Origin of the sequence: Streptomyces sp. NPDC021100 (assembly GCF_044333095.1) — a bacterium.
GTDB lineage: Bacteria > Actinomycetota > Actinomycetes > Streptomycetales > Streptomycetaceae > Streptomyces.
On sequence record NZ_JBIRQH010000024.1, the window covers coordinates 1 to 48,843 of the forward strand.

Genomic DNA, 48,843 nt, shown 5'->3' on the forward strand with positions numbered 1-48,843 from the left:
CACCAGGCCCGCCGCAGCACGCCCGCCCGGACGCGAGACCCGGCAGCCGACCACAACACCGCCAGCACCGCCCGCGCCAGATGCGACCAACACCCCCCATCCCCCGCCGGGAGGGACGGGAACGGCGCCGACCCGCCACGCGATACCTCAACTGGAGGCCCAGCCGACAAACAGCCAGGTGCGGCCGTCGTCCAGCGGAATCGCCCCAGCCGGGCCCCACTTGTCACAGATCCTCGGATCGTTGCGGGCCAGCAGGTGACCGGCGTACTCCTCGGCGACCCCCTCGGGCACGCGGCTGTGCGTGAGCACCTCGACCTCCCCCTTCTCTGCGATCGTGCCGGTATAGCCTCCATGGCCGTATTCGTAAAAGGCGTCCTCCTTGGCGTTGCGGAACGCCTCCTCTGCGCTGTCTCCCGATCCCGTCGTAACGAACCCGGCGGCACCCACGGTGACTCCTTCCTGATCTGCTGAACCGACCGTCGCGAAACGCCCCAGGGGCGCATCTGCCGTAGAAGCCGAGCGCCCGACCGGGGGCTCAGCCGGAAGCACGCCGCCGAGGCGGCGCGCGGAGTGGGCTGCTGTGCGTTACCACCAGCCGCCGTCGCAGACCTGGCAGTGCTGCTCCAGAGGGACGTCGCACGCTTCACACTTGCCGTACCCGGCGCCCACAGCGGGCTGCGCGGCAACCTTCTCCTCCAGGCCCTTCGTGTCCATGATTTCCTCCTTCACGCCACGACCTTTTGACACTTAAGACTATACAGAAATCTCGCGGCGAGCGCGAGCCTTAAGGTGCAATCTCGACAGATGCGCACCAGCACCGACGAGCGCGGCAGAGGCGAGCGGCCGGCCATCGGCGACAGAGAACGGCCCCACCGGGGATCCCGGGGTGGCAGAGCTGGACGCAGACGGCGAACCCACACCCAAGACCGCTGACCCCATCACCACGTCCCGGCATGGAACGACGGAGGGCGTCGCGAGCCACTTCGGGCGATTCAGCCACAGGCGCACGCGGCAGCGCCCGTGGGATGGCAACACAGAGGCAACTGGGTAAGAGGTCGCACCGTACGCCTCTTAAGACTTGCATCAACGCCGCCACCCCATGTACAGTCTTAAGAGTCAACACAAAGACTGGCGCACCAACCGGGGAGACTCCATGAAGGCCACTCTCGACCTCAAGACCGCCACCGCCGACGGCCGGTACCTGGTCTCCACCGTGGAGCTTCCGGAGCCGACGCCGGAGGGTGAGCTGTTCGAGACGATGGTCTTCGACACCACGATCAACGACGAGGTCGACTCCCGGCGGTCGCCACCGAGGACGAAGCCATAGCCGGACACGAGGCCATGACTCGCGAAGTCATCCTCATTGAGGACGCCCTGAGCCCGTGACCCCGCCGCCGCCTTACGCGCGGCACCACCCGCCACCAGACAGCGGGCACCAGCTACCCGTCAGCTCGCCAACCCGCCGACACCTCTCCCCGCACCCTCTTCGCTCCGACATCGCCGCCACCATCGTTACGGAGAGCTCTTGTGAATCGCAGTCTGACCCGCCGCGTCATCCGCGCCTGGGACCGCACGCCCCGCAGCGCGCATCCCTACACGCATCTGGTGGCGGTGGAACTCACCTTCCCGGAGCACACTTTCGCGGACGCTCCGGACTTCTGGTCGCCCGGCCCGGGCTTCGCCGAATTGCTGCCCGGATCCTGGCTCTGCGACAACGGAGACGGAACCTGGACGGGCGTCGTGGCAGGTGTGGGGCCCAAGGAGCTTCCCGGTGCCGACGGGGGCCCGTGGGCGGAAGAGGAGGTCTGGACGGTCACGTCCGCCGACCGGGACGTCTTCGCCCACCTCGACGACAAGCCGCACCGGATCACCTGGACCCTGGGGCGCGCCGATGTGGAGATCTTGCGTGAGCCGTATGCCGCGCACCCCCAGGCGGCCGTGGACGACTACTGGCACGAGTTCTACCGGCGTTTCGGGTTCCGGCCCGACCGGCACCCCGACGGCCGGTACACCCTCACGCTGGCGTGTGCGCCCAACAGCCGGCAGGGCACGACGAGGCGGCTGACTCTGGCGTGCGGCTGGCTGATGAGGGAACTGGGGGCCCGTGCGTCCGTTTGCCATGTCACCGATCCGGGCGCGCGGGAGTACATCACGCCGCCGCCCGTCGCCCTCGCGGACACGGTCGCTTGCCGCGCAACCCGATGACCCTTAAGGCTTGCAGTCATCACAGATTAACTGTATAGTCTTAAGCGTCAGAACGCGGAAGCGACCGCCCCGTACTACAGGAGGAACCGTGAACACCGCCCTCGCCGAGCACAAGAACGCCGCCTACCTTGCGCTGCGCCTGCCCGCTGGCACGCAGGTGACGTACCACGGCACGCTGGCGGATGCGCACGGCCAGTGGACCGTGCACCCGTGCTCCTGCCGCCGCTGCTCTTGGGCGGTATGGCGTGAGCGCCCGGCCACCCGCTACGAACTCCGGGCGGTCGACGGTTCAGCCCCCGGCCCGGTTCACGTCCGCCACACCTCCGTGACTCCGGTGCCCAGCCGGGCCGAACTCAACGAAGCGGCCAAGTGGCTGTCCACCAAGTACGTCGCGGTACACCTGCGCAAGGAGCTGCGCCGCGCCTTTCCCGGCGTGAAGTTCTCCGTGCGCACCGGGCAGGGCGGGCGCTGGAGCGAGATCACGGTGCGCTGGAGCGGCGGACCGAACCGCACGGCCGTGGGCGCCGTCGTCGCCCCGCTGCGCGCCCACTACGGAAACGACGGCCGGTGCCGCCCCCGACCCATCACCGTCACCGTCGGCGGCCGCACCGCATCCGGCGCGCCGATGGTGAGCGCCATCCACCTCGCCCGCGCCTGACCACCCACCCCTCATTGACCCTTAAGGCTTGCATCCTTCCGTACTCACAGCGCATAGTCTTAAGGGTCAAGACGGGGAGTGTCCCAGCCCCAGAAGAGGCTAAGGAGCATTGATGACCAACCGCCCGAACAGCATGCACCCCTCCCCCTCGCGGACGACGAGGCGCAGCAGCGTGAGCTGATCGCGAACGCCGCGTGGTCCACCCTCTCCCGCGAGGGCCTGCGCCTGGCACTCGGGGGCCAGGGCTACAAGTTCCGCTACAGCGGGCGCTCCTACACGCTGCGCTGTCCGGCCGCGGACCACGGCAAGGGATCGCGCACCTGGACCGTGGAGCCCTCCGTCGCCCCCGACTCCCACCCGTTCGATAGCGGCATCACCTGGCAGGGCCGGGGCCGCAAGGCGGCGGTGGTGGCCATGGCCCGGTACGCCTACGGGCGTTTGTGCCCGCACCAGTACGTGACGGGGCGGGACACGTGCCCGAACTGCGACATCTACGACGCGGGCTGACCCGCGAGCCGCCCCGCGCGCTCGCCGGAGCACATGACACACGGCAGAGCCGGTGCCGCCCTCCGGCGGCCCGGCCCACCGCCTTCCCGATCGCTCATACACAGACCGAACACCGGACAGCCAGTCCTGGCCTTAAGGAGATCCCGTGCCCCAGGAACCCCAGTACCCCGACCTCCGCGTTCGACTGACCGGCACCGACGGCAACGTTTTCGCCGTCATCGCGCTCGTCCGGCGGGCACTTCGCTCGGCGGGACACCACGATGCCGCCACCGAATTCGCAGGCATGGCCACCCGCTCGCAGTCGTACGACGAGGTCATCCGGCTCGCCATGCGCACCGTGGACGTGTGCTGACCATGCAGCGCAGCCTTACCCGCCGCCTCCTGCGCGCCTACGACCGCCTGCCGGTCTCGGACGACCCTTGCGCCCATCTCATCGCGATCACGATCGCGTGGCGCACCGCGCCGGAGGCCGCCTGGACGCCTGGACCGGGCTTCATTCGCTCCGGCCGTTTCTGGGCCCGGGACAACGGCGACGGCACCCACACCGGGGTGATCGCCGGGTTCCGGCCCACGGGCGGGGACATGGACATCCCTGCCTGGGACGGCCGTCCGGGGCCGTGGAGCGATGACGAGGTGTGGACCCTCACCACGCCCCGGCCGGAGGATCTCGACAACGAACTCAACGCCAAGGCGTACCGCGTTCTGCCGTTCGCCTTCGCCGAGGACGTCACGCTGACGCGCGAGCCCTACACGGGCCACCCGGCGGAGGCCGCCGACGACTACCGACGGCACTTCGCCGGGCGCTACGGCGTCAGCCCGCAGGCCCTGGCCCCGACCGGAACCGGCTACCGGCTGGCCCTCTCGTACCGCCCCAACCTGGCCGGGCACCCCGTCCCCGCCGAACTGGCGCGCGGGCTGTCCCGGTTCGCCCGGGAGGCCGGCGCCACGATCCGCGTCCGCCGCACGACCGGGGAGCGCTGGGAACGTATGTCCCTCTGGCCGCAGGGCGCGGACGAACTGTCCCGCGCACTGCTGGCACGCCACGCGCGCTGAGCCCCGCGTACCGGCGGGCGACTCACCCCTTTTCTGACTCTTAAGACTTGCGCTTCCATTCACCCTCACCGTATAGTTTTAAGAGTCAACACGGCGGGTGTCGCACCCGCCTCACCGGAGAGGGAAAGGCCACATCATGCAGGAACTGCGCCTCGTCGACCCGAACAACCACACGGTCTCCATGCCGGGTTACACCACCGTCGTCACCGTCGCCGACGAGGACGTGGAGAAGGCCACGCAGATCCTGCTGGGCGAGCCCGCCCGGGCCCACGCGGACTTCTGGCGGCAGGTGGCCCTGGAGCACGCCCAGGCGTCCGGCGGCAAGGCGACCGTCACCGGCCAGAACGCCCTGGACACCGCCCGGCACTTCAGCGTGCGCCGCTACCGGGTCATCGCCACCCGCCTGTAAGACGCCCGGCCCCGCGCCGGGCGGCGCGGGGCCCTCCCGCCCGACCCCACTTCAACCCAGCCTCCGGGAGGCACCCTGTGATCACGCATGCCACCGCTCAGCGCATCGGAACCCGCAGCCACCAGTGCGACGCCACCTCGACGGCCACCGACCGTGGAACGCGCGCCTGGACCCTGCTGGACGGCATTGGCTCCACCACCGCCGTGCGCAACTGGACCCGCACCCAGGCGCGCCTGCTGGCCCGCGTCGGCGCACTGACCGCCAACCCCTGCGCCGCCCTCGCCGCCGTCCGCGCCGCAGTCGACCACCAGGACCCCCAGGCGCGCCGGGACCTGGAAAGCTTCGACGAGCCGAGCGCGGTGGCCGTCGTCGCAGTGCGGGCCGAGGGCGGACCGTTGCGCGTGGCCTGGTGCGGGGACGCACGGGCGTACTGGCTGGCACCCGGCAAGGACTTGCGCCGGCTCACGCGCGACCACAACGAGGCCGAGCGCGCCCGCGCCGAGGGGCGCAGCGCGCCGCGCTGGCACCGCAACATCGTCACCTCCCACCTGGGCCGCCATCCCGAGACCGGCGCGTTCGGCGAACTGGGTACGGCGCCGCCGGTTCGGGGGGCGGGGCGGTTGCTGCTGTGCTCGGACGGGGTGTACTCCCCCTTCGAAGACCACGACCGGGACATGAGCGCGCTGCTCGCGCGGGGCACGCCCCGCGCGGCCGCCACCGCGCTGGTCACCACCGCCGTCACCCTGCCCGACGAGCGCCACGACAACGCCACCGCCCTCATCGTCGATTTCGCCTGATCCTGCTTGAGAGAGGCCGCAGCTCATGTCCCTGACGTTCAGCGCCGAGTACCGGGGCTCCGTGGCGTACGTCGTGACGTGCGGGTGCGAGCCGGCCACCGCCCGGGCGCCCCGCTATGGCTCCTACGACGACGCCGCAGCCGCCGTCCACGCGGCCAGCGGTCTTCGTGAACGCGTCCCGCTGCCCGGCTGCCGGATGCCCGCGCAGTGCCCGCACTACCCTCTGCACGCCGAGGGGATCGACCCGGACGGCGCGGTGCCCGACGTCAACGTGCACGAGGAGAACGCGCGGCACCTGCTGGCCCTGCTGGGCCTGCCCGCCGGCGGGTGGCAGAGTCCGGCCGGCGCGTTCCTCGGACGTGTCCTGACTGCCCTGGCACTGACGCCCGGGACGGCAGGCACGCCGGGGGCGCCGGGATCCGCCTGCGAGCGCGGGCACCTGAGCCGCCGCCTGCTCGAGCTGCACGACCTGGCGCAGTGGTGCGCCCGGCGCGGGCGCGCCGTCACCTGGTCGTGACAGCGGCCACACTCCTTTCTTGACCCTTAAGGCTTGCATTCACCGCACAATGAACGTATAGTCTTAAGAGTCAGAAGGGCGGCGGGGTGGCCGCCGGTACGAACCGCGAGGAGTGATCAAAGTGACCGCCGTCATCACCGAATTCGACTACATCTCCTGCGCCGACTGCCCCGAGCGTTCCCTCTTCCTCGACGACGGCGACGAGGGCACCCACGCCGCCAGCGACGCTGGCTGGCACGTGCTCTACCTCGACGAGTGCGGCTGCCCCAACCGCTGCCGCGACTGCGCCGAGGAGTGGTGCGGCCTCGCCGACACCACCCCCCGGCTGATCGGCATGCGCGTCATCTGACCCCTCCCCCGGCGGCGGCCACCGGCCGCCGCCGGGCCCCAACACACACTCGGAGGACACCACATGAGCCACAGCGAATACACCGCGCTGGCCGAAGAGCTGCTGCACTCCGCCCACCGGATCATCAACAAGGACGGGCTCAACGACTTCCACCTCCAGCGCGCCCGCGTCGCCGTCGCCATCGCCGACGTCTACGCCCGCCTGGCCGACACCGCTCTGAGCGCGACGACCACCACCGACCGGCCGTAACCCCCCGCCCCGGCCCCGGCCGTGCCCTTCACCCCAGGCACGGCCGGACCGCCGGGCCCGCCGCCCCCACGGCGGGCCCGGCCACCACCGCCCATCGCCCTGCTCCGGAGCAGGGCCCACCCCGCAGAGGAAGGAACACCGCCCTGGCCACGCGTTCGATCATCGGATACCCCACCCCCGAGGGGTGGTACGGCATCTACGTCCACTTCGACGGCGACCCCGATACCAGGCTGCCCCTCCTGGCCTCGCTGTTCACCCAGTACAACGGCGACTACGCCGCACTGGTCGATGCCCTCATCGCCAGCCACCCCGGCGGCTGGTCCTCGCTCGGTGAACACTGTTACTGCCACCCGACCTACAACGACCCGGCCATGACCTACACCCATCAGGACCCGCCTGGGGCCTCGGACAGCGAGTGGCTTTATCTGCTGCGCCCCGACGGGATCAGCTGGTACCGGCCGGGACCCCAGCGCTGGCTCCACGCCGGTGACCGCCCCTGGTCCTGAAAACCCAGCCCCGCCACCGCCCTCCGCCGCTCCCCGGTCCGGCCCAACCCGGCCGAGCCGGGACACCGGGGCCCCGGCCTCGTTCCCAACCGGCGGCCGCACCGCACCGGCCCGGCCCGCCCGGCCGCCCCGGAACCCGCACCAGGCGGCGGCCCCTGAACCGGAAGGGAACGCACATAGCCACCTTGCTGCTCGGCCAGTGGAACGACGAACACGCCACCCTCACCATCACCGAGACCCACCAGATCGCGGACGGCGACCAGAACGCCATCGACACCACGTTCCAGGAAGCGCACGAGGCAGGTGACGCCGACTGGGCGTGCGCCTTCGACGTCGACCGCCACAGCGACGCCGTCCAGCGCGCCTACGAGGAATACGCCCGCGAGGCCGGCTTGCGCGTGGTGGACGACGTCGAAGGCCACGAACCCGTCACCTGGTGAGCCTCGCCCCGCCACACCGGCCCTACCGCCTCAGACCCTGTGAAAGGACACGCCTCCATGCCCTCCCTTCCCGACGACGCCGCCCAGGACGGCGCCGCGTTCGTGCCCGGCAGGCCGCTCACCCTCGCCAGCCCCGACCCGTCGTTCACGATCGTGGCCCGCCTCGACCCTTCGCTGATCTCCGACTCTGAAACTGCCCGTGCCGTCTTCGCCGACTGGTCCCGCGACCAGTTGTACGCCCTGGTCGGGATCCTCATGGACGAGGGCAACAAGCGGAACGAAAAGGAGCTGCTGGAGCTGCTGCGCTGGCTGTGTGAGAGCCACCCCGAGGCGGTGAAGGTCGAGTTCGTCACCGAGGAGTACGAGGACGGCGTGTTCTGGGATGACACCTTCTATGTCCACCGGGCCAACGGAACCGTCGTGCGGTACGAGTGGCCCGAGGAGACGGACCAGGAGTGGGAGGAGCGAGCCGACCAGTACATCGCACGCCTGTCGGACTACACCATGCCCCCTGTCCACGGTGCGCACCTGACCGTCGATCTGGCCACCGGCGAGTTCGACATCTCCGGCAAGTGGTCACTGGTCTGACCCCCGTCACGTCCTGCCACACCCGTGGCAGGACGTGACCGTTCACCCCCCCCTGCCCCACCCGCCCGTCCACCGTGCAGCCCCGTCGGAGGAACCCGTGAGAACCACCCACGTCTTCCACTACGACCACGCCCCCGTCAGAGTCCGCGTGCGCCACGGCCAACCCCTGTGGTTCGCCCGGGACCTGGCCGCCGCCCTCGGCGTACCCCTCCCACCGGGTCCCCTGCACCCCCAGTCCCCCACCAGCCTGCCCGGCCTCGCAACCACCGCACAGATATGGGCAATCGCCGAATCAGGCGGCCGCACACCGGAGAACTTCCGGGCCTGGGTGACCGAGGTATCCGCCCAGATACTCCCCCCACCCGCCCAGCACAGCCACCGCCCCACCACCCCACACACCGCCGTCGCATGAGACGGGGGGACCCGCCCGCGGTGCCGAGCTGCCGAGCGCACGGTCGACCCCGTTGCCGGCAGCCGGCCCCTACCGTGGCCCCGTTCTGCTCACGGCTCGAGAAGGAAGCGCCGGCGCCCAGCACCGTGCCCGTGGACGCCCCGCCGCACAAGGCCCCTGGCCGCCACGGCACGTGACACCGACGGCGGCCTTGAGGATCGCCCGGGAGGCAGTCCTCGACGCGGCGCTCGAGGACCGGGTGACGACCACGAGATCCGAGACGAACACAGCCCGGTACACACCCGCGCCCTGAGCCATGACCGACATGACCGCGGCCGCACCATCACCGCGCGGGCTCTCGCGCCGCCCGACTCCCCCGCTGCTCCCCCGCCTGCCGACTACCGGCGTGCCATTTGGTGCGCCCCTCGGCGGGCCGGACGCAAGCTCCCTCCGGCCGGGGCGTCCGCTGCCGCGCACAGGGCCCGGAAAGACGCCGGGGCCTGCCCGGGCCAGGACACCGCCGGCGGTCCCGCGCCTGCCGACCCGACGGCCGGCCGCCGCCCTGAGCGACCGGGCGCGGCCCCGCACCCGAAAGGGCCAAGAAGCACAGGCAGAGACGCGGCCGGCGCACGAAGCGCTCCCGGCCGACTGCGGGGAGCGCCCCCGCCGGTCCCCTGGACGCGGAAGGACACAGCGACGGCAGGGGCCGCGCGGGATGAAGGCGTAAGAACACGCGGCTCCTGCCACACCTCCATCATCACGCGGCCCCTGCCCGCGCGGCGGCTACCATCCGAGGCCGGCCCGGGGGCGACCGCAACGCCCGCCCCGTCACGCCCGGGCCCTCGACCCAAGGCATCGAGCACCGGTCTCTCCGCAGGGACGGCCTCCTGGTCCTCCAGGTCCCGTCGTGCCGCGGGCCCGCGGCACCGGATGCGGCCGCCGGAGCAGCAGCCGGACGAGGACGCCCCAGCCCCAGAGACCCAGCAGCCCCACCCCACCGCTTCCACCTGGGCAAACACTCCTCCCAGGACCCACAGACCCAGGACAAACAAGGGCAAAAAGCCCTGTTGGGTCTCGGCCAGACCCAGGAACGGAGGCAACGGCCGACCGCGAAGGGGAACACCGGCGGCCACCCTCACGGCACCCGGTGACCGCCTCGCGGGCGACGGCCGGCCCCGGGCCCTTCCAAGGCCGAGGGCGCGCACAGGCGGACAGGAAGCAGGCCGCCGACGTCCCGCTTCCGCACCGGAAACCGCCCCGCGGCCACCCCGGCGGGGTGGCCGCCGCAGCCGCCGCGCGCAGGACCCGGAAGGAGACGGGTCCGCCGGCACCCCACGCCGGCCGGCGCTGCAGCCGGGCACCGCCCGCCGCGGGCAGCGCCCCCCGCCCGCCGGCCGCACGAGGCGCTCCACGGGCCGAGGGCCAGCCGCCCCGGCCGGGCCCGCCCCCCCTGGGCCTTCACCCCCACCGGCCGGCAAGCAGGCCAGCACCCCAGACGCCGAAGTCGACCGCACCTCCCGCAGCACTCGCACTCGCGGCCCCGGCGACGCGGACCCAGAAGACCCAGGGCCCCGGCCTGGCACGTCTACCTGGGAAAACGCCCCTTCCAGGACCCACAGACCCAGGATGCGTGGGGCAGGTGGCCCCTCCTTGGGTCCTCGCCGGACCCAAGGCCCCGGTCTCACGCCGGCCGGCAGCGCGGGACAGACCCCAGCGCCCTGCGGGACACCGCGCCCCTCCGCACCTGCACCGGATCGGCGGTAACACCACGGCGGCCCGAGCCGCACTCACCCGCACCCGACAGCGCCTCGCCCGCGGCGACAGCAAGCTGCGCCCGGCGAAGCCGGCCACCGATCGCCGTCGCACTGCCGGGCCCGGCCTACGACGTCGGGCCGGCCAAGGTGCCCGCCACGCCGGCACAGCAGCAGGCGACAGCCGGGCAGGGGGCCGACGTCCGCAGCCGCGGCGATCCGGCGGCTGCCGCGCCGGGGCAGCATCCCGCCGCACAAACCGGCCGGCGCCGCCTCTCGCGAAACGGCCACGACACCCGACCGCACGACCGGCTTGCGGAGCCCGCCACACGGCACCACCCGCGGCCCCCGATTCAACACCGTGCTGCACCCACCCCCACCGCGAGCAGCAGCCCGTGTTTCCCCTCCCCGGCGCGCGAGGGGAAACGTCCGTTGCTGCAAGCGCGCCCGGGGCGCGCCCGCGCGTGCAGCGGAGACGGGAAACCACAGGCCAGCAAGTGCAGCAACACGCCGCACGCCACCCGGGGCCCGGGCGGCTGCCGCGCCCAGGCCCGGCGCGGCGGACGGATGGCAGCGGGCGGCCGTCCCGCGCGGGCGCACCGTCTTCCGCCCCCGTGCGGCAGCCGCCCCGGACCCGGGCGGCTGCCGCACGACAACCGGCGGACCGAGCAGCGGCAACCGGCCCCGCCAGCACCGCCCGCAGTCCGCACCACGGGACGGCGCAACGCGGGGAACCACACCCCCGATTCGCTCCTTAAGGCTTGCGCCACCAACACACAGCATGTATAGTTTTAAGAGACAGAGCGGGGCGGGGTGAAAGCCCCCGGCCCGCACGACCGAGACCGGAGGCGCCCCCTTGCCCTACACGCCCGACACCGCCACCGTGCAGCGCCTGGCCGAAGACCTCCTGCTCAACGGCCTCCAGAACACCACCGACGAATACGGCTGCATCGGCGAGTTCATCCAGGACGAGGCCGCCAACCTCAGCGAGGAGGACTTCGACACCCTGCACCGCGCCGTCGCCGACGCCGCGAGCACCGCGACCGTGACCATCACCTGGCCCGACCAGACGCCGTAGGCGCCTCAGCGTGGGCGCGGCACTCCCCACCGCGCCCACGCCCCCACCAGCCCCCAGGGGGCACCACCACTCCTCGCCCCGGCGCCCGGGGCGCGCACCTCACCGATCGGAGACCGCATGACCGACCTGCTGCCCCTCGCGCAGCTCGCCCTTCCGCCCGGCCTGCCCCACCACGTCTACGAGGAGCACAACCGCAGGCGCAAGGCCACCGCCATCGCCTACAACATCCTCATCGACCACAACGGCCGCATCACCCCCTCCCAGCTCAAGCGGATCACCTCCTCCGACATGGACCGCGCCGCCGACCGCGCGGGCGTCCACCGCCCCGACAGCCCCCACACCCGCGCCCTCATCCGCGCCCTCCTGCGCACCTACACCACCACCCCCACCCCCCAGCCCGCCGACCGCGACGAGCCGACACCCCGGCCCGAAACCCGGTACATCACCGCACACACCATCACCCACACCACCCACCACCAGCCCGACCACAACTCCCAGCCCAGCAGCGAACTCGCCCACGCCCTGACCAACCTCATCGAAACCATCGAACGCACCCTGCGCTAACCAACCCAACCCCACCGGGCCCCGCACGCCCCGCACCCGCACCCGGGCACCCAGCGCACCCGGCCCGCCGCTGCGCCAGGCACGCGAAGGCCCCGGGGCGGGCGGGGGCGGCGGAGCCCGGGGAACGGGAGGCACAGGAACCCCGTCCTGGCGACCGCGCTGGTCGCGGACATCCCCAGGTCCTCATCGATCACCAGGACCCGGTCCGTCTCCCAGCCCAGCGTGCCCGCCCGGTCCACCAGGGCGTACTGCAGACGCGTCGACTCCTTGTGGTCCACGAGCTGCTGCCGCGTCGACTGCCGGATATAGACCACCGCGAGTCGCTGGAGGTGGCGGTCGCACACCTTGCTGTCGGCCCGTTCCCAGGGCATCACCGCCGTCATGGCCGGTCTCGCTCAGCCGTCGCCGCTGCGGCGGTCATCGCGCGGCCGGCCAGTTTCGCCAGCTGCCGCACCACCGTCTGCCGGTTTACCTCCGGCAGCCCGTCCCAGACCCCTTCGCCCGGCACCGCGGGCTCGGTCGTCTGGGGCCGGCATCATCCGCGTCGCGCATGACGACCCGATCCCCTCGCCGCACTTCCCGGCCCGCAACCGCTCGGCCACCACGGCCAGCCGCAGCAGGCCCTCACGACCGATTATCGGCGCAGGCACACACTCCTGACCATCCATAAGTGCAGTGTGATTGGGCGATAGAACGCACCCTGAGCTGGCTGATGCACGCCCGGCGCAACGTCCGGGACTACGAGCGCCTGCCCGAACACGCCGAAGCACACCTCACCTGGTCGCTGATCACCGTCATGACCCGGCGCCTGGCCCGCGGCGGCCGGGCCTGCACCGACACCTGGGACAAGAAGCACCCCAACGGGTGACGCGCGACTCACAGCCTGCGCGAGAACCCCGCGGCTCGACTACTCGCCCTTCGGGAACTCAGACGGCCACTCTGTCCCAGCCAGTGGACTTGCTGCCAGGCTCTGCGCCGCCAGCGTGGCGTTATCTGGCACCTCACCAGGGCGGAGGTGGCCCCACCGATCGCAAACCCATTCGGCAAGGTCATCCACAGACATGGTGCTCGGGTCCGGCGTCCGATCGTCAGTGCCCGTCATATACCGCACCATATCGCCCCGTGGCTCTCAGTCTTCCGGTTCGTCACCCCCGCCGAAGCGTTGACGCCAGCGCAGGGCCTCCTCGTTCTGCCACTGCACCGCGCGGTCGATCTGCGACTGGTCCAATCCCGTCTCGGCCATCAGCTCCTCGGCACTGACCCGGCCGCCGTGCTGCTCGATCGCCCTGCCGATCTTCCCCGCCCACAGTTCTTCCTCAACGAACGGCCGCTGTTTGTACTGCTCGACCAGCTCGGCGAGATGCTCGCGCGAGCATGCCGTCAAGAACCGCTTGCCGTCGAACTTCGCGTCCTCGGAGTGAATGACAGAGGAGTCCGGCACCAGGGCATACAGCTCGCTGTCGTCCGTGATGACCGCCCCGCACAGATCGCACAGCTCTGCCCCGACTCCGTCCTCACCGAGCTCCTCATCAGGGCCGCCTTCGTCGTCGCTCACACCGGCTTTCTACCCCGGCGACCCTGCAGGTCAGGGACGACTCACCGGCATGCGGCCATACCACTGCGGCCCTTTGTCCGGGGAGGAGCAAAGGGCCGCACCATGGGGACGGGCTACCTCGTCACCTGGAAACCCGCCCGCCCGACCGACCCTAGACCGCTGGCCACGGCTTACACGATCCCCCGGAAGACGTATTCCCGGGTCGCCGACCGGGACGACGGCCCGGATTTCCACGCACTCAAGGACGGCGAGACCGCGAGCCAGGCGCCCGTCACCCGGGTACGCATTCCCGCCGGTCAGCACGAGGCAATGCCGCCGCACTAGTGTGCCGGCGACCTCACGCTGGTGCACACGGACGGCGTGTCCACCTTCAGCTTCGACGCCATGTACACCACGCTCGACGATCTGCTGAACGATTTCACCTGTGTCGATCAGCCCTCACCGGCAGACGTGCTGACGGTGAATCTGGCCACCGGCGACATCAGCCGCTGACCCACGCGGCCCGGCCGGCTGATGAGCATCCGGCGGCCGGTGTGCCGAGGCCGCCCCCGTCGTCTCGCGCCCAGCCCGGGGCGTTCCCATCCCCTTCCCGGCTGTCCGGGTTCCCGCGCCGTCCCGAGCCACGGCCCTGCCATGACGCCGCCCGACAGACGGCTCGAGCCTTCGGGCACGTCCATATCCGCTGCGCCCGTGCCGGGGCCGGCCAGTGGCCGTTCGGCAGCCAGATCACCGGACCGGCGCCGGTTCCCCTTCGCTTGCTCCACCGATCCCCGCGGCGGCACAGCACCGGCCACCGCTTCATGCCACCGGACTGCAGGAGAGAGCTTCGTTGACCGACATCCGCCTCCGTTACGAGAGCCCTACTTTCGAGGCCTTCCCGCACGCGCTCGTTGTGGACGGCGTGCCTGACGGGCTCGCCGGCCTGCCCCGCGGGCATCACTGTTGGAGAGCGAGACCCTGGGCCTGGCCCCGGGCCACTACCAGGCCGGCCCCCTGCCGCTCGGCCTGGACGGCGCCGGGCGCACCCTGTACCGCGTCAGCGCCGCGGAGGCCGCGGCGATCACGGCCGAAGGCGCCACGATCCGCACGCCCGCGGCCTGCCCCGACTGGCCTCACCCCTTCGCCGTACCGGTAACGGGCATGCGGTTGCGCGACCTGCGCGCCTTCCTGCAGCAGCACGGTGACCTGTCGGACGACACCGCCGAGCTCGATGTCAGGATCGGCTGGTACGTTCCCGACCTGTGCTTCAACGGTCCCCGCGGAGCCTTTTGGAACCCTCGGCGGAACGCGAGTGATCCCCGCCCGGACCGCAGCATCCCGGCCGTACTCATCTCCCCGTCCGCCTGACGCAGCCGGACCCACCGGGCCAATGCGTTCGAGCCGCATGGAGGATCCGGAGCCGGACACGAGCCGATGTCCGGTCTCAGGTAGGCGCCAGACCCGACAATCCGGGCATGAGCAAGCGCACGGTGTGGGCCGAGCACCTGGGGCTGTGGAACTTCCACGACACCCTTCACGAGGCCCTGTGGGACCGCGAGGGAGCCCGCGGCACGGCGGAGTGCGCCCTGGGCGCCGAAGAGGTATGGGACTACGACGGCGTGGCGCGCGGGTGGTGCGAATTCCTGCGGGAGCAGCTGGCGGTACACGGCCTGCACTACGACCTGGAGGAAGACCTGGTCACGCTCCCCGCTTCGGTGGAGGCCGGCAGTGCGCGCCGGATCTGCCGCACCCTGATGGACGAGCACTTCGTGCACTGGATCGCAGGAGTAGTGGCCGAGACGCGCGAAGGCAAACCCGACCCCCGGAAGTGGGATGTGCGCGCCGATGACGACCGCGGCGGGCGCTGGGTGCGCATGGCACAGGACTGAGGGGGCGCATGCCGGCCGACCACCGGCATGCGCAGAGCGGCTCGCCGGGAGGCTGTACCGGAGCGGCGGCCGGCCGGACCCCCTGCCCGGCCGGCTAGTACGCCCGCGTAGCGACCGGCCGCCGTAGGACCCGCAGCGTGCGCGCGCGGGGCTGCCCCTGCCGGTCCCCGGGCGGGTAACCACGCTGGAGCGCTCACGAAGGCCGGTCATCCCCACCGCCTCATCATTGACCCTTAAGACTTGCATTCACCCGACTCTGGCCGTATAGTTTTAAGCGTCAAGAGGGAACAGGGGAGAGCATGGCGCACAAGGAAGTCCGACAACTGATGAAGGCTCTTGAGAAGCAGGGTTTCGAGGTCAGGCAGACCAAGAACGGCCACTACCAAGTCTTCAAGGACGGCGGCTTCGTCACCGTGCTCCCCGGGACGCCGTCCGACCACCGGTCCCTGAAGAATTCGATGGCATACCTGAGAAGAGCCGGATTCAAGCGCTGACGGCGCCGGGCCGCTGGGAGAGTAGTCCCGGCGGCCCGCTTCGCCACCCGACCTCGAAGGAGATACCCGCACGTGACCACCGCCTTCAGCGTGTATGTGGAGTTCGACCGCCCCGGTGCGGACCCCGACACCTGCACCCGCCTGCTCGACGCCCTCGAACAGCACGCCCCCGACGCCGCCGTGGGTCCCGCCGAGAACCGCAATCTCTCGGTCCGCCTCTTCGTCGACGCCGGCAGCGTCGCCCACGCCTTCACCCTCGGGCTGGACGCCGTCCAGCGCGCCGCCGTCTCCTGCGGCATCTCCCCTGACACCGTCACCGCCGCCACCGTCATCACCGAGGACGAGTTCGACCGCCGCGAGGCCCAGAGCGAGGTCCCCGAGCTGGCCGGGCTGGCCGAAGCCGCCGACATCATCGGCGTCAGCGGCAACGGCCTGGGGCGCCTGCTTGCCGAACTCGAACCCCACGTCGTGCAGGTGCTGAAGACCGGCCCGCTCTTCCTCGCTTCCGGCCTGGAGGAGGTCCGCGCCCGCCATGCCCTCTCCCCCGCCCAGCAGTCCCTCCTCGACGCACTGAACGCCGTCGCTTTGGGCGCGGCGCCGCCCACCGCGCTCGCGCGGCAGGCCGCCGAGGCGGTCACGGACGTCCGGCCCGACGGGCGTCTGCGCGTGCGTCAGGGCACTACCTCCCGCACCAGCACGCTCCTGAGCGCCTTGGCCGACCGTGCGCTCGTCGAACTCCACCAGGACGTCGGCGACAGCGGTGACGTGCTCGTGACCGTCACCGCCCGGGGCCGGCGCCACGCGACCGCCCCCGCCGACGACACCCAGGCCACGGGGGCGGCACAGCCGTAAGCGGCATGGACCGCTCGGCACAACGCTGCTCCCCCGGCCGTCGCACTGGCCGGCGCCTGCGCGTCCACGGGAGGGGACGGGGTATCTGTCCCGAACCCGGAGCGGTTTGACGGTGAGCTCCCACGAGCGGCGTGTCAGGAAGGGACCAGCGGCAAGGAACATCGCGGCTACTGTCCTGCGGCGGAAACGAGTCGCGACGGCACCACCGGTGAGTACACCGCGGAACCCCCGCCAGGGGGTGGACCGCTACATCGCGGCGCGTCGGCGGCGGTGCTGCAACGCCCGCGGGCCAGCGCTGTGACTGCTGCGCGGGCACCGAGTGAGCCCTCCAGGGCCGTCCACGTTCTTGGGGTTTCGGATCACGCGGCGGGGTTCCCGGGTCGCGTGAGCAATCGATCGGCAGTCCAGCCCGGCCCCGGCCGTCCGCTCGCCGGGAGGGCTTTCGTCGTCACAGGTCACGGCGACGCAGGGCCGGGCTACCGCGGGTCTACTGCGTGTGGTCACGCTGGAAGGGAGGGGGAACGCCTGCAGGTCAGACCGGACGCACCGGCGAGCCCTGTTCCGACACTCCGGGCCCGCCCTGCCGGCCGGGGCGTTTACCGCTCGAGGCGGCGATCTCGCACGCGCGGTGGCGCCGAATCTGGCCGGAAAGGGCCCCGGAGCCACCCGGCGCACGGCACCGCTGCCCGCCGGCGGCCGGGCTCAGGCTGCGGCTCCCGGTTCTGTAGCCATGCCACCCGGCGCCCGGTGATCCTCCGGCAGCGGCCGGGCCGCGTACTCAGCCAGACGCTGCCGCCAATCCGTCGCCGGCCGAGACGGTGCAACCTCGCCCCGGAGCTCGCGCAACTGATAGAGCTTCTCCTCCATCAGGTGCCGCGCACACCGATCCCCCGCCTCCTTCGCGGCGGCCCGCGCCGCCTCCTGGGCGAGAGCCGCGCTGGCGTAGCGACGGCGTCCCCGCCACATCGCGTCGAAGGCCTGCTGCGCCTCGACTTGCGCAGCTTCGCCGAGTCCCGCAGTGCGGAGCGCCCACTGACGACGCTGGTCGCGCAGTCGCTCGGCGTGAAAACGAGTCTCCAACACGATCATGTCCTCGTGCAGACCCTGGCTGCGCAAAGCCGTGGCCGCCTCATCCAACGTCCGACGGATGTCCTGGGCACAGCGCTCGGAGGCCTCGGCCAACGCGGCAGCGTCACCGAGGTCGGCGGTGAACGCCACCGTGAGGTCGACGATTTCGCCGATGACCCGCTGGGTCATACGTCGCCACGAGCACACCGGACACAGTCCGACGGCATTCGGAAGACCGCAATCCGCGCAGGGACGACTGAGTTCCTGCTGCCGGTCGGCTTCGCGAACCCGCTGCTGCTCGGCCAAGGCCGCCTGGACCTTGGCCCTGTCAGCAGCGGCCTGCTCACGGCGACGCGCCGCCCTCTCGGCGCGGAGGGCCACGTCGTGGCGCAGACGGCGTTCGACCTCGGCGCGCAACCATGTGCGCTCGGCGCCGGCGAACTCGGCTTGCACCTGGGCCGCAACGCGCACCCGCAAGGCTCGCCGGTCTGCGATGAGCACGTCGCAACCGGGGCACTGCCGGCCGGTATCCATCCGCACCCCGTCGTCGCACAGAACCGAGCAGCAACCAGGCCGCTGTGGCAGTCCCCGGCTGATGAACCACCCGACGGGATCGGTGACAGGCTGACCCAATTGCCGCTCCAGACGCCGCTGGAGACGCTCGCCCAAGGCCTGCCGCGCGTACTCGGGCCCCACCAGGCCCTCCAAGAGGCGCAGCTCCCTGGCCAGCAGGGTACGGACCCTCCTTCGCGCCGAGGCCCGGCCGATGCGCTCCCACACCAACCTCACCGGCTCCAGTACGTCAACGAGGTCCTGCGGCACGGCAGCTGGCCGGGAAGCGACGATGGCGAGACGGCCCGTGATGGGTGAGGGAAGGAGAGAAAGGGGTGGGTGCTGTTCCCCGCGAAGCGGGCCGCCTGCAGGGCACGTTGCCTTCGCCGCATCACGCGGCATCGGCCCGCGGTCCTCGCGCGCGCTCGCGCGTTCCGGCCGACGGCAGTCCCCACGATCGGCTACGCCGGAAAAGCCCAAAACAACCTCACCAGACTCACCCACATCACCCAACGGCGCGTGGGAAGCGTGGAGCTGTGCACTGCCAGCCACGTCGGGCGCATCCACGTCAACCCTGTGTTCTCCCAGGTCAGAGGGCCTATCCGTGGAAACATCGAGTGCTCCGGCGGCATCCTGGTCCCTGAGTGCACCACCGACGGAGGCACAGGAGGCGTCGTCGAGCGCGTCGAAGGACAACTGAGCCCAGCCGTCGCCCTCCAGCACCAACTCCTCTGCCGCCGTCTGCGCGCACGCCGGGCAGCCACCTTCGACGACCCGGCCCCCAGGCTCCGCCGACTCCGGCTCATCAGAGACATCCGGCAGAGACAGCACCGTGCTACGGCCGTACGCGGCAGCGACCGCCGGAACCACCAGGCGGCACTTCCCCGACCGCTCATCGTGATCCACGACCACGAGCTCCTGGGCCGCCAGGCCTTCAACGACCATCGAGGCCTCAGCAACCGAACACCCCAGCAAGCGCGACACAGTCACATCAACCCGGCACTCGCCCTCACGCACGGCGCCACCGACCAGGCGCACCCGGCCATCAGGACGCGTGCGCAGGACCATCCGCAAAAGCGCGAGCCGCTCCGCCGCAGCGCCTCTCCCCCGACGCAGCCCGAGCAAACCCGGTGGCGTGACAGGACCATCAACCGGCTCCCACCCCGGAGCGAACACCCGCTCACACAACCGCAGCAGCAGCGCCAAGTCCTTCTTCGCCAGCACCAACGGATGCCGCGGGTCCTCCAGCGCCGCAGTCAGCGGCAGCAACTCCCACTCCAAACCCGTGACCCGACGCCGCCCGTCCTCCCCAACCTCCGTGACAACCTCTGTCACCACTGAGCCCGCCCCACGCATCCCAGGCAAGACCTGGCGGGCAACCAGAGATCTCGACAACCCAAGCCAGCGCCCACCCTCCCCCGTCAGCAACCGCAGCTTCGACAACCCCACCGGCATCTTCGCCAGCACCACCACCGCCATCAACCGCTCCGTCAACGGCCGGCGGACAAGCGCACGATCCTCAAGAAGCGCCCCCACCGCGGCATCCAGACGCTGACGAACCGCATCGTTGAGCACCAGGGCATCACCGATACCGGTCGCCGGCTCCGGCCCAGCCTGCTCTACACCACGCAGACCAGACCGGAGACCACGGCGCGACGCACCAAAAACCGTGGGCCCTGCCACGAAAGAACCAGAACGAGCCGCCCCTCGCACCGTTGCAGGCACGACTGAGCCAGCCCTCGAGCGGGGGGCGATGATGTGCTCCATGATCGAAGTGAGGGGGAAAGGCCCGCTGAGCCCGGGCCGATTACGGCAAACGCAGATCCGGACCGCAGGGGAGACGGTGGTCAACTACCGACCTGGTGGCCGTGGCCTCGGGGCTCCGCGACAGGCTCGGGACCCCAGATTCCATACCTATGTGCATTCGGCCCAGTGCTCAGGTGAGGGGTGACGTCGAGACAGACGTAACGGGCTTGCTTCCGATTCTCAGAGGAGGAAGACGCTCGACATCAGCCCGAGGGGCAATGAGCGCTTTACCGGCTCGGATGCTGCGACGGCGCCTTTCGCTGCTCTGAGGGACATGTCATCGGCACTAGTGCACTGCTTGACGACGACGGCGTGAGGACAAGGACGCTATGGCTTCGGGAAGTTCAGCGACCCACAAACCGACGGGGATGCGGAAGGCAACACGACCATTGAGGTGGTCGAGGTCGAATGCGGCACGCTGTCCGGGCGTGGTGACGAGATGGACGGAATCCTCAAGGACCCACAAGGCTGTTTCTGGCGTGGTCTGAGGGTCGGAGACAGCTTGGCGTCCTGCTTCGACCGCGCTGTGTTGCCAGAGCTCAAGATCTTGGCGTGCGCTGCGCGGTCGACGGTTCCCAGGCCAGACGATCTGGGACACAAACGCGTAGACCCGCAAGCCCACGACCGCGTCTTCAAAGTGAGGGGCGTGCAGGACTCCCTGATCGCGCGCCTTCCAGGCCCACGATTCGCTCAGGCCGGCAGCCGTTGCGACAGCGCTGGTACTGAGCTGGGTGCTGGTCTCAGCCATAGGTGTGCTCCGCAGTCATACGGGTGGATCATCGGAGACCACGCTACCTCAAAGAGCGGCAGGTTTTCTTCTGTCACTAGACATTGGCGTGTCGGGCAGTGGGCGAGATGCCCGAAAAACCCGAAGTCCAGACGACAGTTGGGCCATTGTCCACTTGACCGGTGGTCAGAATGGTCTAGTGACACGGGCGGGAGAAGGCGGGGAGGGGGCGCAATCGCCAGGTCTGCGACTAGGTAGGTCGGTAGATACATCGTCAGTGAGGGCGGTGTGGACGAGAAGATAGAGATGGGTATGGGAATGGGTATAGCCAGCACGATAGTGCTGGCTATACCCATCGGTATATCTATGAATTTAGGCGAGCGCAGTTCAGGGTGCAGAAGGCGGCACGACCGGCGTTCCGCGCCGCGCTGGGCGTGGAAGTGGGCCTTCTGCGTCCAGCGCGCGGAGAAGACGCTCGATCGCAGCGGAGACTACGTACAACCCCCGTCGGCCGTAATCCGCTTCCTGTAGGTCCTGATTGAGAGACGCCATGAGGGTGTGGGCCTCAGGACCTACCCGGTACGTCGACTGTCGGCCCTTCTCGACCACTCCCATGCGCTCGTCGAGGAACTGCTGGGCGGAAGCGATCTGGTCCTCCACCCCTGTCGGAGCATGTCGCAGGGCGGCATCGAGATAGTGGCCCATAGCCAGGCCGCCAACCTTGGACGTTCTGCGATCCCGGGCCATACGCGACTTGAGCGCGGTCAACACCTCAGGTTCGATACGAAACCCGTGTTGCTGCCATTTTTCTGAGTGGATCTTGGCCTGAGCGAAGCTCTCGTGGACTGCACGATGCGCCCAAGGGCCGCGCTGTCCTTTGGGACGTCGGCGCGCGCTGGCGGGAGGATCCGGTGTCACCGTCACGAGGGTGACAGAATCGGTCTCTCCTTCTACTTCAAGGGCTGGCGCAGTTTGATCCACCGCAGCAGGAGTCGCGGATGCCTCGGCCAGGTCAAGAGCCGGAAGGGACGGAGTAGCGGCCTGGGCAGGCGCACCCGAGATCGCAGCCGGGACGGCGGCATCTGAGCCCGTCGCCGCGGTACTGACGTCGGCCTGATGGTCTGGGGCGGCTTGAGGCAGTCGTGCGTCGTCTGCCAGGGCCGGAGGAGGCGTGGCCGGCTCCGGGACTTGGGATGTGCTGCTGTGCTCAGGAGGAGCAGCAGGGAAATCTTCTGCGACGGACGCGGTTTCACCGGCTACTTGGGGTGCTGAAGGAGCAGCGGGATCAGGGACGAAGGTGGCTTGCTGTGCGGGAGTTGGGGTGGCGGGACTACCTCCGCCGAGGAATGACCGTTCGGCAACCTCGTCGGCGCCTGCTAGGAGGTTCTGCAGGAGTGCAGCGGGTTGGCCCTTGTCGCGGCTGATGGACTGAAAGGCGGAGGCGGTCTTCTTCTTACCCTTGCTACTGGAGGCGTTACTCATCGGTGGTCCCCGTAGCAATGAGCTCGGGAGTCTCCCACTTCTCTACAGGCTGATCGATCCTGGCGAGAACTTCGCCCATCAGCTTGGCGTACTGCTTACCCGGCGCGTGGTTGGCGAAGCGGAGAACCGCAGGCTGGCCATATGCGTATGACCCGGAGATGCGGTCGTCCTTGCGGATGTCCGTGACGAAGGGGAACAATCCGGCCTCAATTACACCATTCCGAATGGTGACCTCTTGGGCCTTCATCTGGGATGGTGCACTGGTGCGGTTGAGGACAGCACCGAGGTACTGCGGATCACACTCGCCCCCGGTCCGGTCCTTGACGTATCCGACAGTTCCACGGATAGCGACGGCGCCCTTGAGCGTGGAGTACTCGGGGTAGCAGACGGTTAGGACGTAGTCGGCTGCAGCGAGCGCCGTTGCTGCCAACGAGGAGACGGCGGGGGGGGTGTCGATCACGACAAAGTCGAAGTGCTCCTCCACTTCGATAAGCATGCGCCGCAGTATCGGAGTGGCCTGGTACCCCTTCTTGTGGATGAGGTCCTGCGCCGCAGACATGGTGGACTCTTCGCCGGCCAGCAGGTGGAGGCTTCCCCCACTGTCCCAGTCCTCAAGGAGCTCGTTGCGATCGAACATGATGCTGGTGAGAGCTATGCGCATGCTCTGCATGCGCGCCTGAAGCGCCCATCCGAGAGAACGGGCGAGCTGATCCTCACCAGAGAGGTTTACGCCCAGGGCCGTGCCTGCCTGCGCTTGCGGATCAAGATCAACTACAAGTACCCGTTGGCCGGCGAGTGCCAGCCCAGCGCCGAGGTTAACGGTCGTGCTGGTCTTGCCGACTCCCCCCTTCTGATTCGCGACCGCAAGGACTCTCATCGCCCTGTTCCGCCTCTCCTGGTGTCTAGGTAAGTACCGTTATGCGTGAGATCCCTTGACACCAGGACGCATGCTGCGGCGCTGACGATCAGTGGCCCGATGAATGCCCTGTATTGCAGGGGTTCTGAGCGCTCGGTGCGAGGTCCGCGTCGCTGATGTCTCTAGTGACACGGGATCTTCGCGCATGACCATAGCAGGAACAGGGCGTGCTGCCCGGTCGACTCGCGGGATCTGGCGGTCCGTAAGAGCGGTTGGTCTACGCCGAAGCAGCGTCATGGATCGCAGGCACCCGGGAGGGGCAGGGAGCCGGAGCGGCAAGTGGATGAGAAGTGAGCCCGTCTGCGAGAAGGCCACGGGGCTTGGCCGCCAGCTCGACTGACATGGGGCAGGTCAGTTCCGTAAGCGGCGACGTGAAGAAGCAGGCGTCTAGTGGATGAGTCAGACAGCAGACGAGCGTGGTAGCTGACGGGAAGAAAGGACTGCTCGTCAGGTAGCCCAACAGCCAGGAGGCCCGTCGGATCGGCAGGAGACCGAGCAGGCTGTAAGTCAGCGTTTCAGAGCGTAGGTTCGTCAGCCCAGTAGCTGGCGAGGGGGCAAGACTGAACGTCAGGTAAGGCAGCGGCTAAGAGGCGCGTCGGGTCGCTAGAACGCAGAAAGGTCAGTAAGGCGGTATGCCAGGCGGCAAGTCCGTCAGAGCAGTAGGGGGCTAATCACAGTGCGAGTCAGCAGAAAAGCAAGCGCACTCGGCCATAGGAAAGACGGTTCAGTGAGCCAGCAGAAAGCTGACTTATCAATCAGGTAGGTAGGGCACTCGTAGAATCGTAAAGAGACTAGTCGAAAAGTCAGCACGCCCGGTATATCGACTGGTGGCTAGGTGGGTCGCCTAGTAGGCAGACGACTGATCCGACTGCGGGGCACCTAACGAGACGAGCGGCGGAATGCACAGGCAGGTAAGCGAACTGTTAGTTCGTCAGCTAGGGGAGTAATTAGGAAGGGAGGTAAAGGGGGTGGAGGATGAGCAGGTAGGTGGATCGGCGGTAATGGGGGCAGCAAGGTGGGTGATTAAGTAGGCGGAAAGTCGTACGGGTCACTAAGTGAGCCGGTAGGTAAAGGTGTAGGAGGGGCGTTCTGTCGTCCGTTAGATAGGTGGGTAGGTAGGTATGGCGGTACACGTAAGAGTCCATTGATGAATACATCAAACATTACATCTATAGGTAGGGTGAATGGGATATTGAAGAAGATGTTCATCGATGTGACGCTCGTTGCTGTCATGAGACTAGTCATCGTTATATTCATGGGTGTGTGAGCAGTTCAGGAGGGCTAACGAGACCGCACGGGGTTCCACCCAGATGGTGATGAGATAGGAGCATGGAGCCTCGATCTTCACCTTGCACGAGCAGGTTCAGTACGTGTGAAACTCCGACTGATGACGCCCTTGTGTCAGACGGCTGAGCACGGCTCGGGCGGTGTGGAGGGTGAGTGGATGACTGTGACACGTGCGGTGAGCAGCGTTCGCTCATGACATGCACTCACCTTGGGTCCTGCGGTCGCTGGGCACATCGCCGAGCAGCGAAATCTATCCACAGGGTTCCTGCAGGAGACTCGTGGTTCAGTCGTGGAAGGAGTCACTGCGTGCTCACCAGCACCACCCTCGCCCGTTTCATGGGCGCCTCGTCATCTCGATCTCAACGTCCGATCGCCGCGTCGGTGCCGACCGATGCTTGGTCCGGCGTGGCGCGACGTGCTGTCGACGAAACCCCGCCGTGGATCCTTGTGGTTGCAGCCGGAGCGGTCGCTGTGGTCCTCCTGCTGATGGTCTATCTCGTTGCTCGGGGCGTTTGGCGATACCAGTCATCCAGGCGCATGATCCGAGCAGAGGAGCTGGTGCGTATACGGGAGGAGAAAGGTGATGGAGCCGCGCTCGGGCTGACCGGCATGGGACGGGCTGGCTGGGTGGCCCTGAGCGGTACGTTGGTCAGCCAATACGGCCTGTGGGAGTTCGGCAGAGACACGGCGCACCTGCCGGTACCGATCCGTATCGGCTTTGTGATCATGTTTGACCTTCTGGAGCTGCAGCTCTTCTCTCTGCTGTACCGCAATGCGAACCCGGATGAGGGGTGGACGCGCAGCCTGCGGCTGACTCACGGAACGGCTTGGACGCTGGTATTCGCTTCGAGCGTTGCAAACTTCTCACACGCGCCAAACTTGGCATCGGCCCCCTTCATGGCGTTGATGCCGCCGGCGACCGCCTGGGTCATCGAGCTTGAGCTGCGCAAGCGGATGGCCGACGCCGAGAGGAATGCGCGTGAGCAACACAGCACTGTGCCCGCAGCGGGGCCGGCTCGTCTGGTGGGCTTGTTGTGGAAGAAGCTTTGGATCGGCGTGTTCTCGGTGCTGACTCTAGACCCGAGCGCAGGTGGAGTCGACGGGGTGGTGAGCCGGGCTCTGACCCGCAAGGCTGCGATGGAGAGCCACCGCCTGAGGCAGTTGCTGGTCGAGGAAGATGAGCTCAGGGCGAAGTTGCATGCCCCGGGCTCTGATGTGGGTCGGAACGGTGAGCGTCAGCTCAAGGACATACAGGCCCGTCTGGCGAAGGTCTCGAGGAAAGTCGACAAGCAGCGAGCGAGGAGGCAACGCTGTCTGGACCGAGCCAACTTCGACGAGCCCGAACGGCAGCTCCAGGTTCTTCGGCGCAAGGCTGCGCTCACCCACACCGATGCCGTCGCACGGCTGGATCACGAGACAGGCACAGAGGCGATCGAGCTGATGGAGAGGATCAACGTGGTGGCCTCTGCGGATCTGATCGCGGCGTCGGAGCGTGCGGCAGAGGTTGAGCGGCATACCGCGCAGGTTGAGGAGGAGAAGCAGAGGGCACAGGCCGCACTTGACGATGCGCGGAAGCGACTGGCGGCGGTGGAGAAAGCCGGTGAGCAGCGGCTCGCGGAAGTGGAGGAGGCGGTCCAGCAGGCGGCTGAAGCGCTCCGGAAGACCACAGTCGATTACGGCTGGGAGATGGAGCGGCTCGAGCAACTGCGAGAGGAGCGCCGGAGGTTGGAAGACAGCGGCGCTGCGAGCCATCAGCTCTACCAGGCGGCCGAGGAGCGTGTCGTTCGTCTGGAGCGTCAGCAGGAGGAGGAGCGTGCGGAGCGGGTTCGGTTGCTGGCGATGCTGGAGGAGGAACGCAGCCAGCTGACCGGAGTGGCGGAGTTGGCCAGGGAGGAGGCCAGGAGCGCGCAGGAGAGGCTGCTTGTGCTGGAAGGCGAGCACAGGGGCCTTCGTCAGCGGCTGGAGGATCTCCAACTGAGTGCGGTGGTGACCGCCCACCCTGGTCATGCGAGCGAGCCGGAAGCCGCTCCTCGCGGAGTCGCCGAAGGGATCAAGCCGGGCCAGCACAACAGGAACGTGGTCCGTCGGCGAGCCGACCGGTCCGGAGCGAGAGCCACGCAGGGAGCGAAGGTCGTGCCGGAGCAGCCGTCAGAGCAAGGCAGCGTGGATCGTCCCCCGCTGGCTGAAGAGGGAGGGGGCGCCGAGTTGCCCGGTCGCGAGCTGGAGGAGCGGGGTGACGTTGATTTCGATCCGGACGACCCAAAGGACGGCGGGCATGCTCAGGTGCTGGCCAAGATGACGAACGCCGATGCCGTCCGTCATGCCATCCAGGTGCTCGGCACCTTTGAAAGCGGCGACCTTGTGGACTGGCTGGGCCGTCACGGTAAGAAGGTCAACCGAGGCCAGGCATACAAGGTTGCTGGCAAGGCTGCGCAGCGAAAGGCCGCGGAAGAAGCGGGGCGGCCTGAGAAAAGGGGCGGCCAGCAGCAGGCCGTGGCGTGACGCGGCCAAGGCTTAGTGCTTGCCCGGACGGTGGACCGTAGCGGCGATCCTGATGAGGAGCGAACGTTACCGCGGGCTGGACCGCTCCCGTCCGCGCCGAGGGCCTACCCGCGGGTGGGCACGACGACGGCTCCCCCGTCCTCCTGCTGGTGCAGCCGGATACCCGCGCCGAGGGCCGGGACAGCGGCGCAGTCGATCGGCGCCTCCCGGGCAGGTGCGGCTCGGCGACCTCCTGGCCGTGCGTGCCCCCGCAACTGGCACGGACGAAGGGGTGAGGGCCTGCAGGAGGGTGGTGCTCACGTGAGTGATGCGGAGGCGGCCTCTGCGCGGGGGGCAAGGGCAGTTGCCGACGGCGGGCGGCGCGGCCCGGCGGCATCCCCAGCATCAGCGCGATGCGGTCCACCCAGGACGCGAACACCTCCCCCACAGCCGGGACGGGAACCACCGGAAGCCGGCCCCGCCTCACCACTCCCGTATCGGCAGCCACCACGCAGGACAGGGACATCATCGATTGCTCCTCCCTCTTCTCCACCCCCTTCCTCGTCACCTCACCGTGCGCCCGCCCTCCCCGGCCCAGCCGGCCAGCGTCTGCCCCCGGGGGGCAAGCCGAGGCCCCCGATGCGAGCCCTTCATCGCCAGGTGGGGGCCTGCACGGGCACCGCGTACACGGGCCCCCGAGGATCACCCGAAGGGAGGGGCCGCCGGTGCGCTTCCTCAGGCGACGGTGGGCTGTTGGTTCAAAAGGCCAGGGAGCAAAAGGCGTTGCGGATGGCGGTCAGAGGTTCGCGGTCGCGGGTGTAGTAGAGCTTGTTCGTCAATAGGACGGCCCAGCTGCCGGTCTTCGGCGAGAGCCACATCCCGGTGCCGGTGAAGCCGTAATGGACCCAGATGCGGTCGGCGGACGAGGCGCCCGGGGCGGGGTGCCAGAACAGGCCCCGCGCCGGTGTGCGGGTGCCGGTGTGGACGGTGAGGGACTCCTCCCCCCACATCGGCCCGAACCCCGCCGCGGCCGGGGCCGTGGAGGCGTCGAGCAGGTACCGCAGGAAGCGGGCGAGGTCCTCCAGTACCGAGAAGACGCCGGCGATGCCGCACACCCCGCCCAGCAGGCGGGCGGAGAAGTCGTGCGCCACCCCCTTGAGGTGCCGGCCCGTCTCCTCGTCGAACTCGGTTGGTGCGCAGCGGTCGGCGAGCGGGAGCGGCAGCGGTCCGAAGCGGGTGCCGCTCATGCCCAGCGGCCGCCAGATCCGGGAGGAGGCCAGGGCGTCGAGACCTTGTCCGCTGAGGTGCTCGGCGAGGTAGCCGAGGATGAGCGCGGCCCGGTCGGTGTACTCGACCGCCTCGCCGGGCGGCCGGGTCAGGGCTTCGCGCAGAACGCCGGCACGGATGGCGGCTGGGTCGGTGCCGTAGAGGTTCTTCAGCTGGGCGCGCAGCGGCAGGCCGGCCGTGTGGGTGAGCAGCTGCCGCGCGGTGACCTGACCAAGGGGATGGCCGGTCACCTCGGGCCAGAAGCCCGCGAGGGGTTCGTCGAGAGGGAGGAGGCCGTCCTCCCACAGGGCGCCGATAGCGGACCACACGGCAAGGATCTTGGTCAGGCTGGCCACGTCGAAGACGGTGTCCGGCCGCATCGGGACGTCGGGTTCAGCGGGGTCGAGGAGGCCGGCAGTGGCGCCTGCGGTCATGCCGACGGCCGTGCCGGTGGCCCACACCGCGCCGGGGTAGACCCTTGTGCGGACGCCATCGGCGACGAGGCGGGTGATCTTCTCGGTGCTGTCTGCCATGAGCATCTCCGAAATCGCGCTGCGGGCCGGCTCGTCAGCGTAGTGACGGCGCCAGCCCGCGGCCGGGAACTGGCGGTCAAGGTCAGCTGATCCGGTGGCCGAGCTCGGCCAGCGCCGCAGCGGTGGAGCTGAGCCGGTAGCGGCCGCATTCGCCCGCCCCGCCTGCTGCAGGGCGGCGAGCAGGCCGTCGGTGGTACGCAGGCGTTCGATGTCCTGTGCCAGGACAGCGGGCCGGGTGAAGTCGGTCGCGATCCCCGAGCCGGCCAGGGTCTCCCTCAGGCCGGGCACCGGCTGGTAGAGGACCGGCAGAGCGCAGGCCCCCGCTTCAAAAGCGACCAGGCCTATGGGCCCCAGCGTGGTCGACGGCATCACCAGCACGTCGTGGCCCGCGAAGGCCCGCCACAGCTGGGGGCGGCGCAGCCAGCCGAGATAGCGCACCACCACCCGCGAGCGCCGCACAGCGGGGGTGAGGGCGCGCAACTGCTCGGGCGGGGCGGCGACGGACAGCTCCACGCCCTTCTCCGGCGTCAGCCGGCCCGCGTGCAACAGCCGCAGCGCTGCCCCGGGCACCCGGCGGGGGCGGCGCGGAGTGCGGGCCAGGGGGTGGTCGGGGATGCTCCAGGGAATGTGGAAAATCTTCGCCCGGTCGGCGGCCGGCGCCAAGCGCAGCAGGCGGTCGGCCATCACCGTGGTCGGTACGACGCAGACAGGGTGAACGCGGCCGGCCCGAACGAAGTGCAGTCGCTCGGGACTGCCGCAGGACTTCAACCAAGCCCCACAGCCGTCGGGAAAATCGTCCCGGCGGCGCCTCAGTGCTGGACCACTCCATGCTCCCGACGTGCTAACGAGCGGTGACAGGCCAGACGTCGGTCCAGACCACGTCGACCCCCAGAGCCTTCGCGACGGCATAGAGGTACGCGCACTGCGGCGAAGCCATCGGCACAGGGATCAACCTTCCGGGCCGTCGACGCCGTCGGTGATCGCGGGGACCAGGACCTCACCGCGGCCGGCCATGTAGGTCACCACCGCGCCCGGCACCTGCCGCGACGGTACCGGAGCAGCCACGGAGGCGGGAATCAACGCTCCTTGAGTGCTGAGGAGTTCCGCCACCCGTTCCCCCGCACCTGCCGGGCCTGTCACGGCCACTCGAACTTCATACGTACCCGTCGAAGCCTGATACGACCGCCGCCCGGCAGTTTCCCGGCGTCGCTGCTCGCTCGCTCCCGGGCGCCCGGCATCAGGCGTTTCGGCCATGCGGCGCAGGCACAGCCACAGCCGGTCGGCGCCTCCCGGCGGCCACGGCGTACGCAGCTCGCCGGTGGCCGGGTCGAGCTCGCCGCGCCACTGCGCGTACCGGGACGCGACGTCGTCCGGCCAGCGTCCCGCCGGGCGGTACCCCGTCGGCACCTCGGGTGCTGGTTCCACCGGGTGCCCGAGCTCGGCCAGGCGCTCACGGACCGCCGACAACGGTCCCCACACGATCCGACGCCGCCCGGCGAACGCCTTCGTCATCTGGTCCGCGCCAGCCTCCGGGCCGACTGCGTCCTCGGGCGCGCCTTTGGTGCGGGGGCCTGCCAGCCGGACCAGCACGTCGGCGACGCGCTTGCCGTTCTCGTCGACGACGTGCACCCGGCCCGCCAGCGGCGGACGTTTGCGCCCTGACGGTGTCGGGGCGGCCTCCAGCAGCTCCACCCAGGTCACCGCCAGCGGCCCACCTTCGAACAGGCTGCGGGCCCAGGCGGCGTTCTCCACGCGCCGCTGACGCAGCTCGATCTGGGTATCCACCACCGTCGCGATCCGCCAGCACATCGCACACAAGTGCCGGCCCCGTCGCTGTGAAAGCGGCAGTTCGCACTGGGCGCCGCAATCCGGGCACATTCGCACGGACGCCGACCGGCGCGCCTCGGCGGACGCCAACTGCGCTCCGGACGCCTTCGTCGGCCGCGACTCGGTAACGTCGTACAGCTCCACCTCGGTCGGCTTGTCGCGGAAGTCCCGTCCCGCCACGTACCCGCGCACCGGTCCGGCCGGCTCGCGGGGGAGGTCTGCCCGCGCCATCTGCGACTTCGTCGCCAGTCGCCACGGCACCTCGCTCCACCGGCCATACGACCGTGGCGGGGACACGGGCTGTGTGTGCGTCACCTGCTGTTCCGTCACGCTGCGTCCCCTCCAGGGGCTTGGGCGGCACCTCGACAACGCCGCCTCCTGGGGTAACGGTAGACCCGTCCCAGCCCTGGACGCAATCCCAAAAAGCCACTTGACCAGCGTATTTCTAGTTTGCAAACCGCATTCGAAGTTCCGTTCCGGCCGCGATCCCGTGCTCCAGCCCGCCTCGCCAGACCTCACCCACGGTCGTCACCTGGCGCGCCAGCTCCGCGTACTCCCGCAGCGGGCCCGTCAGCTCCTGCACCGCCCCGTCCTCCGTCAGCAGCCAGCGAGGCAGCGAGAGCCCCGGGTTGTGGTCCCGCCACTCCCGCAGCGCTGTGATAGCCCTGGCCGAGGTGTGCCAGCACGCCGCGTAGACCTTGCGCGCCAGAGGCTGCGGCAGTCGCAGCGGCACAGCCTTGGGGTAACCGCCCTCCCGCGACCCGGGCCAGCGCCCCGGGTCCAGCGCCTCCCCTGGTACCGCCGGCCAACGCCGCTCCCACCAGCCTCGCGCCCTCAACTCCCGTTCGATACCGTGAACGGCGAGCGAGTCGACCGTGTCGAGCAGCTCGCCGCCCTGCCGCAACCGCGTCAGCTCCCGACGCCACGCCGCCCGCACTCGGGCCGCCTCGTCACGGTTCAGCCCTTCCACACTCCACCGCTCATCGCCCGCGAGCACTGCCCGGTGCTCTTTTTGGGCCTTGAGCTCCTCGGTCAGCCGCTCACGCGTACGTAGCGAGACCTTCGCGGTCACAGGGTGCTTGCCCAGCTTCTCCATACGCCCATCATCGCAATCCCAGTTTGCAAACCGAACAAGGCGGCAGCTGGACGCCGATCGCGTTCTGAAAATCTGTCCACAGGGCTGCGCGCTTAGCCTGCGCGGAGATCGTCGGCCGTGTTGTCGGGGCGGCCGGTTCTGGCGCAGTGGAGGACGTGGACTGATGGCGCGCAGCGAGCTGGACCGGGAGATCGAGGAGCTGGTCGAGATCCTCGCCGTGGGCCTGGGCCGGTTTGTGTCGGGGCGGGAGCTGGATGGTGTCCGGCGTACGAATGCGACGTTCTTCCGGCGGGGAACACGGGTGCTGGAGGGCGTCGAGGACCGGGTCGGCCCGTGGTCGTATCTGCCGTACTGGCAACGGAGCGGCATCCGTCAGCTCGGCGCGGGCGCGGCGGCAGGGGGAGGGCTGGGGTACTGGTTCGACCCGGAGCAGACCGTGCAGGCCTTGCAGTACGGGGGGATGGCTGCGAGCGGTCTGGTGGTGGCCGGCGGGGTGCTGCACGCGGTGCGCACCCGCGGCCAGGGCGAGCTGATGCGCGAGTGGATCGAGCCGCTGCATCTGGCGTTGATGGATCCCCTCGGTATCGCCCCAGGTACCAGGCCCCGCAGTTACCTGCACATTCCGGAGAACTTTTCGGACGACGACGCCGAGATCCGCATCGACCTGCCGGTGAACCTTCAGTTCAATGAGCAGAAGGTCGCGGAAATGGTGGTCAAGAAGCTTGCCCTGCAGGGGGTTTCCTTCAGTTGGAAGTACGAAGGCAAAGAGCCGTACGTACTGGTGAAGAAGGTGCACCGCCCGCCGAGCAAGGTGGTCTTCAGCGATCCGAAGGTAAGGGAACTCGTCAAGAAGGTCCCCGAATCGGCTCCTCTCATCGGCCTCGAACGCGGACAGAAAATCGTCTCGGTGGACCTGGACGCCGAATCGCCGCATGTTCTGGTATCGGCCGGAACGGGCGGTGGCAAGTCCGTCATCCTGCGCACGATCGCCGCGCAGCTTATCCACCACGGCGCGCGCGCCTACATTCTCGACTTCAAACGGGTGTCGCACCAGTGGGCTCGGGGTGTCAAGAACGTCACGTACTGCCGGGACATCGAGGACATCCACGAAGCGCTCATCTACCTGGGCGCGGAGGGTCGGCGCCGCATTCATGCCGCTGAGAAACTGGGGGATGACGCCGACTCTTCGGGGGTCGGGCCTCGCCTTGTGATCCTCCTGGAGGAGATCAACGCGACGATGAAACAGCTCACGCGATACTGGGAGCAGGTCAAGGAAAAGGGCGACCCCAAGATATCCCCGGCTGTCGACGCGCTGGCGGAGATCCTTTTCATGGGACGGGCGGTGCGGCTGCACGTCCTGCTGGTGGCTCAGTCGGCTACCGCCCGCGCCCTGGGCGGCCCGGAAATGCGTGAGAACTTCGCCACCCGCATTCTCGCCCGCTACACGCAAAACGCTTGGAAGATGCTGGTGCCCGAGGTGCAGCCGGCGCCGAAGTCCACGCGGCATGTCGGGCGCGCCCAGGTGGTCCTCGGCGGCGTCGCCCACGAGACGCAAGTCCTGTTCATGACCGACGCGGAGGCGCGGGCCTGGGCCCTGGCGGGCACCGACGCCCCCACGGTCACCGTCGAGCGGGAGACGCAGACCCAGGGACCCAAGGATGCCGGTGAAGGCGTACACCTGGAAAAACAGCCCACCCGTGACCAGGAGACCCAGGAGGTCTTCGACATCACGTCCGCGGCGGGACCGCGCCGGTCCCAGGCCCTCGAGGCCGCGGACTCGGCGAGCGCGACACCTGCGGAGGCGGCCGATGCCCCGGCGCCCGCGCCGGCCCCTGAGCACCGGGGCCAGGCCGGCGCGCCGGCGGGGGAGAAGCCTGCCGCTCAGACGGCGGAGGAACTGGTCACCCTCCGCCAGGCCATGGAACAGCACCTCCCGCACTTGACGATCGAGGCGCTGCGCATGGCCCGCAAGAAGGATCCCGACTTCCCCGAGCATATCGACAAGAAGGGACAGCAGATGCTGTATCGCGCGTCGGATCTGGTGAAATGGGAACGTAACCGCGTCAAATCGCCCAGCAGCGCCAGATGGGAGGACGGCATCGACTTCTCCTGACCGCTGCTCACTCGTTCAGGCAGGGCCCGCACTTGGAGTGCGGGCCTTTTTTTGGTGCCGGCATGGCCTGTCGTCGGCCGTCGCGAAAATCTATCCACAGGGTTTTCGGCTTAGCGTCTGAACCAGAGCTTCCCGCAGGGCTTGCGGGGTGCTGGTGATCCGTGGTGCCCGCATGGCACAACGACCCGATCGCGACATGGCCGAGGAGACAGATGAGTTGGTGGCGGAAGGTTCTGAACCTTCCTGAGAAACAAGCCGCAGGAGGCGATGAACTCGCCGATGCCCTCGCCAGCCGTGCCCAGAAGACCCTGGTAGAGCAGGCCGCTCCGGAAACTGCTGTACCGCAGCAGCCGCATCCACTGGGGTGGGCCGAGGAAGAAGAATCGTCGGGCCGGGCTTTCGCCCGCCGGGCCGGTCGCGTCGCCGTCTGGACGGTAATTGCCCTGGCCGCGTTCACCGGAGTGAAGTCCTGGTTCTTCCCGGCACAGCCCAAAGCGCTGGCGCCGAAAGCCGAAGCGGGGGCCGACGAGGCCAAGAAAGACAAGGTTCCAGTCGAGGAGGCCCAGCAAGTGGCCGCGCGTTTCGCACGGTCCTATCTGACCTGGAGCGAGAAAGCACCGGAGGCGCGCGACCGGGAACTGGCGGCGGACCTGGCCAAGGGTGAGGACGCGAAACTCGGCTGGGACGGGCACGGCGAACAGCAGGTCGCCCAGACCATCCCCGGGGCGGTGACGCAGGCCGGCGGTCGGCGGGCCCGCGTGATGGTGAGCGTCCGCGTCTCGGTGACCGCGCTGCAGGGCAAGCAGCAGCAGACCGTCAGCTCTTGGCGCGGCCTGGAGGTGCCCGTCGCCGCCACCGGCAACCGGGTGATCGTCACCGGCCAGCCCGCGCTCGTCGGCATGCCGGGCCCCGTCAGCTACAAACCGGCAGCCCTGCCGGAGACCGACTCCGAAATGAGTAGCGCCACCCAGCAGGCCGTCAAGGACTTCCTGACCGCGTGGGCCGCCGGCAACGAGGCACAAGCCGCGGCACCCGGTGCGCAGATCGCCCCGCTCGGCGGCCAGATGCAGCTCAACTCCCTCGACGGCTGGACGGTGGATACCGGATCGGGGGAGCAGCGCACAGGCACCGCGACGGTGCGGTGGAAGGTCGGCGGCAGCCTGCTGCAGCAGACCTACCGCATCACCCTCACCAAGGTCAGCGCAGGCGGCTCCGCCCGGTGGCAGGTGGCCGCCCTGACAGCCAAGTCCGGCTGAGCCCCGCCGAGGCACCCCTCTCCTTCTTCTTCCGGCGCTGTGCGCCTGTCCGGCTGCCCGCTGCGGCGGCCCCGACGCGATCTCTCTCTACGTAAGGAGGTCAGCTCGTGCTGACCGGAAACGACCTGAAAACGGCAATTCTCACTGTCGTCGGCAACCTCTTCGTGGCGGTCCTGGCCGTCCGCGCCTTCGGCCACTGGGCGAAAAGAGAGTGGGGAGCCATGGTCACCCACATCCTCGGCGGAGCGGTGGTCGGCTTCATCATATGGGAACCCCAAAAGGCCATCGAGGTGCTGAAGTTCATCGGCTCGAAGCTCACCGGCTGACGCCATGCGGAGCTCTCACACCTTCAGCCGCCACTGGGACCTGGAAACCCGCCAGCACGAGCTGCTCGGCATCGACCTGGGCGAAGGCATCTCCCGCAAGGTCCTCCTGCACGGCCTGATCGTCTTCACCCTGTGGGACGGCGCCCTTCTACTGGTGGCCGGCATCCCCAGCACCCTCACCTTTTCCTTCTACTTCCTGCCCCCGATCCTCATCACCGTCTACGGCACCAAACGTTCGGCCGCCTACTGGCGGCGCCGCAACTTCCTGCTGTGGGGCGTGACCGCCAACTACCTCATCAACGGCGTCAAGCCGGTCATCGGCCGGGGCCGCATCCCCGCACCGCGCCCGGGATGGCGGCTGCGCGCGGCCCGCCTGGGCGAACGCTTCCCCAAGCTCGCCGGCCTGCCGCTCTTCGGCACCGCTCTTACCCCCGGCGACCACGAGGACCTCGCCGAGTCGCTGGGCAAGCCTGTCCACCTCAAGCCCCGGGTGCGCCTGTACGGGCCCGACGCGGTAGCCCGGGCCCGCACCAAGACGCTCAAGCGCACCCGCACGCGAAAGAAGAACCGCTGATGGCCACCCCCGCGAAGCAGATGAGCATGCCGATCACCGCCCTGCGCAACCTGGTGCGCCTGAGCGACCCCCACATCACCACGATGCTCCACGACGCGCCCGGGCCGCTGATCGGCCTGGCCGACGGCGACGAGCCCGTGACCCTCAGCGCCGAACCGGAGAACGTCCTGGTGGCCACCGGCCCTGGCGGCGGCACCACTACGGTGCTGCGCACACTGGCCGCCCAGGCCCTCGCCCGTGGCGCCGCCGTCGACGTCCTCGACCCCACCGGCACAGCCCACCCCTGGACGAAGAAGCTGCCCGGCGCGGCCACCTACAGCCGCATCTCCCACATCCACGACTACCTGCTGCAGACGGCCCAGAGCCTCACCTCGGCCCCGCGCGGCGCCCGCGGGTGGGCCGGCCGCCGAGTGATCGTCCTCGAAAGTTGCGATCAAGTCGTCTACGCGCTGCGTCAGTTCTGGGGCCACACCCGGCCTGACAGCCAGCTCGAGGATTCCCCCGCCATCGAGGCTCTGGCCCGGATGATGGTCGCCGGGCCGTCCCGCAACCTCCAAGTCCTCGCCGACAGCCCCCGCGGGACCGTCCCCGCGCTGCACGACCTCCCGGCCGACGAGGTCTTCCCCTTGCGGATCTCCGCCTACAGCAGCGCCAGCGTGTGGGCGCGCATGGCTCCCGACATCTGGCCGGCGCCGCGCTACTCCCTGACCCCCGGCCGCATGCACGCGGTCGCCGACCGACAGGTCACCGCGCTGCAGGCCCTCTTTCTCACGCCCGGCGAAGCCCGCGCCCTCGCCCGCGGCCTGACCTGCGCCAAGGAGAACCGCCCGTGACCGACCACCCGACGCCCCCCGCCCCCCGGCCGGTGGCCATGTCCTCCACCCCGGTGTGGATGGGCGCTCTTCGCACCGGCAAGAACCCTGCCCCCGCCGAGCCGGCCGCCCCTATCCGCCGCTTCCCCGGCCCGCCCGACCGCATCGGCGGCGCCTGGGCGACGCAGACGTCCAAGGAGATCCAGCTGTGAGCACCACGACGAAGACGGCCCGCAAGGGCGCCTCCCGCCTCGGCCGCATGCTCGGGCTGGGGACCGAGCGGATGCTGCGCGAGCCCCAACTGGTCGCCGTCGCCGACGGGCTCGTCGTCACCACCACCGAGGCCACCGCTTGGTTCTGGCTGTCGTCGGCCAACACCGACCTGATGCCCGAGAACGCGCAGGACGCCGAGCAGGACGCCGCAGCCCTGGCCCTGGCGAAGGTGCTACCCGGCTACGACTGCCACCTGAAGGTCATCTGGGCCCGGCTGTCGGGCGAGGAATACCGGGCGGAGGCCCGAGCCTTGTTCACCGCCGGCAACGTGGAGGCCTTCGCCGGCATGTGGGCCGCACGCCTGGAGACGCTGGACCTTCCGCAGCGCCACATCCTGCTCGGCGTCAAGCTCGCCGAACGCGAGACGGCCGCGCTCTCGGCTCTGAAGAACGCCCCCGCCGACGTGCTGGGCATCGGCCACACCGGCCTGGCCGACGGCGAACTCGCCCAGCTCGACGGTCTCGTCCGGCGGATGGAGCGCCGCCTGGAGCAGACGCCGTGGAAAGCCCGGCTCGCCCCCGTCGAGCTGCTGGCCTGGGCGATCTCCCGCGAGTCCTACCGGCCCCAGCCCGCCCCGCCGAAACTGCCCGCCATCACCGGCGCCTCCCTGGTGCGCCTGACGGCCTCCCGCGCCATCCCGCACTCCGACCACCTGCGTCTGCTCGACGCCCGCGGCCAGACCGCGGCGTGGGTCGCCGTGATGGCCATGCCGGCCTTCCCCGAAACCCTCTACACCCCGGGCGAGCAGGAGTGGCTGCGCTGCCTGTCGGAGATCAGCTACAGCCACCCCGACACCGGCGAGGAAGCGCTCGTGTGCCCCGAGGCCTCGGTGCGCTTCACCGTCTGGCGCAAGGGCCAGGCCATCAAGGCCGTCGACAAGGTCCGCACCAGCGCCAAGGAGCAGCGCCACTCGGCCGCGGAAGGGTCGGCCGGCGAGACCTTCGCGGAGATCGAGGAGACGGAGCTGGTGATGGAGCAATTGCGCAAGCGCATGAGCCGGGACTCCATGACGCTGCTGGAAGACCACCCGCGCGTCATCGTCTCCTCCACCGAGTCCCTGGAGGACCTGCGCGCCCGGTGCGACGCGGTGACCGCGTACTACTCGGGCCTGTCCATCGACGTCACCGTCGCCGCCGACGAGCAGCGCGAGATGTGGCTGGAGGCGCAGATGGGCGACATGCTGCGCGTCACCGACCTCGGCCACATCCGCGAGACCGACGCCCTGGCCGCGTCCATGTTCTGGGGCGGTTCGGAGGCCGGTGACGACGACGGACCGATCGCCGGCCTGCTGACCGGCACCACCCCCGGAGTGTGCCGTCTCGACATCACCGCCGGCTCGGCGCGGGGCGATGCGACCACCACGGCCTTCATCGGCCGCTCCGGACGCGGCAAGACCACCGCGATGATGCTCGCCACCCTGACCGCCGGCATGAAGGGCTCCTTCGCGCTCATGCTCGGATTCAAGGGCGACGAGGGCGGCCTGGTGCGCGCAGGACAGCACCTGGGCCTGCCCTCCCACCACGTCACCTGCGGCACTCCCACCCCCGCGGTCGCCGACCTGTTCCGGCTGCTGCCCAAGGGTGACGCGGCCCTGCAAGTGGTCTCCCAGCTCCTGATCGTCCTGCCCGACCGGATGCGGGTAGCCGGCGTCGAGACCCACCTGCTCAAGGCCTGCAACGAGATCGCCCAGCACGGTGACGCCGCCTCCTGGCGCGTGATCGACCTCCTCAAGTCCAGCGCCCACCCTCTCGCCCAGGAGGCCGGCCACGCCCTTGAGGAGCTCTCGCGTACCCCGCTCGGCGCGCCGCTGCTCGGCCACCCCGAGGACGGCGCTTCCCCGCTGCGCCCCGAGCCCGGTCTGTGGCTCGTCCAGGTCCCGGGCCTGACCATGCCGCAGGCCGGCACCGCGCCGCAGGACATGACGATGACCGAACGGGTCTCCCTGGCGCTGATGCGGGGCCTGATCGCCTACGCGCTCAACACCAGCGCCCGCCCGGACCTGCGCGGCCTGCCCAAGGTGGTGGCCATCCCGGAGGTCCACGTCCTCACCGGCACCGACGACGGCCGCCGGTTCGTCGACTACATCGCCCGCACCGGCCGCGCGCTCGACACCTCACTGGCCATCGACACCCAGGACCCTAAGTCCCTGCTCGGCCTGGATGGCGTCCTCGAGGCGATCACCACGGTCTGCGCCTTCGAACAGTCGACCAAGAGCCAGCAGGACGCCATGGCCGAACTGCTGCGCCTGCCCGTCTCGGATGCCACCCGCGCGCTGATCCGCGGGGTCGGCAAGACCCCGCAGGGCGACATCCGGCACGGCCACTGCATCATCCGCGACCGCCGGGACCGGGTGGCGACCATGCAGTGGGACGCCGCCGACGGCTATGTGCTGCATCTGCTGTCCACCAACCCCAAGGACCAGGCCGCCCATCACGAGCAGACGAGCGAGGCGGCCGCATGAACGTCTGCCAACCCTCGGACGGCCCGGACGTCCGCCTGCCGCCCACCAGGGTCGCCCCCGCCCAGGACGCGGCGATCCCCCGCGCGCACTGCGCCGGCGCCAGCACGCCGGCGCGTGCGCACCGCGATGGCGAGGAGAGCCATGCCTGACCGACTGCTGATGGCCATGGTGCGGCTGAGGCTGCGGCTGAAAGTGCCGCGGCTGCGCAACGTCGCCGTTCCCTTCTTCGGCCTGCTGGCCACCCTCGGTGTTCTCGCCCCGGCCGCCACCGCGGACGGGGACCCCGACGACTACAAGCCCACCGGCATGCTCGACCTGATGCCCTCGCCCATCAAGCCCAAAGGGCAGGGCACCCTCTACGAGACCTATGAGCCCGAGGTTTACAAACTCGACAAGCAGCTCTCCACGAGCATCACCGGCGGCGACCTGATCGACGGCATGGGTGAGTGGTGCGCCGAGGCGCTCATGGGCGCCCTGCGCTACATCGGGCGGGCCACCGTCGTGATCGTGCAGTGGACGTTCAACGTCACCACCCTGCCCCAGATCGAGGGGCCGATCTCCAAGGCCATCGGCGGCGCGGCCGGCCCCATGACCACGATGTTCCTTCCCTCGGCCTTGGCCGTCGGGGCGTTCTTGGCCTGGGCCAAGCGCGGCCAGACCTCGCCGATGAGCCAACTGGCCTGGGTCGTGGCCAGCGCGGCGATCGCTACCACGTTCCTGACTGCTCCCTCGACCTGGGTCAAAGGCGTCGACACCACCCGTGAGATCGGCTCGGACGTCGCCATGACCACCATCAGCGGTGGCCTCTCCGGCTCCAACGACTCCGCGATGCCCTTCAAGACCCCCGAACCCAAGTGGAGCGGCGACGCCAAGAACGACACCCTGCGGCGCGCCTCCGACGCCGTCTGGCGCACCTACGTCGCCACCCCCTGGTGCATAGCGGACCTCGGCAGCATCAAGGCCTGCCAGCGGTGGGGCCCGGAAGTGGTCAAGCGGGGCACGGACATGGACGACCGCGAGGACTACCTCTCCCACCACATGAAGAACAAAAAGCAGGTCGGACCGGAGGCGGAGGACTGGCGCCAGGGACACGACCCGTCCGGGCGCGTGGCCGTGCTGCTCGGCGCCATCATTAGCGCCGTCATCTTCGCCGCCCTGTGCATCACCTTGGCCTTCACCACGCTGGCCTCCCTGATCGGCGCGATGATGCTGCTCATCTGCGGCGTCGTGTTCGCCTGCCTGTGGTGCATCCCGGGCAAACCACGGCAATGGGGAGTGAGCTGGTTCGAGACGCTCCTGGGCCTGGTCCTGGTCTCCTTCACCACGACGATGATCCTCGGCTCGGTCATGATCGTGTCCACCAGCATGCTCTCCATGCTCGACCCGGACATGGGCTTCGGCTGGCTCATGGTCTCCGCCCTGAACATCGCGGCCGCCGCGATGGGCTTCCGGGTCAAGGGCAAGCTCGACGGCATCATCTCCGTCGGAGGTGCCCAACTCGCCGGCCGCGGAGCTCTCTCGGCGTTCGCCGACCGCCAGCGGGCCCGCAAGCTGCGCAAGGCCCTGCGCGGCAAGAAGCAGCGCGGCGAGGGCTTCGGCGACATGGACCGGCACGAACCGGATTCCGACGACGAGAACGAAAGCACCAGCGGCGGTGCGGGCGGGAGCGCCCGCTCGGTCGCCCAGGCGGTACAACGCGCCCAGCGGGCCCGCAACTTCCCGCCGCCCGCAAGCATCGACGCCCCCGGTGACTTCGCCTCCACCCGCCCGGGACTGCCGCCCGGCCAGGCCCCGCCCGGGCTGCCGCCGGCAGGCGGCCCGGGAGGCGGAAACGGCCCGCACCCGGAAGGCGGAGACAGCCCCCGCCCGTCGGCAGGCACCGGCCCGGCGCACGACGTCACCGCAGCACGGCGCGCCAAGGCCGCCAACGCCCGGCGCCGCGCCGGCACCCCCTACCCGATACGTCGCGGCGGCATGCAGCCCATCGGCCAGGCCGCCGTACCCCCGGCCGAGAACAACGGCCCGGGCACGGTCATCCAGGGCACCGTCGTGAAGTCCGGCGAGAGCGCAGGACCTCATTTCCGTACCTTCCCGCCGCCGCCCGGCACCGCATCGGCCACCGCGCCGGCCACCGCGCCGGCCGCACCCACCGCGCCCACCGCCGCGCAGACGGCCGCCCGGGCCGCAGCCCGAGCCGCGGTGGACACCGCCCTGACCGGCACCCCCCTCCCCGGCACCGCCGCGCTGCCGCAACTGCCGCCCGGCACGCAGGACGACTGACCCGGCGGGCCGGCACATGCCGGCCCGCCCGCCTCACCCGCCCTCTGTCTCCCGGCCCCCGGTCCGGACCGTCACCAGCGGCCGGACCGCCGCGGGGCCATCCCGCCCTGCCCGCACGCCCCATCACCACCCCGCACGGAGCCCCGTCATGCAGCACGACCACCGCCGCGACATCTCCGCCCCATCCCAGCCGCAGCACGACCAGACCGCCGGCCAGCCGGCGACCCCTTCCCCCCGCACGGCCGCCGAATGGCGACAGGCCCTGCGCACCGAGGAACTCCCCGGCGAGCTCGCCGCCCTGCCGCGCCGCCAGCGCCGCCGGGCGAGAAAGGCATGGCGCTCCGCCCACCGGGAGCAGCGCACCGAGTGGGTCAAGAAGGAACGCCGCCGAGTCCCGGAGTACGGCGTCGGCCTGCCGCTGCTGGCCACGGCCATCGCCGTCGCCGTGGCAGTGGGCGCCTGGCTTTCCCCGGACGACACCAACGACCACGCGCAGAAGAAGAAGCCGTCGGCCACCGCCTCGCCCGCCCCGGCCGCCGAGGCGCCTCCACCGGACCCGCGTCCCGTCCGCCCCACCCCCAGCCACAGCCCGGCCACCACGCCGGAAGCCGCCGCCCAGGGATTCCTGACGCAATACTGCACCCGCCGGCCACCGCAGGAAGGCAGCCACACCGCGTCCGTCGAACGAGCCGCCCCTTACGCCTCCAAGCCCCTGGTGGACAACCTCCGCCGCCACGGCGACAAGGACTTCGACCGCCTGGTCGCCGCCCAGGCCCTCGAGGCGAAAACCACCAAGATCGAGCTCACCAGCCCCTCCGGCAGCCAGCGTCCCGCCCCGGACACCGACCTGCGCGTCTACCGCCGGGCCAAGGTCACCGTCGAGGTGAAGGGCACCGACACCTACACCTACACCCGCGACCTGACCACCGAAATCCAGCGCGCCGACTCCGGCGAACCGTGGATGGTCACCCGCCTGCTGGGCGTCGAGGAGTAACGGGCGTGGAGAACAAGGAACTCATCCACGCCGCCCTGCAAGCAAGCGGCGCCGTGAAGAAAGGTTTCGCCCTCAAGCTCGGAATCATCGGCGGCGCCATCTTCGTCGTCCTGCTGATGCTCATGGGCATGATGGCCCCCGGCGGCGGCGCTTCGACGGCCGGATGCACCGACACCGGAGCGGGAACCGACGACGCCTCCCCGGTCTCCAGCAGCTCCGGCCAGTCCACCGGCAGCGTGCGCAAGGAACAAGTCGCCAACGCCAAAATCATCGACGGTGTCGCCGCCCAGCTCGGCCTGCCCGGCCGGGCCACCCTCATCGCCCTGATGGCCGCCATGCAGGAATCCGGCATCCGCAACCTGCACTACGGCGACCGCGACTCCGTCGGCCTGTTCCAGCAACGGCCCTCCGCCGACTGGGGCACCCGCGCACAGATCCTCGAGCCGAAGTTCGCCGCCGAATCCTTCTTCAAGGGCCGCGGTACCAACGAAGGGCTCATCCACATCAAGAACTGGCAGACCCGCCCGCCCGGCGACGTGGCCGCCGATATCGAAAAGCCCGACGAGCGCTACCGCGGCCTCTACGCCGGCCACGAACCCGAAATCCGCGGCATCGCCAAGGAAGCCGGCATCAACCTCGACCGCAAGGGCACCGCCACCGGCACCACCGGCACCACCGGCAAAACCGACGGCGGCGCGACCCAGGCATCCACCCGCGGCCAGTGCGACGCCCAGGACACCAAGGGCACCGGCGGCGGCAAGTTCAGCGACGGCAAGCAGACCTGGACCCTGAACAACCCCCGCTCCGTCGCCGAAGCGATCGCCTGGGCCAAGTCCCACGCCGGCAGCAACTCCACCGGCAGCTGGTACGCACGCTGCCTGGCCTTCACCGCGATCGTCTACGGCTGGAGCTTCAGCGGCGTCAACTACGCCATCGACCACTACAACGTCGTCCCCAAGGACATGCGGCACGACGGCGACCGCCACCCCCCGCCCGGCGCCCTCATGTACTGGGACACCGGCCACCGCGCCGGCCACATAGCCGTCTACCTCGGAGGCGGCAAGATCGCCTCCAACGACATCCTGCGCTCGGGCTACATCGACGTCGTCGACGCCGACCTGATCGAGACCAAGTGGGGCGCGAAATACGTGGGATGGACCCCGCCGCACTTCCCGAAAGCCGGCTGACCACCGCCCGCTCCGTACCCGCCACCGGGGCGGGCCGGCCACCACAACCTCGGCTGCCTCACCGCAGGCGCAACCGCCTGCCCGCCCCTCGCACGCCGCCCGCGGCAGAGGCGAAGCCCCCTGACCCAAAGGACAGCCACCGCGTGACCACCGCGACCGCCACCGCAGAACTCTCCATCCCCGCCGCCACAGCCCGCTACCGCGACATCCTCACCGCGCCCTACGTCACGCGCCTGCTGACCGGGGCCGTCATCGGACACCTGCCCGTCGCCATGGCCCCCCTGGCGATCCTCCTCACCGTCCGTGCCGGCCACGGATCCCTCGCACAGGCCGGAACCCTGGCAGCTGTCTACGGACTGACGACCGCACTCGGACAGCCCCTGCTCGGCCGACTCCTGGACCGCCGCGGCCACACCCTCACCCTCACGCTCACCATCCTCCTGTCCACCACCGCCTTCACCGGCCTCGCCCTCATCCACCCCGCCGACCAGCCCACCACCGCAACCCTCCTCGCCACACTCGCCGGCCTGGCCACCCCACCCCTGGAAGCCGCCCTCCGGGTGCTGTGGCCCCGCCTCCTGCACGCCGACAGCGAGCGCCGGGCCGCCCTCGCACTCGACGGCTGTGCTCAGGAACTGGTCTTCATCGTCGGCCCGCTACTGGTCCTCCTCCTCGACCTGGCCGCCGGCTCCACGATGGTCCTCGCCACCACGGCCCTCACCGGGCTCGCCGGCACCGCGCTCTTCCTGACAGCCGACCCAGCCCGCACCTGGAAGCCGACCCCAACGGCCACGCACCGGCGCAGCCCCCTGAAGGCCCCGGGCCCGCGCGCACTCGCCATCGCATTCCTCGGCACCGGCATGGCCCTGGGCTCCCTCAACGTCGTCGCCCTCACTGCAGCCGAGTGCCACCACGCCCCCTACCTGTCGACCCTGATACCGGCCGCCCTCGCCGTCGGCAGCCTCACCGGGGGCCTGCTCTACGGCCGCCGCCAGTGGCCCGGCACCCCGCCCGTCCAACTCCTGTGCGCATCCGGAGCACTCTTCCTCGCGCTCCTGCCGCAAACGGCCAACCCCGACCCCCTGTGGGCCGTCGCCGCCGCAGCCGTACCCGGACTGGTCCTTGCCCCTTCGCTGATCACCGCCTTCACCCTCCTCGGCGATCTCACACCGCCTGGCACCCTGGGCGAGGCATCCGCCTGGCTGATCGCCTGTCTCGGCCTCGGGCAATCCGCCGGCACCGCGTTCGCCGGAGCCGCCGGAACCCGCGGGCCGGCGGCGGCCGCCCTCATCGCCATGACGGGAGCCGCCTTCGCGTGCGCGGTCCTTGCTGCAACCCGCCGCCGGCTCAACCCCTCAGCCGCTCCAACCCCTGTGCCGCTGTCCCCGCCCCGGTAGAACGCGCGATCCGTCGCAGCGCAGCCCAAGCGCACGCGTGCGCTGAAGACGTGGCGTGCAGGTCACCTGATCTTCGCGGCCGCATCGTGCCGAGGGCAGCCCCAGTGTCGTACCTGCCAGGTAGCGTCCCCCGCCGTACCAAGATCCAGGAGTGACGCCGATGGCATGGCAGACGCGCATCCACCCCGATGCGATATCGAAGTACCCGCAGCTCAGACGCTTGTCGCGAGCCGAGGGGGAGGAGTACCTCCAACAGCGCCGGGAGGCGCTGGGCGCCCACGGTCGCGAGATGGTGGACGTCCGGTGGGCCGTGACCGCGAACGCGAAGATCCAACACGGCGGCGGTCGCGTCCTGTACGGGCGGGATATGCGCAGCGCTGAGGAACAGCGGCTGAGGAGACGGCTCAAACGCCGGTACGGCTGGAGCAACTTCCCTGCGGCCCATCCGTGCCGCTGGTTCGAACGGTCCCCAGAGTTCACCGCGGACCTGCGGGCCCTCTCGCGAGCCGTGGTGGTGCGTTGGAACGTCGACCGGCGGGAAATGAGCCAGCGGGAGCGCGATCACCTGTTGATGGAGGCTCTGGACGTGCTGGACTGGCCCGATCGGCAATACGCTGTCGAGCAGGTCGCCGAATGGCTGCAGTTGCACCCCGCAGCCCTGCGCCCGGTGATCGCCGATGCGCTGGAGCGGCACGACGAGATGCTCGACACGCAGACGTGTCCGCGGTGCATGGGCTTTCGCGATGAAGAAGCTCCACATCGTGTCTACATTGCCCACTACCACCGCCTTGGCCTGTTCAAGGTGGGCGTCACTACGCGTAGCAGCGATCGGCGGCTGCGGACTCACGAGTCGGCGGGAGCACGGATCGTGGACACCTTCGACACCTCCGACTATCAAGAGGCGCTGATCTTGGAGCGAGCGGTTCTGGAAGCCGTTTCGGGATGGCGAACGAGCAACCCGCTGGTGTCCGGCGGCGGTGAAGTCTGGAAGGACGAGGTCAAGCTGATCAGCTTGGCCAGTTTCGTGGAGCGCGGCCTGCGGTAATCACTGCCGGGGGACGTGGATGCGGTCAGCATCCAGGAGTGGAAGACCCGTCTGGCCCGGACAGATGCGCCCCCGCCGGTCTGCAGGCTGCCACCGGACTCAGGTGCCAGCCCCGTCCCCACGAATCACCCTGCCGGACGCGCCTCTGCACCGGCAGAACTACCGTCGTCCCTGCGCACACCGACCCGGCGGTGCGCGGCACACCTCCCCGGGGCTCACTGAGCGAGCCTGAATTCGGCGGGTCCCTCGAAGCAATCAAGGGGGCCGACCGTGCCGCGGAATCTCCGCAGCCAACTGCGGCACTCGTCATGTAATATGACGACGCGCCGCTAGCTCAGTTGGTTAGAGCAGCTGACTCTTAATCAGCAGGTCCGGGGTTCGAGTCCCTGGTGGCGCACCAGTCGGCGAAAAGGGCCCACACTCCGGTGAGGGCCCTTTTCGCATAGACCATCGTCGGGACGGCCCTTCGAGCACGCGCCGCCGACGCCGTCGATTCACCCCCGGGCCGCAGCTGATGCCCCGCCACACCGCACGCACTTCAGCAACTGCTTGATGCCGTTCCGGGCGGCCCCCGCCAGCAGGCTGTCCACCGCCGTGTGCGACACCAGGTTGACTTTCCACCGTCCGCTGGAATCCACGGCTACCCCGTTCTGCGGCACGACCGGGCAATCCGGAGTATGAACGCTTATGCGCGCGCATTGGCCGTTGAACCGGTACAGCGCAGCCACCGCAACCAGCGGACGGTCAGACGAGGCCCGCATGCCCTCCAGAGCTTCATCACCACTGCGCACAGGAATCGTTGACATGGGTCCCACCGTATCCGGGTTCGCACCGGGGGCTGGCATGGGTGGCGCTCCTCGGTCGAAAGGCTGCGACGCTGCCTGATGCCCTGGACCCAGGTCTCTTCACCTGAATAGCCACGACACTCTGCGCTCTGAGCCGCCGTTCTTGCCGAACCGAGACGTCGAATCCGCGGAATCTGTCCACAGCCTTTGCGGTCCATAATCGCGGGACTGTGCCGCCACCCGCTGCTGTGAAAGGGAACCGTCATGACCTCCCGGATTGCTGAGCGCCCGCCAGGTCGGTGAGTGAGTGCTACCGAAGTCAGTGCACAACCCCGGCCGAGGTAATACGCATCCACGGCGGACTGATCGATTGGCTGGCGACCGACGGCATGAGTCGCACGCTTGCGGCGGCGCTCCCAGAGCGCGGTGCTGCGCTATGGCCTGACGCATGGACTCCCCGAAGGTCCACCAGCCCGTCCGCGGCATCGCACGTCGATCGGGGCTCCGCCCTGAACAGTTCCGTCGTATCTCTCTCCGCCGGCCAGAGGCAGCTTCTTTCGAGCTCGCCGCCGCCCGCGCAGTCGCAGAAGGTCGCACTCCCGCCGGGCATTGGGTCTGCGGTCACTGGCGTCGGCCGCCTTACTCCACTGACGAGTGCCGCCCCATCTGGATTCAGGGCTTCCCCCGGGGCGACTTCACCAAGAAATGCCCAGCCGGGCAGAAGCTGCTGATCTCCTACGGGGATAGGCCATCGGACCACGAAAGGTGAGAACCCGGAGCGCTTAGAGCAATTCGGGCGGCGTGCGCTGTATTTGGAAAATCTATCCACAGGCGTATTGAGGCATCATCTAACCACCAAGCAGGGGGCATGGAGCCGATAGGCACCTGCCTCCTCATAAACCCCTCCGAGAGAGGTCGATTTCTGTATGGGTAAGACCCGAATTCGCGTGCTGCGAGCGACAGCCACAGCTGCTGTGGTCGCCGCGACCGGCATGCTTGCTGCTCCACACGCGTCCGCGGCGCCACGCGCTACCGATGTCCAGGCGGCGAAAAACGTCTCAGATGAGCCCGGAACCACGAAGGCCGAAGCGACCAAGGCGTCGGCCAAGAGCAAGGCCAGGCCGAAGGTGGTGAAGATCGGGGTTCCCGACGATCCGGAGCCCGGCACAGATCCGAAGCCGGATCCGGGGCAGGATCCCAAGCCGGACCCGACGCCGGACCCGAAGCCGGATCCGGGGCAGGATCCCAAGCCGGACCCGACGCCGGACCCGAAGCCGGATCCGGGGCAGGATCCCAAGCCCGACCCGACGCCGGACCCGAAGCCGGATCCGGGGCAGGATCCCAAGCCCGACCCGACGCCGGACCCGAAGCCGGATCCGGGGCAGGATCCCAAGCCCGACCCGACGCCGGACCCGAAGCCGGATCCGGGGCAGGATCCCAAGCCCGACCCGACGCCGGACCCGAAGCC

Annotated in this window: 49 protein-coding genes, 1 tRNA gene and 2 pseudogenes; 40 read left to right on the plus strand and 12 right to left on the minus strand. The window is 69.7% G+C overall.

From position 1 onward, the window contains the following. Positions 1-147 precede the first annotated feature (147 nt). Complete coding sequence (locus ACH4PU_RS30805) at positions 148-447, minus strand: hypothetical protein (RefSeq protein WP_398279335.1); 300 nt, start codon at positions 445-447, stop codon at positions 148-150. A gap of 138 nt (positions 448-585) precedes the next feature. Continuing rightward, positions 586-714 carry a hypothetical protein gene (locus ACH4PU_RS30810; RefSeq protein WP_398279339.1) on the minus strand — a complete coding sequence of 43 codons (129 nt, stop codon included), beginning with the start codon at positions 712-714 and terminating at the stop codon, positions 586-588. A gap of 439 nt (positions 715-1,153) precedes the next feature. Between ACH4PU_RS30810 and ACH4PU_RS30815 the strand changes: the two genes are divergently transcribed. From ACH4PU_RS30815 to ACH4PU_RS30895, 17 genes are all read left to right on the plus strand, one after another. Beyond that, positions 1,154-1,327, plus strand: a complete 174-nt coding sequence (locus tag ACH4PU_RS30815; RefSeq protein ID WP_398279342.1) for a hypothetical protein — start codon at positions 1,154-1,156, stop codon at positions 1,325-1,327. Positions 1,328-1,527: 200 nt separating this feature from the next. After that, positions 1,528-2,205, plus strand: a complete 678-nt coding sequence (locus ACH4PU_RS30820; protein WP_398279345.1) for a hypothetical protein — start codon at positions 1,528-1,530, stop codon at positions 2,203-2,205. 88 nt (positions 2,206-2,293) lie between these two features. Next, positions 2,294-2,863: an LPD29 domain-containing protein gene (locus ACH4PU_RS30825; protein WP_398279348.1), complete on the plus strand. Its 570-nt coding sequence runs from the start codon at positions 2,294-2,296 to the stop codon at positions 2,861-2,863. A gap of 78 nt (positions 2,864-2,941) precedes the next feature. Continuing rightward, the gene (locus ACH4PU_RS30830) at positions 2,942-3,370 is read left to right on the plus strand and encodes a hypothetical protein (protein ID WP_398279351.1); all 429 of its coding nucleotides are present in this window, start codon (positions 2,942-2,944) and stop codon (positions 3,368-3,370) included. Between the two features lie 145 nt (positions 3,371-3,515). After that, positions 3,516-3,722 (plus strand): hypothetical protein, encoded by a 207-nt coding sequence (locus ACH4PU_RS30835; protein ID WP_398279354.1) that lies wholly within the window; start codon positions 3,516-3,518, stop codon positions 3,720-3,722. Continuing rightward, positions 3,716-4,423 (plus strand): hypothetical protein, encoded by a 708-nt coding sequence (locus ACH4PU_RS30840; protein ID WP_398279357.1) that lies wholly within the window; start codon positions 3,716-3,718, stop codon positions 4,421-4,423. Before ACH4PU_RS30835 ends, ACH4PU_RS30840 begins: the two co-directional genes overlap by 7 nt. A gap of 136 nt (positions 4,424-4,559) precedes the next feature. Then, on the plus strand, positions 4,560-4,832 hold the full coding sequence (locus ACH4PU_RS30845) for a hypothetical protein (RefSeq protein WP_398279360.1): 273 nt from the start codon (positions 4,560-4,562) through the stop codon (positions 4,830-4,832). A gap of 77 nt (positions 4,833-4,909) precedes the next feature. Continuing rightward, positions 4,910-5,629 carry a PP2C family protein-serine/threonine phosphatase gene (locus ACH4PU_RS30850; protein ID WP_398279363.1) on the plus strand — a complete coding sequence of 240 codons (720 nt, stop codon included), beginning with the start codon at positions 4,910-4,912 and terminating at the stop codon, positions 5,627-5,629. Between the two features lie 25 nt (positions 5,630-5,654). Next, a complete protein-coding gene (locus ACH4PU_RS30855) occupies positions 5,655-6,146 on the plus strand; it encodes a hypothetical protein (protein ID WP_398279366.1) in 492 nt (163 codons plus the stop codon). A gap of 121 nt (positions 6,147-6,267) precedes the next feature. Further along, positions 6,268-6,495 carry a hypothetical protein gene (locus ACH4PU_RS30860; protein ID WP_398279369.1) on the plus strand — a complete coding sequence of 76 codons (228 nt, stop codon included), beginning with the start codon at positions 6,268-6,270 and terminating at the stop codon, positions 6,493-6,495. A 63-nt stretch (positions 6,496-6,558) separates the two neighbouring features. After that, positions 6,559-6,744, plus strand: coding sequence for a hypothetical protein (locus tag ACH4PU_RS30865; RefSeq protein WP_398279372.1), 186 nt, complete (start codon positions 6,559-6,561; stop codon positions 6,742-6,744). A 371-nt stretch (positions 6,745-7,115) separates the two neighbouring features. After that, positions 7,116-7,250, plus strand: coding sequence for a hypothetical protein (locus tag ACH4PU_RS30870; RefSeq protein WP_398279375.1), 135 nt, complete (start codon positions 7,116-7,118; stop codon positions 7,248-7,250). Positions 7,251-7,435: 185 nt separating this feature from the next. After that, positions 7,436-7,690: a hypothetical protein gene (locus tag ACH4PU_RS30875; protein WP_398279378.1), complete on the plus strand. Its 255-nt coding sequence runs from the start codon at positions 7,436-7,438 to the stop codon at positions 7,688-7,690. Between the two features lie 57 nt (positions 7,691-7,747). After that, entirely contained in the window at positions 7,748-8,278 is a 531-nt protein-coding gene (locus tag ACH4PU_RS30880) for a hypothetical protein (RefSeq protein ID WP_398279381.1), read from the plus strand. A gap of 97 nt (positions 8,279-8,375) precedes the next feature. Next, on the plus strand, positions 8,376-8,690 hold the full coding sequence (locus ACH4PU_RS30885; protein WP_398279384.1) for a hypothetical protein: 315 nt from the start codon (positions 8,376-8,378) through the stop codon (positions 8,688-8,690). Positions 8,691-11,276: 2,586 nt separating this feature from the next. Next, the gene (locus tag ACH4PU_RS30890) at positions 11,277-11,498 is read left to right on the plus strand and encodes a hypothetical protein (protein ID WP_398279387.1); all 222 of its coding nucleotides are present in this window, start codon (positions 11,277-11,279) and stop codon (positions 11,496-11,498) included. 117 nt (positions 11,499-11,615) lie between these two features. After that, on the plus strand, positions 11,616-12,062 hold the full coding sequence (locus tag ACH4PU_RS30895; RefSeq protein ID WP_398279390.1) for a hypothetical protein: 447 nt from the start codon (positions 11,616-11,618) through the stop codon (positions 12,060-12,062). Here ACH4PU_RS30895 and ACH4PU_RS30900 read toward each other — a convergent pair. Continuing rightward, on the minus strand, positions 12,059-12,445 hold the full coding sequence (locus tag ACH4PU_RS30900; RefSeq protein WP_398279393.1) for a hypothetical protein: 387 nt from the start codon (positions 12,443-12,445) through the stop codon (positions 12,059-12,061). The two genes, ACH4PU_RS30895 and ACH4PU_RS30900, sit on opposite strands and share 4 nt — an antisense overlap. Before the next feature lie 287 nt (positions 12,446-12,732). Between ACH4PU_RS30900 and ACH4PU_RS30905 the strand changes: the two genes are divergently transcribed. Beyond that, complete coding sequence (locus tag ACH4PU_RS30905; RefSeq protein ID WP_398279396.1) at positions 12,733-12,930, plus strand: hypothetical protein; 198 nt, start codon at positions 12,733-12,735, stop codon at positions 12,928-12,930. A 261-nt stretch (positions 12,931-13,191) separates the two neighbouring features. Here the strand turns inward: ACH4PU_RS30905 and ACH4PU_RS30910 are convergent, their stop codons facing one another. Next, positions 13,192-13,617, minus strand: a complete 426-nt coding sequence (locus tag ACH4PU_RS30910; protein WP_398279399.1) for a hypothetical protein — start codon at positions 13,615-13,617, stop codon at positions 13,192-13,194. A gap of 102 nt (positions 13,618-13,719) precedes the next feature. Here ACH4PU_RS30910 and ACH4PU_RS30915 point away from each other — a divergent pair, with 102 nt between their 5' ends. The 6 genes from ACH4PU_RS30915 (at position 13,720) to ACH4PU_RS30940 (ending at position 16,831) form a co-directional block, all read left to right on the plus strand. Next, positions 13,720-13,941, plus strand: coding sequence for a hypothetical protein (locus tag ACH4PU_RS30915; protein WP_398279401.1), 222 nt, complete (start codon positions 13,720-13,722; stop codon positions 13,939-13,941). 36 nt (positions 13,942-13,977) lie between these two features. Next, entirely contained in the window at positions 13,978-14,109 is a 132-nt protein-coding gene (locus ACH4PU_RS30920) for a hypothetical protein (RefSeq protein ID WP_398279404.1), read from the plus strand. A gap of 450 nt (positions 14,110-14,559) precedes the next feature. Then, a complete protein-coding gene (locus ACH4PU_RS30925; RefSeq protein WP_398279407.1) occupies positions 14,560-14,964 on the plus strand; it encodes a hypothetical protein in 405 nt (134 codons plus the stop codon). Positions 14,965-15,071: 107 nt separating this feature from the next. Next, on the plus strand, positions 15,072-15,485 hold the full coding sequence (locus tag ACH4PU_RS30930; protein ID WP_398279410.1) for a hypothetical protein: 414 nt from the start codon (positions 15,072-15,074) through the stop codon (positions 15,483-15,485). A 326-nt stretch (positions 15,486-15,811) separates the two neighbouring features. Further along, positions 15,812-15,979 carry a hypothetical protein gene (locus ACH4PU_RS30935; protein WP_398279413.1) on the plus strand — a complete coding sequence of 56 codons (168 nt, stop codon included), beginning with the start codon at positions 15,812-15,814 and terminating at the stop codon, positions 15,977-15,979. A 72-nt stretch (positions 15,980-16,051) separates the two neighbouring features. Continuing rightward, positions 16,052-16,831 (plus strand): hypothetical protein, encoded by a 780-nt coding sequence (locus ACH4PU_RS30940; protein ID WP_398279416.1) that lies wholly within the window; start codon positions 16,052-16,054, stop codon positions 16,829-16,831. A gap of 702 nt (positions 16,832-17,533) precedes the next feature. Here ACH4PU_RS30940 and ACH4PU_RS30945 read toward each other — a convergent pair. The 3 genes from ACH4PU_RS30945 to ACH4PU_RS30955 form a co-directional block, all read right to left on the minus strand. Further along, positions 17,534-20,026 carry a hypothetical protein gene (locus ACH4PU_RS30945; RefSeq protein WP_398279419.1) on the minus strand — a complete coding sequence of 831 codons (2,493 nt, stop codon included), beginning with the start codon at positions 20,024-20,026 and terminating at the stop codon, positions 17,534-17,536. Between the two features lie 517 nt (positions 20,027-20,543). Further along, positions 20,544-21,005 (minus strand): hypothetical protein, encoded by a 462-nt coding sequence (locus ACH4PU_RS30950; protein ID WP_398279422.1) that lies wholly within the window; start codon positions 21,003-21,005, stop codon positions 20,544-20,546. A 1,453-nt stretch (positions 21,006-22,458) separates the two neighbouring features. Next, a complete protein-coding gene (locus ACH4PU_RS30955) occupies positions 22,459-23,343 on the minus strand; it encodes a ParA family protein (RefSeq protein ID WP_398279425.1) in 885 nt (294 codons plus the stop codon). Between the two features lie 1,632 nt (positions 23,344-24,975). Between ACH4PU_RS30955 and ACH4PU_RS30960 the strand changes: the two genes are divergently transcribed. After that, complete coding sequence (locus ACH4PU_RS30960) at positions 24,976-27,171, plus strand: hypothetical protein (protein ID WP_398279428.1); 2,196 nt, start codon at positions 24,976-24,978, stop codon at positions 27,169-27,171. Positions 27,172-27,908: 737 nt separating this feature from the next. Here the strand turns inward: ACH4PU_RS30960 and ACH4PU_RS30965 are convergent. The 4 genes and pseudogenes from ACH4PU_RS30965 to ACH4PU_RS30980 form a co-directional block, all read right to left on the minus strand. Next, positions 27,909-28,949: a serine hydrolase domain-containing protein gene (locus tag ACH4PU_RS30965; RefSeq protein WP_398279431.1), complete on the minus strand. Its 1,041-nt coding sequence runs from the start codon at positions 28,947-28,949 to the stop codon at positions 27,909-27,911. Positions 28,950-29,031: 82 nt separating this feature from the next. Beyond that, positions 29,032-29,669 (minus strand): annotated as a pseudogene (locus ACH4PU_RS30970) (glycosyltransferase); the annotation flags it as partial. A 228-nt stretch (positions 29,670-29,897) separates the two neighbouring features. Further along, positions 29,898-31,007: a hypothetical protein gene (locus ACH4PU_RS30975; protein ID WP_398279434.1), complete on the minus strand. Its 1,110-nt coding sequence runs from the start codon at positions 31,005-31,007 to the stop codon at positions 29,898-29,900. 214 nt (positions 31,008-31,221) lie between these two features. Beyond that, positions 31,222-31,872, minus strand: a complete 651-nt coding sequence (locus ACH4PU_RS30980; protein WP_398279437.1) for a hypothetical protein — start codon at positions 31,870-31,872, stop codon at positions 31,222-31,224. Positions 31,873-32,035: 163 nt separating this feature from the next. On the opposite strand from ACH4PU_RS30980, the gene ACH4PU_RS30985 reads away from it, so the two are divergent. From ACH4PU_RS30985 to ACH4PU_RS31050, 14 genes are all read left to right on the plus strand, one after another. Further along, entirely contained in the window at positions 32,036-33,985 is a 1,950-nt protein-coding gene (locus ACH4PU_RS30985) for a pRL2-11 (protein ID WP_398279440.1), read from the plus strand. A 212-nt stretch (positions 33,986-34,197) separates the two neighbouring features. After that, complete coding sequence (locus ACH4PU_RS30990; RefSeq protein WP_398279443.1) at positions 34,198-35,241, plus strand: conjugal transfer protein; 1,044 nt, start codon at positions 34,198-34,200, stop codon at positions 35,239-35,241. 107 nt (positions 35,242-35,348) lie between these two features. Continuing rightward, positions 35,349-35,567: a TcpD family membrane protein gene (locus ACH4PU_RS30995; RefSeq protein WP_398279446.1), complete on the plus strand. Its 219-nt coding sequence runs from the start codon at positions 35,349-35,351 to the stop codon at positions 35,565-35,567. 4 nt (positions 35,568-35,571) lie between these two features. Next, positions 35,572-36,141, plus strand: a complete 570-nt coding sequence (locus ACH4PU_RS31000) for a hypothetical protein (RefSeq protein WP_398279449.1) — start codon at positions 35,572-35,574, stop codon at positions 36,139-36,141. Further along, a complete protein-coding gene (locus tag ACH4PU_RS31005; RefSeq protein ID WP_398279452.1) occupies positions 36,141-36,974 on the plus strand; it encodes a cell division protein FtsK in 834 nt (277 codons plus the stop codon). The genes ACH4PU_RS31000 and ACH4PU_RS31005 overlap by 1 nt, the downstream gene beginning before the upstream one ends. Then, positions 36,971-37,165, plus strand: coding sequence for a hypothetical protein (locus tag ACH4PU_RS31010; RefSeq protein ID WP_398279455.1), 195 nt, complete (start codon positions 36,971-36,973; stop codon positions 37,163-37,165). The genes ACH4PU_RS31005 and ACH4PU_RS31010 overlap by 4 nt, the downstream gene beginning before the upstream one ends. Continuing rightward, a complete protein-coding gene (locus ACH4PU_RS31015) occupies positions 37,162-39,687 on the plus strand; it encodes an ATP-binding protein (protein ID WP_398279458.1) in 2,526 nt (841 codons plus the stop codon). The genes ACH4PU_RS31010 and ACH4PU_RS31015 overlap by 4 nt, the downstream gene beginning before the upstream one ends. Beyond that, the gene (locus ACH4PU_RS31020; protein ID WP_398279461.1) at positions 39,684-39,836 is read left to right on the plus strand and encodes a hypothetical protein; all 153 of its coding nucleotides are present in this window, start codon (positions 39,684-39,686) and stop codon (positions 39,834-39,836) included. Before ACH4PU_RS31015 ends, ACH4PU_RS31020 begins: the two co-directional genes overlap by 4 nt. Then, positions 39,829-41,967: a hypothetical protein gene (locus ACH4PU_RS31025; protein WP_398279464.1), complete on the plus strand. Its 2,139-nt coding sequence runs from the start codon at positions 39,829-39,831 to the stop codon at positions 41,965-41,967. Before ACH4PU_RS31020 ends, ACH4PU_RS31025 begins: the two co-directional genes overlap by 8 nt. Before the next feature lie 148 nt (positions 41,968-42,115). After that, on the plus strand, positions 42,116-42,961 hold the full coding sequence (locus ACH4PU_RS31030; protein ID WP_398279467.1) for a hypothetical protein: 846 nt from the start codon (positions 42,116-42,118) through the stop codon (positions 42,959-42,961). 5 nt (positions 42,962-42,966) lie between these two features. Then, a complete protein-coding gene (locus ACH4PU_RS31035) occupies positions 42,967-44,148 on the plus strand; it encodes a peptidase M23 (RefSeq protein ID WP_398279470.1) in 1,182 nt (393 codons plus the stop codon). A gap of 143 nt (positions 44,149-44,291) precedes the next feature. Beyond that, on the plus strand, positions 44,292-45,545 hold the full coding sequence (locus tag ACH4PU_RS31040) for an MFS transporter (RefSeq protein ID WP_398279473.1): 1,254 nt from the start codon (positions 44,292-44,294) through the stop codon (positions 45,543-45,545). Between the two features lie 160 nt (positions 45,546-45,705). Continuing rightward, positions 45,706-46,590: a hypothetical protein gene (locus ACH4PU_RS31045; protein WP_398279476.1), complete on the plus strand. Its 885-nt coding sequence runs from the start codon at positions 45,706-45,708 to the stop codon at positions 46,588-46,590. Between the two features lie 323 nt (positions 46,591-46,913). Continuing rightward, positions 46,914-46,990 (plus strand) — tRNA-Lys (locus ACH4PU_RS31050). Between the two features lie 94 nt (positions 46,991-47,084). Here the strand turns inward: ACH4PU_RS31050 and ACH4PU_RS31055 are convergent. After that, entirely contained in the window at positions 47,085-47,396 is a 312-nt protein-coding gene (locus ACH4PU_RS31055; protein ID WP_398279478.1) for a hypothetical protein, read from the minus strand. A 905-nt stretch (positions 47,397-48,301) separates the two neighbouring features. Between ACH4PU_RS31055 and ACH4PU_RS31060 the strand changes: the two are divergent. Further along, positions 48,302-48,843: pseudogene (locus tag ACH4PU_RS31060) on the plus strand (hypothetical protein); the annotation flags it as partial.

Bases quoted from the DNA above. Each gene is read 5' to 3' on its own strand.
- ACH4PU_RS30810 (WP_398279339.1), bottom strand. From the start codon at position 714: ATGGACACGAAGGGCCTGGAGGAGAAGGTTGCCGCGCAGCCCGCTGTG.
- ACH4PU_RS30815 (WP_398279342.1), top strand. From the start codon at position 1,154: ATGAAGGCCACTCTCGACCTCAAGACCGCCACCGCCGACGGCCGGTAC.
- ACH4PU_RS30845 (WP_398279360.1), top strand. From the start codon at position 4,560: ATGCAGGAACTGCGCCTCGTCGACCCGAACAACCACACGGTCTCCATG.
- ACH4PU_RS30855 (WP_398279366.1), top strand. From the start codon at position 5,655: ATGTCCCTGACGTTCAGCGCCGAGTACCGGGGCTCCGTGGCGTACGTC.
- ACH4PU_RS30865 (WP_398279372.1), top strand. From the start codon at position 6,559: ATGAGCCACAGCGAATACACCGCGCTGGCCGAAGAGCTGCTGCACTCC.
- ACH4PU_RS30870 (WP_398279375.1), top strand. From the start codon at position 7,116: ATGACCTACACCCATCAGGACCCGCCTGGGGCCTCGGACAGCGAGTGG.
- ACH4PU_RS30880 (WP_398279381.1), top strand. From the start codon at position 7,748: ATGCCCTCCCTTCCCGACGACGCCGCCCAGGACGGCGCCGCGTTCGTG.
- ACH4PU_RS30895 (WP_398279390.1), top strand. From the start codon at position 11,616: ATGACCGACCTGCTGCCCCTCGCGCAGCTCGCCCTTCCGCCCGGCCTG.
- ACH4PU_RS30900 (WP_398279393.1), bottom strand. From the start codon at position 12,445: ATGACGGCGGTGATGCCCTGGGAACGGGCCGACAGCAAGGTGTGCGAC.
- ACH4PU_RS30915 (WP_398279401.1), top strand. From the start codon at position 13,720: ATGGGGACGGGCTACCTCGTCACCTGGAAACCCGCCCGCCCGACCGAC.
- ACH4PU_RS30930 (WP_398279410.1), top strand. From the start codon at position 15,072: ATGAGCAAGCGCACGGTGTGGGCCGAGCACCTGGGGCTGTGGAACTTC.
- ACH4PU_RS30935 (WP_398279413.1), top strand. From the start codon at position 15,812: ATGAAGGCTCTTGAGAAGCAGGGTTTCGAGGTCAGGCAGACCAAGAAC.
- ACH4PU_RS30950 (WP_398279422.1), bottom strand. From the start codon at position 21,005: ATGGCTGAGACCAGCACCCAGCTCAGTACCAGCGCTGTCGCAACGGCT.
- ACH4PU_RS30955 (WP_398279425.1), bottom strand. From the start codon at position 23,343: ATGAGAGTCCTTGCGGTCGCGAATCAGAAGGGGGGAGTCGGCAAGACC.
- ACH4PU_RS30965 (WP_398279431.1), bottom strand. From the start codon at position 28,949: ATGGCAGACAGCACCGAGAAGATCACCCGCCTCGTCGCCGATGGCGTC.
- ACH4PU_RS30975 (WP_398279434.1), bottom strand. From the start codon at position 31,007: ATGGCGCGGGCAGACCTCCCCCGCGAGCCGGCCGGACCGGTGCGCGGG.
- ACH4PU_RS30980 (WP_398279437.1), bottom strand. From the start codon at position 31,872: ATGGAGAAGCTGGGCAAGCACCCTGTGACCGCGAAGGTCTCGCTACGT.
- ACH4PU_RS30985 (WP_398279440.1), top strand. From the start codon at position 32,036: ATGGCGCGCAGCGAGCTGGACCGGGAGATCGAGGAGCTGGTCGAGATC.
- ACH4PU_RS30990 (WP_398279443.1), top strand. From the start codon at position 34,198: ATGAGTTGGTGGCGGAAGGTTCTGAACCTTCCTGAGAAACAAGCCGCA.
- ACH4PU_RS31000 (WP_398279449.1), top strand. From the start codon at position 35,572: ATGCGGAGCTCTCACACCTTCAGCCGCCACTGGGACCTGGAAACCCGC.
- ACH4PU_RS31005 (WP_398279452.1), top strand. From the start codon at position 36,141: ATGGCCACCCCCGCGAAGCAGATGAGCATGCCGATCACCGCCCTGCGC.
- ACH4PU_RS31020 (WP_398279461.1), top strand. From the start codon at position 39,684: ATGAACGTCTGCCAACCCTCGGACGGCCCGGACGTCCGCCTGCCGCCC.
- ACH4PU_RS31025 (WP_398279464.1), top strand. From the start codon at position 39,829: ATGCCTGACCGACTGCTGATGGCCATGGTGCGGCTGAGGCTGCGGCTG.
- ACH4PU_RS31030 (WP_398279467.1), top strand. From the start codon at position 42,116: ATGCAGCACGACCACCGCCGCGACATCTCCGCCCCATCCCAGCCGCAG.
- ACH4PU_RS31045 (WP_398279476.1), top strand. From the start codon at position 45,706: ATGGCATGGCAGACGCGCATCCACCCCGATGCGATATCGAAGTACCCG.
- ACH4PU_RS31055 (WP_398279478.1), bottom strand. From the start codon at position 47,396: ATGTCAACGATTCCTGTGCGCAGTGGTGATGAAGCTCTGGAGGGCATG.